A 48425-nucleotide genomic window follows, 5' to 3' on the forward strand; every position below is an offset into this window, starting at 1 on the left:
CCGCCCCGCCGCACTGGGGGCGTCCCCCTCCCGACTCGCGCAGCAAGTCGAGAGAGGGGTGAAGGCGCGAAGCGACTCAGGGGGTGCTTATTTTTTCAGGCTGTCGCGGATCTCGCGCAGCAGCACGATGTCTTCAGGAGGGGCGACCGGTGCTGCAGGTGCCGGTGGGGTTTCGCGCTTCAAGCGGTTGATCTGCTTGATCATCATGAAGATGATGAAGGCGAGGATGATGAAGTTCACTGCCACGGTGATGAAATTGCCATAGGCGAACACCGGCACGCCGGCCTTCTTGAGGGCATCGAGCGTCATGGCGGTGCCGGCCGGCACATTGCCCAGCACGACGAACAGGTTGGAGAAGTCGAGCTTGCCGAACACCAGCCCCACCACGGGCAGGATCAGGTCGGACACGACCGAATCCACGATCTTTCCGAAGGCCCCGCCGATGATGACGCCCACGGCCAGATCGATCACGTTGCCCTTGACGGCAAATTCCCGGAACTCTTGTGCAATGCCCATGGATAACCCCTCTTGATAATAGACAAGAAGGCGAGTATTGCCCAGGTCTGCCCCCTGTCAAGGCGGAGTGTCCGCCTGCAATGACCCTTTTCACTCCGCTACAATTCGCGGTTGACCCCAATAGCGATGTACATCGAGGATCCCCATGAGTGACACCCCAATCGACTCCAGCAAGCGGACGTGGCTGATTGCGTCCGGCTGTGCTGGTGCGGTGGGCGGCGTGGCAACCGCCGTTCCTTTCGTGAGTACCTTCCAGCCTTCCGAGCGGGCCAAGGCTGCAGGTGCGGCCGTCGAGGTGGATATCTCCGCGCTCAAGCCTGGAGAAAAAGTCACCGTGGAGTGGCGCGGCAAGCCCGTCTGGATCGTCAAGCGCACGCCGGAGCAACTCGCCGAGCTGCCCAAGCTCGATGGCCAGCTGGCGGATCCCAAGTCCGAGCGCAAGCCTTCGGAACTGACCCCCGAATACGCCCGCAACGAAGCGCGTTCCATCAAGCCCGAGATCCTCGTGGCGGTGGGCATCTGCTCGCACCTGGGGTGCTCGCCGTCGGACAAGTTCCAGACCGGCGCGCAGGCCTCGCTGCCCGACGACTGGAAGGGCGGGTTCCTGTGCCCCTGCCACGGTTCCACCTTCGACATGGCAGGCCGCGTGTTCAAGAACAAGCCGGCCCCGGACAACCTGGAAGTGCCGCCCCACATGTACCTGTCGGAGACCCGCCTCCTGATCGGTGAAGACAAGGCTTGAGGGATACAAGAACATCATGGCCCACGAATTCAAGGAAATCTCCCCCAACGCCTCGATAGCGGCGAAGACCACCAACTGGTTCGAGAACCGGTTCCCGACGGCCTTCGATGCCTACCGCGTGCACATGTCGGAGTACTACGCTCCGAAGAACTTCAACTTCTGGTACATCTTCGGCTCGCTGTCGCTGCTGGTGCTGGTGATCCAGATCGTCACCGGCATCTTCCTGGTGATGCACTACAAGCCCGACGCGGCCAAGGCCTTCGAATCGGTCGAGTACATCATGCGCGATGTGCCCTGGGGCTGGTTGATCCGCTACATGCACTCCACGGGGGCCTCGGCCTTCTTCGTGGTGGTCTACCTGCACATGTTCCGCGGGCTCATCTACGGCAGCTACCGCAAGCCGCGCGAGCTGGTGTGGGTGTTCGGCTGCGCGATCTTCCTGTGCCTGATGGCCGAGGCCTTCATGGGCTACCTGCTGCCCTGGGGCCAGATGTCGTACTGGGGCGCCCAGGTGATCGTGAACCTGTTCGCTGCGATTCCCTTCATCGGTCCGGACCTGGCCCTCTTGATCCGCGGTGACTACGTGGTGGGCGATGCGACGCTGAACCGCTTCTTCAGCTTCCACGTGATCGCCGTGCCGCTGGTGCTGCTGGGCCTGGTGGTCGCCCACTTGCTGGCGCTGCACGACGTGGGCTCGAACAACCCCGATGGCGTGGAAATCAAGGGCCCCAAGGCGCCCAAGGATGCCAACGGCAAGCCCCTGGACGGCGTGCCCTTCCACCCCTACTACACGGTGCACGACATCTTCGGTGTCTGCGTGTTCCTGATGGCCTTCACGGCGGTGATCTTCTTCGCCCCCGAGTTCGGCGGCTACTTCCTCGAATACAACAACTTCATCCCGGCCGACCCGCTGAAGACGCCTGCGCACATTGCGCCAGTCTGGTACTTCACGCCGTTCTACTCGATGCTGCGCGCCATCACCAGCGAGATGATGTATGCGCTGATCCTGTGCGTGGTGGGTGGTGCCGTGCTGGCCTCGGTCAAGCTCAAGCTGCCCAGCTTCATCAAGGCCGGCGCCGTGGTCGTCGCCCTGGTGGTCGCCGCGCTGATGCTGGCCATCGACGCCAAGTTCTGGGGCGTGGTGGTGATGGGCGGTGCCGTGATCATCCTGTTCTTCCTGCCATGGCTGGACTACAGCCCGGTCAAGTCGATCCGCTACCGTCCCGACTGGCACAAGTACCTGTACGGCATCTTCGTGATCAACTTCCTGATCCTGGGTTACCTGGGTGTGCAGCCACCGTCGCCGATCGGCGAGCGCGTCTCGCAGGTGGGTACGCTGTTCTACTTCGGCTTCTTCATCCTGATGCCCTGGTGGAGCCGTCTGGGCACGCCCAAGCCGGTGCCTGACCGTGTGACCTTTGCCGCGCACTGAGCGGGAGACAAGAACAATGAAGAAACTCATCCTCACGCTGATCGCAGCCCTGGGCATTGTTTCGGGCGTGCAGGCCGCCGAAGGCGGTATTGCCTGGGACAAGGCGCCCAACAAGACGAACGACCTGGCTTCGCTGCAGAACGGCGCCAAGATTTTCGTCAACTACTGCCTGAGCTGCCACTCGGCAGCGTTCATGCGCTACAACCGCTTGCGCGACATCGGTCTGACCGAGCAGGAAATCAAGGATAACCTGCTGTTCGCAACCGACAAGGTCGGCGAGACCATGAAGGCGTCCATCGATCCCAAGCAAGCCAAGGAATGGTTTGGCGCCAACCCGCCCGACCTGACCGTGATCGCGCGTTCGCGTGCGGGCCATGGCGGCACGGGCGCAGACTACCTGTACACCTTCCTGCGCACCTTCTACCGCGACGAGACCAAGGCCACGGGCTGGAACAACCTGGCTTTCCCCAGCGTGGGCATGCCGCACGTGCTGTGGGAGATGCAGGGCGATCGCCGCCCGGTGTTTGAAGAGCATGAAAGCCACGGCCACAAGACCCAGGTCTTCAAGGGCTGGCAGCAGGTGACCCCAGGAACGGTGACGCCTTTGCAGTTCGAACAGAATATCGGCGATCTCGTGAACTACCTGCAATGGATGGGTGAGCCCGCGCAGAACACCCGCATCCGCGTCGGTGTCTGGGTGCTGATCTTCCTGGGTGTGTTCACGGTCATTGCCTGGAGACTGAACGCAGCGTTCTGGAAAGACGTCAAGTAACACGCCAGATCCATATGCCGCGCCCCCTTGCGGGGGTGGGGCGGGGTCTTTACGGAGTGGGCGCTTTTGGCTCCCACTCTTTTGATTTTTAGGAGCCTCACACCATGATGGTGCTTTACTCGGGAACGACCTGTCCCTTCTCCCACCGCTGCCGCTTCGTCCTGTTCGAGAAGGGCATGGACTTCGAAATCCGCGATGTGGACCTGTACAACAAGCCCGAAGACATCAGCGTGATGAACCCCTACGGCCAGGTGCCCATCCTGGTCGAGCGCGACCTGATCCTGTACGAGTCGAACATCATCAACGAGTACATCGACGAGCGCTTCCCGCACCCGCAGCTGATGCCCGGCGACCCGGTGGACCGCGCCCGTGTGCGCCTGTTCCTGCTCAACTTCGAGAAGGAGCTGTTCGTGCACGTGAACATCCTGGAGTCGCGTGCGACCAAGGGCAATGAAAAGGCGCTGGAAAAGGCACGTGCCCATATCCGCGACCGCCTGACGCAGCTGGCACCCGTGTTCCTCAAGAACAAGTACATGCTGGGCGACAACTTCTCCATGCTGGATGTGGCCATTGCCCCGCTGCTGTGGCGCCTGGACTACTATGGCATCGACCTGAGCAAGAATGCGGCCCCGCTGCTCAAGTACGCCGAGCGCATCTTCTCGCGCCCTGCCTACATCGAAGCGCTGACGCCTTCCGAAAAGGTCATGCGCAAGTAATGCGCGTGCGCCATCGTCCGTCCCTGAACGCCTGCCCTTAGCCCATGAATGCCACGGAATCCACGTCCACACGCCCCTACCTGATCCGCGCCCTGTACGAATGGTGCACGGACAACGGGCTCACGCCCTATGTGGCGGTGCGGGTGGACGATTCCGTGCAGGTGCCGCGCGAGTATGTGAACGATGGCGAGATCGTGCTCAACATCAGCTACGACGCCACCAGCGCGCTGCAACTGGGCAACGATTTCATCGAGTTCAAGGCCCGTTTCGGCGGCAAGCCGCGCGAGATCCTGGTGCCTGTGGGCCGGGTGATCGCGATCTATGCACGCGAGAACGGGCAGGGCATGGCGTTTCCGCCGCCGGTGGACAACCTGGTGGGTGGCGCCCCGCCACAGGGTCTGTCGGCACCGGCGTCCGCGCCCGCGGAACTGTCCCAGGTGCCGGTGGCCGCGCCAACGCCGGTATCGGCATCGCCCGTGGACGACCGGGTGGTGCACCTGGTGCCGGGCGAATCCCCTGCTTCCGATGGCGGGGATGGCCATCCGCCGCGCCCGTCGCCCTCGGGTGGCGGCAGTCGCCCTGCGCTCAAGCGGGTGAAATAGCGCGGGACACCCCCTGGTTCATTTTTCGGGCTGTTTTTGCAGGATAAAATTCAGCCTTCGCCGGTTTAGCTCAGTTGGTAGAGCACCCGCCTTGTAAGCGGTAGGTCGTCAGTTCGATTCCGACAACCGGCACCATCTTTTCTCTCCCTCTCCCCTTCTTCTTCCGCCGTCGGGCATGCGATTGCCCGCATGTTGTGTGGAGTCGCGTGCTGCGTTTTCACGCCGTGGACCGCCTGCCATATCCATTTGGCAGCTTTTTGACAAGCAAGTAACTGTCTTTGGGCCTGTTTTTCAGGTTTGAACTTTCAGCCGAATGGAGTTAACCTCCCACCCCCGGCTGCGCAAGTGCGCCTGCAGTGCAGGCAGCAGTTGACGGATCTTGGCCGCGGCGGCATTGCTCTTGACCAGCAGGCACCAGGTGTTCCCATCGATGGGGCCAGCCTGGACGGACTGGCGCAGGCCGGCGGGTAACAACAATTCAATGGCCTTGAGCCGTTCGCTGGAGTCGCGTGTCAATGCGGTGAGCATGTGCAGCGTGGGGGATTCCTCGCTGGCTTGCTGCAGGGTGACGGCGTGGTGGCGGCGGGTCATGGGGATGCGCCGGTGGGCGTGGAGATGTCGTAGTGCACCTGATTATCACGGACGCCCGTTTGGCGCGCAGCCGCGCCATTCACCTTTCCGGGGTTCGCCTTCTGCTGGCGGGCCTGGTTCTTTCCCTCGGACTTATGGTCACGGCCGCCGGCCTGTACCACTGGGTCTTTCTCAAGGGCGCGCGCGAAGGCTGGCCGGTCTTCGGCGCGCTGGTGCGCCTGGTGGTGAAGGACGAATTCGCCGAGCGCGACCGTTTCATGCGCGCCAACCTCGATGCGATGGCCAAGCGCGTGGGTGAGATGCAGGCGCGCATGGTGCAGCTCGAATCCCTGGGCGAACGTGTGCTGGGCCTGGCGGGCATGCCTGCGACGGAACTGCGCAGCGACGGGCGCGGCGGCGCGTTGGTGAGTGCCCACAACCTGAGCATGGAAGAGCTGCAGGCCACGCTCAATGACCTGGAGCGCCTGACCAACCAGCGGGTGGACCTGATGACGGTGATGGAGTCGCGCCTGTTCGACCAGCACATCCGCAAGAAGATGGTCCCCACGCATGCGCCCGTGGCGGGCAAGCTGCCCGGGTCGTCGTTCGGCTGGCGCATCGATCCGATCACGGGCCAATCGGCGCTGCACACAGGGCTCGACTTCCAGGCCGATACCGGTACGGCCATCCTGGCGGCCGCGGGTGGCGTGGTCGTGACGCAGGAATACCATCCAGCCTATGGCAACATGATCGAGGTGGACCACGGCAACCAGTTGGTGACGCGTTACGCACACGCCTCGCGTACCCTGGTGAAGCAAGGGGACATCGTCAAGCGCGGGCAGAAGATCGCCGAGGTGGGCACCACCGGGCGTTCCACGGGCCCGCACCTGCACTTTGAAGTGCTGGTGCAAGGGGTTTTCCAGGACCCGCAGAAGTTTCTCAGCGCGGGCAGCGCGGTGGCGGGAGGCCAGGGCACTGGGGCGCAAAAGCCGGGCCTGGTGGCAGCTTCCGGCAGCCCTGCTGCAGGCAGGTAAAATCGCGGGTCCGGCGTTCGCAGCCCACGGTAGTGCAGTCCTTGCAATACCGGGCGACGGACCCACCTGATCTCAATTCATCTTAGGGGTTTCGGTCGCTTCGCGCGCTGATTGCAGCGGGTGGGGCGGTCCTGTTCGCATGGCCACCAACTTCCTTACCAAACTATTCGGCAGCCGCAATGACCGGCTTCTTAAGCAGTACCGCAAGACGGTCTCCCGCATCAATGCGATGGAGCCCGACTACGAGAAGCTGACGGACGAGGCGCTTCGCGCCAAGACGCAGGAGTTCAAGGACCGGGTGGCCAAGGGCGAGTCGCTGGACGACATCCTGCCCGAGGCGTTTGCGGTGGTGCGCGAAGGCTCCAAGCGCATCATGAAGATGCGCCACTTCGACGTGCAGCTGCTGGGCGGCATGGCCCTGCACTTCGGCAAGATCGCCGAAATGCGCACGGGCGAGGGCAAGACCCTGACCGCCACACTGCCGGTATACCTGAATGCGCTGTCCGACAAGGGCGTGCACGTGGTGACCGTGAACGACTATCTGGCCAACCGCGATGCTCAGTGGATGGGCCGGCTGTACAACTTCCTGGGTCTCTCGGTGGGCATCAACCTGCCCAACATGCCGCGCGAGGAAAAGCAGGCCGCCTACCGCGCCGACATCACCTACGGCACGAACAACGAATACGGCTTCGACTACCTGCGCGACAACATGGTCTACGAGGCCGCGGACCGCGTGCAGCAGGGCCTGAACTTCGCGATCGTCGACGAGGTGGACTCGATCCTGATCGACGAGGCGCGCACGCCCCTGATCATCAGCGGCCAGGCCGAAGACCACACGGCCATGTACATCGCCATGAACAAGGTGGTGCCGCTTCTGATTCGCCAGGAAGGCGAGGCCGATCCCCGCACCGGCGAGGGCGTGACCAAGCCGGGCGACTTCACGCTCGACGAGAAGACCCACCAGGTGTTCCTGACCGAGCAGGGCCATGAAAGCGCCGAGCGCATCCTGGCCAGCCATGGCCTGATCGCCGAGGGCGCATCGGTCTACGACCCGGCCAACATCACGTTGATGCACCATCTGTACGCTGCGCTGCGTGCCAACCACCTGTACCACCGCGACCAGCACTACGTGGTGCAGAACGGCGAGATCGTGATCGTGGACGAGTTCACCGGCCGCCTGATGTCGGGCCGCCGCTGGAGCGAAGGCCTGCACCAGGCCGTGGAAGCCAAGGAAGGGGTGAACATCCAGGCCGAGAACCAGACGCTGGCCTCGATCACTTTCCAGAACTATTTCCGCCTGTACGGCAAGCTGGCCGGCATGACCGGCACGGCCGACACCGAAGCCTACGAGTTCCAGGAAATCTACGGCCTGGAAACCACGGTGATCCCGCCGAACCGCCCCAGCCGCCGCGACGACCAGCTCGACCGCGTTTACAAGACCACGCGCGAGAAGTACGAAGCCGCCATCAAGGACATCCGCGAATGCCACGAGCGTGGCCAGCCGGTGCTGGTAGGCACGACCTCGATCGAGAACTCCGAGATCATCGATCAGCTGCTCAACAAGGAAGGTCTGCCGCACCAGGTGCTCAACGCCAAGCAGCATGCCCGTGAGGCCGACATCGTGGCCCAGGCCGGGCGTGCCGGCATGATCACCATCGCCACCAACATGGCCGGCCGCGGTACCGACATCGTGCTGGGCGGCAACATCGAGAAGCTGATCGCTGCTGTCGAAGCCGACGAGGCGCTGGACGCGGCGGGACGCGAGGCACAGATTGCCCAGGTGCGCGCCGACTGGTCCGTGGACCACGAGAAGATCAAGGCCCTGGGCGGCCTGCGCATCATCGCCACCGAACGCCACGAGTCGCGCCGCATCGACAACCAGCTGCGTGGCCGTTCGGGCCGCCAGGGCGACCCCGGCTCCTCGCGCTTTTACCTGAGCCTTGACGATTCGTTGATGCGCATCTTTGCGGGCGACCGCGTCAAGGCCATCATGGACCGCCTGAAGATGCCCGATGGCGAGGCCATCGAGGCGGGCATCGTGACCCGCAGCATCGAATCGGCCCAGCGCAAGGTGGAGGCCCGCAACTTCGACATCCGCAAGCAATTGCTGGAGTACGACGACGTGGCCAACGACCAGCGCAAGGTGATCTACCAGCAGCGCAACGACATCCTCGATGCCTCCGAGCTGTCGGACGTGATTGCCGCCATGCGCGACGACTGCATGACCGACCTGGTGCGCCAGTACGTGCCCGCCGAGTCGGTGGAAGAGCAGTGGGACGTCCCCACCCTGCAGAAGGTGCTGGCCGACGAGTGGCAGGTCGACATCGACCTCAAGGCCATCGTCGAGGCATCGAGCGCCATCACCGATGACGAGATCCTGGAGAAGGTGGTGCAGGCGGCGCAGGCCGCGTTCGACGCCAAGGTGGAGCAGGTCGGCCGCGACAACTTCACGCAGTTCGAACGCGTGGTGCTGCTGCAGAACTTCGACTCCAACTGGCGCGACCACCTGAGCTCGCTGGACTACCTGCGCCAGGGCATCCACCTGCGCGGCTATGCCCAGAAGCAACCCAAGCAGGAATACAAGCGCGAGGCCTTCGAGCTGTTCCGCCAGCTCATCGATCAGGTCAAGAACGAAGTCACCAAGGTGCTGATGACCGTGCAGGTGCAGTCGCAGGCCCAGCTGGACCAGGCCGCACAGGACATGGAAAGTCGCGCCGAGAGCATCGCCAACGTGACCTACACGGCGCCCACCGAAACCGGCGAAGTGGAGACCACGCAGGAGCAGCGCCAGGCCGCCGGCGGCCAGGAGCTGCCCTTGCCCGAAGGCCTGCGCGTGTCGCGCAACGACCCATGCCCCTGCGGCAGCGGCAAGAAGTACAAGCAGTGCCACGGCAAGCTGGCCTGATTTTCTGATCTGCATGACACGGGCTTCGGCCCGTGTTTTCATTGGCGCGCCACGGTTTTCCGCATAATCGGACGCAGTTTTTCAAGAAAGAGCCTCCTCCCATGCCCGTTCATCTTCTTGCCCCCGTTGCCGCCGATCTGCATGCGATTGCCGGTGTCCGCATTGGTGTCGCCGAAGCCGGTGTCCGCAAGGCCAACCGCAAGGACCTCACCGTGTTCCTGCTCGACGAAGGCGCCAGCGTGGCGGGTGTGTTCACGCAGAACCGTTTTTGCGCGGCCCCGGTGCAGGTCGGCCGTGAGCACCTGGCTGGCGGGCAGGGCATCCGCGCGATGGTGATCAACACCGGCAATGCCAATGCCGGCACTGGTGCCGATGGACTGGCGCGTGCGCGTACCACCTGCGTGGCGCTGGCGCGCCAGCTGAACGTGGCGCCCGAGCAGGTGCTGCCGTTCTCCACCGGCGTGATCATGGAGCCACTGCCGGTGGACCGCATCGAGGCCGGCCTGCCGGCGGCCATTGCGGATGCGCAGCCCGGCCATTGGGCACGCGCTGCCGAAGGCATCATGACCACCGATACGCTGCCCAAGGCCTTTTCGGCCCAGGTGCAGATCGCGGGCACGACGGTGTCCATCACCGGCATCAGCAAGGGCGCCGGCATGATCCGCCCGAACATGGCGACCATGCTGGGCTTCATGGCCACCGATGCTGTGGTGCATCCCTCGGTGATGCAGCAGCTGGCACGTGAACTGGCCGATGGCTCGTTCAACCGCGTGACCATCGACGGCGACACCTCGACCAACGATTCCTTCGTGGTCGTGGCCACGAACAAGGCTGCGCATGCGCCCATCACCGACCTGGCCAGTGCCGAGGGCAAGGTCCTGCAGGCTGCGATGCTGCAGGTGGCGCAGAAGCTGGCCCAGGCCATCGTGCGCGACGGTGAAGGCGCCACCAAGTTCATCACCGTGCGCGTCGAAGGCGGCAAGACCGGCGACGAGTGCCGCAAGGTGGCCTACGCCATTGCCCATTCGCCCCTGGTCAAGACGGCCTTCTTCGCCAGCGACCCGAACCTGGGCCGCATCCTGGCGGCCGTGGGCTATGCGGGCATCGACGACCTGGACCAGACTGGGATCGACCTCTACCTCGACGACGTGCACGTGGCTGTCAAGGGCGGGCGCAATCCGGCCTACCGCGAGGAGGATGGCCAGCGCGTGATGAAGCAAAGCGAGATCACCGTGCGTGTGCTGTTGGGCCGGGGCGATGCCGCCGACACCGTGTGGACCTGCGACTTCAGCCACGAATACGTGACCATCAACGCGGACTACCGCTCCTGAGATCGCGAGTCCGTCAGCCCATGAACCAAGCACTGGAACACCTGATCGCGCGCGCAGAGCAGTTGATCACCCGGATCGAGGCAGCCCTTCCGCAGCCTCTCTCGGCCCCCGACTGGACGGCGTCTATCGCCTGGCGCTACCGCAAGCGCAGCAGCGGCCATGGCACGCTGGAGCCCGTGCGCCACGTGGCGGCCATGGCCCTGACCGAGCTCAAGGAGATCGATGGCCAGAAGGACAAGATCGAGCGCAACACGCGCCAGTTCGTGCAGGGCAAGCCGGCCAACAACGTGCTGCTCACGGGTGCGCGCGGCACGGGCAAGTCCTCGCTGATCAAGGCCTGCCTGAACGCCTATGCGCCACAGGGCCTGCGCCTGATCGAAGTCGACAAGGCCGACCTGACCGACCTGCCCGACATCGTGGACGTGGTCTCGGCGCGCCCCGAGAAGTTCATCGTCTTCTGTGACGACCTGAGCTTCGAGGAAGGTGAGCCGGGCTACAAGGCACTCAAGTCCATCCTCGATGGGTCGGTGGCTGCCGCCACGCCGAACGTGCTGATCTACGCCACCAGCAACCGCCGCCACCTGCTGCCCGAGTACATGGCCGAGAACCTGACCTACACGCACAGCGAAGACGGTGAGGTGCACCCCGGCGAGGTGGTCGAGGAAAAGATCTCGCTGTCGGAGCGCTTCGGCCTGTGGGTGAGCTTTTACCCGTTCAGCCAGGACGAGTACCTGACCATCGTTGCGCAGTGGCTCTCGTCGCTGGGTGTGAGCGCCCAGGACATCGCGGCGGCACGCCCTCAGGCCTTGGTATGGGCGCTGGAGCGGGGCTCGCGCAGTGGTCGCGTGGCCTACCAGTTCGCACGCGACTACGCGGGGCGCCGGGGTGGTTGAGCCCGTGGCCGGCGAGGCAGCGGTGCGCAAGCACACCGAGGTGGCGGTGGGAATCCTGGTGCGCCCGGACGGCGCACTGCTGTTGTCCACCCGGCCGCCAGGCAAGCCCTACGCGGGCTACTGGGAATTTCCGGGCGGCAAGCTGGAATTGGGCGAGACGGTGGAGCAGGCCCTGCGGCGTGAGCTGGTCGAGGAGCTGGGCGTGACCATCGGGCCCGCCGCGGTCTGGAAGATCACCGAACACGACTATCCGCACGCGCTGGTGCGGCTGCATTGGTGCAAGGTCCATGCGTGGACAGGGGACTTCGAGATGCGCGAAGGCCAGGACATGGCATGGCAGCAGCTGCCGCTGGAGGTCAAGCCGATATTGCCCGGGGCTTACCCGGTGCTGCAGTGGCTCTCCGAGGAGCGCGGCCTGGCGTTCGTGGCACCGGAACTTCCCAAGGTCTGACCCGCGAAGGCCGAGGGCCGCGATCCGCAGCTCAGTCAGTGCTGCAGTTTGGGGTCGCCATACTGGGCGTCCAGCGGCGGCGCCTCGGCAGGCATGCGGAAGTCTTCGCTGGCCCAGGCGCCCAGGTCCACCTGCTTGCAGCGCTCGCTGCAGAAGGGGCGGTAGGCATTGGTCGGGCTGTAGATGCTGTCGCCACCACAGGTGGGACAGACGACGGTGCGGGCAGGGGTGCTGCTCGGGTTGGATGGTTGTCGGGCCATGCTGAGCGCCTCCTTCACGCGCACAGGGTCAGTTCGAAAGCGGCATCCTCCGCGCAGGAGTGCAGCCGGCCATCGGCTTCCTGGCGCATGAGCCGCACCGAGACGATCAGGCGGTTGCCGCTGATTTCCGGGATGAGCCCCAGTGATGGGTCCATGCGCAGGCGCAGCAGCTGGAAGGTGCGGCCCTGGGGCAGGTTCTGCTGGAACTGGCCACGCTCGGCGGCCACTTTCTGCGGAACGCCGGAGTCGCGCAGCAGCTTGAGCAACACGTAGATGGACTCGGCCAGGGGTGCGAGGGTGGAGGCCCATTCCTGCAGTGCGTTCTGGCGGTGGGCCACGTCGTGGTGCTGCCAGGCGTAGTAGGCGGGCAGGTCGAAGCCGCAGGTGCCGCCCGGAATGCCGACGCGGCTGCGGATGCTCATCAACCAGTCGTTCTCAGTCAGGGCGTGGCCGGACTTGCCATTCTGGGTGTTCAGTGCCGTGAAGCAATGGTCCAGCTGGGTGATGACCGCTTCCAGCGCGGCTTCCGAGATCGAGGGGTTGCCCCGGTAGCCTTCCAGTTGGTGCTTGTGCTTCTCGATGTCTTTGAGCACGTCCGACTTCAGGTCGGCGCGTGCGGCCACGTCCATGATCTCGAAGATCGTGACCAGCGCGAAATGGTGGTCCAGAGCGTGGGAGCGCGGGATCAGTTCGCCGAGTCGGCGAAACAGCTGCTCCAGACGCAGGTACGTTCTGAGGCGCTCATTGAAAGGGTATTCGTAAAGGATCACGCTGGCGGGTTCCCGGGGCTCTCAGGGTATTTTGCGGCGCCGCGGGTCTTTGCCCGTCAAAGCAGGGGACCACAGGCGTGCGCATGCATCATAGCCCGAACCGCCGACCCAGCTGCACGGCCTGGACCTGCAATTGCGTCAATGTGCAGAGTGGGCCGTTATGTACCACGGCATCGGCCGCGGCCCGGCGCACGGGCCGGCTGGCCTGGTTCGCCAGGATGGCCTGCACGGCCTCGCGCGCAAGGCCGCTGCGCTGCACGACCCGCTCAACCTGGGTTTCCGGTGGGCAGTCGATCACCACCACGGCATCGAGCTGCCGGGTCCAGCGTCCTGACTCCACGAGCAAGGGGATGTCATGCACGATCAAGCGCTTGCCTTCCTGCTGGGCCTGGTGCGCTTCGTAGGCGCTGCGCTGGGTCACCAGCGGGTGCACGATGGACTCCAGGCGTGCCCGCGCATCCTCATCGGAAAATGCCAGGGCCCGCATGCGGGCCCTGTCGAGTGCACCGGAGGCATCGACATACCCGACCCCGAAGTTCTGCCGGATCGCCTCGATGGCCGCGCCGCCCGGACCTGTCACGCTGCGCGCGATCTGGTCTGAGTCGATCAGCGCTGCTCCCAACGAGGCGAGCAATTGACCAAAGGTGCTCTTGCCGCTGCCGATCCCCCCGGTCAGACCGATGCGCATGGCTTACAGCCCCAACTGGTGCAGCATAGCCTGGAGAATGGCCTCGGGGGTGAACACCATCGAAGCCAGGCCGGCCCCGACCAGGAAGGGGCCGAAAGGGACGTAGCCCCCCTCGCGCAACTGGTTCCTGAATTTCATGGCCAGACCCACGATGGCACCGATCACGGATGCCATGAGAATGATCGGTACCAGGGCCTGCCAGCCAAACCAGGCACCGAGCGCCGCGAACAGCTTGAAATCACCGTAGCCCATGCCTTCCTTACCGGTGGCCCACTTGAAGCCCCAGTACACGAGCCAAAGGGACAGGTATCCAGCCGCGGCTCCCATCACCGAGGCGGCGATCGGGATGCTGGTCCAGCCCAGCGTCGAAGCAATCAATCCTGCCCACAGCAGCGGCAGGGTGATGTCGTCGGGCAGCAGGGTAGTGTCCCAGTCGATCATCGCAAGCGCTACCATCGCCGCGGCAAACCCGCACCAGACCAAAGTGGGCAGCGACAGTCCCCCCCAATGGCCCAGAAACGCAAACAGACCTGCGGTACCCAGCTCCACCAAAGGGTATCGCACGCTGATGTGCACCCCGCAAGACGAGCATTTGCCGCGCAGGAACAGATAACTCAGGACGGGTATGTTTTCATACCACTGCACCGTGTGCCCGCACGCCTGGCAGCGCGAGCGGGGAACCATGAGGTTGAATGGCTCTGCAGGGGGTGGTGAAGGTGATTCAACTACCACCGAGGCCACTGCATCGGTGGCCTGATGCACGGCTGCTGCCTGCTCGGCAGCGTAGGCCGCCACCTCCGCATTCCATTGGCGCTCCATCATCTTGGGCAGCCTGTAGATCACCACATTCAGAAAGCTGCCGATCAACAAGCCCAGGACGCCGACCAGGGCGGCGCTCCACCACGGATCCAGGAGCATCAAACGACCTGGCCGAGCTTGAAGATGGGCAGGTACATCGCAACCACAATGCCACCGATCAGGGTTCCGAGGAAAACAATGATGATGGGTTCCATCAGGCTGGAGAGGCCGGCCACCATCTCGTCTACTTCGGCTTCATAGAAGTCGGCGGCTTTGCCCAGCATGTGATCGATGGAGCCGGACTCTTCGCCGATGGCACACATTTGCAACACCATGGACGGGAAAATGTTGGCGTTACCCATGGCCGCTGTCAGGCTGGTGCCGGTGGACACCTCCTGCTGGATTTTCTCGGTAGCGACGGCGTAGACCGAGTTGCCGGAGGCGCCTCCTACCGAATCGAGCGCTTCCACCAGCGGAACGCCCGCCGCAAACATGGTTGCCAATGTCCGGGTCCAGCGGGCCACGCAGGATTTGTCGATCAATGCGCCAAAAATCGGCATCTTCAACAGAGCACGGTCCATGAATTTCTGCATCTTCTCGTTGCGCTTCCATGCTTCCATGAAGAAATAGAAGCCTCCGCCAATCACCCCGAAGATCAGCCACCACCATTTGACAAAAATCTCGCTGATGTTCATCACGATCAAGGTAGGCGCTGGCAGTTCAGCGCCGAACGATGAAAAAACTTCCTTGAAGGCTGGAACAACGAAAATCATGATCACAGTCACCACGATGAACGCCACGATCAGCACGGAAATCGGATACATCAAGGCGGATTTGATCTTGGATTTGATCGCCTCCGTTTTTTCCATGTAGGTGGCCAGTCGATCCAGCAAGGCTTCCAGAATACCGGCTGCCTCGCCGGCTTCCACGAGATTGCAGTACAGGGTATCGAAGTACAGAGGGTGCTTTCGAAACGCCGCATTCAGCGAGGTTCCCGTTTCCACATCGACACGGATATCGTTGAGCAGCTTGGTCACGCTGGCATTGGTGTTGCCGCGACCAACGATGTCGAACGACTGCAGCAAGGGTACGCCAGCCTTCATCATGGTGGCGAGTTGGCGGGTGAACAGGGCGATGTCCTTGGGCTTGATCTTCTTGCCCGACTTCATGCGCCGCTTCTTGATCTTGGTCGGGAACACGCCCTGGCGCCTCAATGTGGCCTGGACCTGGTTTTCACCTCCCGCACGGATTTCTCCGCGCACGATTTTCCCGGCCCGGTCCTTGCCTTCCCATTCGAAGACGAAATCCTTGACATCCTTCGATGCTGCTGCAGTCGCCATGGTATTCCCCGTCGCTATTCTGTAATGTTTATTCGTTGGTCACGGCCAGCACTTCTTCGAGAGAGGTGTGCCCCAGCTTGGCTTTGTAGAGGGCGGCATCGCGAAGAGACCGCACACCCTCCGACCTGGCCTGCTCGGCGATCTCCAGTGCACTGCCGTCGCGCAAGATGATCCGCTGTATTTCTTCGGTGATGGGCATGACCTGGTAGACCCCGACGCGACCCTTGTATCCATTGTTGCAGGCGGAGCATCCCACGGGGCGATAGGTTATCCAGGAACCATCGAGTTCCTCCTCGGCATAGCCGGCGTCCACCAGCGCCTCGTGCGGAATGTCTGCGGGCACCTTGCAAACGGGGCACAGTCGCCGGGCCAGGCGCTGCGCGGTGATCAGAATGACGCTGGAGGCGATGTTGAACGGGGCGATCCCCATGTTGCGCATCCGTGTCAACGTCGTTGGGGCATCGTTGGTGTGCAGTGTGGACAGCACCAAGTGACCCGTCTGGGCGGCCTTGATCGAGATATCGGCTGTTTCCAGGTCCCGGATTTCCCCCACCATGATGATGTCGGGATCCTGGCGCAAAAACGACTTGAGTGCCACGGCAAAGGTCAGTCCGGCCTTGTCGTTGACATTCACCTGGTTCACCCCAGGAAGGTTGATTTCCGAGGGGTCTTCCGCCGTGGCGATGTTCACGCCCGGTTTGTTCAGCAGGTTCAGACAGGTGTACAGCGACACCGTCTTGCCGGAGCCGGTAGGGCCGGTCACCAGAATCATGCCGTAGGGGCGGCTGATGGCATCGAGCAGGCGTGCCTTCTCTTCAGGTTCGTAGCCCAGTGCATCGATGCCCAGCTTTGCGCTGGACGGATCCAGAATACGGATAACGATCTTCTCGCCAAACAAGGTGGGCAAGGTACTCACCCGAAAATCGATGACCCGGTCGGGACCGATTTTCAGCTTCATCTTTCCGTCCTGCGGCACCCGCTTTTCGGAAATGTCCATGCGCGAAATCACCTTGATGCGCGAAGCCAGCTTGTCCTTGATCGCAATCGGCGGCGACGTGATTTCCCGCAGCTCTCCGTCAATGCGAAAGCGCACGCGGTATTGGTGCTCATAGGGCTCGAAGTGCAGATCGGATGCCCGCATATTGAACGCATCGAGCAGCATCTTGTGCAAAAATTTGACGACGGGGGCATCTTCGACGTCCGAGGCCGCACCGGCATCGGTGGCCTCGGCTTCCACTTCGATGGGAATATCATCGAATTCGAAATCCCCCCCGCTGGTCATGGCCTCCATCGACTCGGACGTCGATTTCGTGGTGCTTTCAACCAGACGGTTCAGCTTGTCATATTCCGCGATAATCCAGTCCACTCCCATTTGGGTCGTGAACTTGATTTTTTCGGCGGCTTCCTGGTCCGTGGGGTCGGCCGTGGCGACGATCAGGCGGTTGTTGCGTTTGCTCAGCACCACCACCCGGTAGGACTGGCAGATCTTCGCGTCCAGCAGGTCCTTGGGCAGCCGCAGTGGGTCAATGGCCTCCAGGTCCAGCAAGGGAGCGCCGAAGACAGCGGATACGGTGTGGGCCAGATCTCCCGCGGAGACGACCCCTGAGCCGGTTAACTCCGCAATAAAGCTGGTGCGGCTGGTTTGTGACTTTTTGTAAATATCCTCGGCCGCCTTTTGGGTCAGCTTTCCCGCAGACATCAACGCCCGGCCCAAGCCTGGAAGGGCTATTGCAGGTGTTTCTTTCTGAGCAGTATCTACAGCAGCCATGTAACCGGTAATGTGTTAGGAATTGAACAACAAGCCATCCTATCATCGCCTATTGGCAAAGACCTGTACAGCGTTGCATATTGGCGCCTGAACCACAGTTCAAAATGGATTTGCAAGGCTGCGGCCCTCCCGTGGGAGGGTGGTCGGGGTGAGAGGATTCGAACCTCCGGTCTCTACGTCCCGAACGTAGCGCTCTACCAGGCTAAGCTACACCCCGCAAGGCGCCCGTGGGGCGCCGGGACCTGTGGTCGCGCGAAGGCGGAGCCTACGCGCGGCGGTCCAGCAATTGAGAAGCCAAGTGTAGCAAGCCGGCGGTGTAATCGTTGCCTGGCAGCACTTGCAGGGCCGCGATGGCCCTGTGGGCTTCCGAGATCGCCGCGGCCCGGGTCACTTCCAGTGCGCCGGTTTCCCGGACGATGGTGATGATGGATGGAAGCTGTTCGGTGGAGCCTTGCTCGATGGCCTCCCGGATGATCGCGGCCTGGGTGTCGGTGCCGCGCTGCATGGCCGCAATCAGGGGCAGGGTGGACTTGCCTTCGCGCAGGTCGTCCCCCAGGTTCTTGCCCATTTCGCTGGCATCGCCGTCGTAGTCGAGTACATCGTCGATGATCTGGAAGGCGGTGCCCAGTGCCTGGCCGTAGGTGGCGCAGGCCTCTTCCAATGCGGGGGGGCTGTTCGCCAGAACGGCGCCCAGGCGCGCACTGGCCTCGAACAGCTTGGCGGTCTTGGAGCGGATCACCCGCAAATAGCCCTCCTCGTCCAGAGAGGCGTCGTGCATGTTCATGAGCTGCTGCACTTCGCCTTCGGCGATCACGTTGGTGGCCTCCGAGAGGATTTCCATGACCCGCATGCTGCCGGTCTCGACCATCATCTGAAAGGAGCGCGTGTGCAGGAAATCGCCCACCAGCACGCTGGCCGGGTTGCCGAAGGTCTCGTTGGCCGTCGCGCGACCACGCCGCAGGGTGGAAGCATCGACCACGTCGTCGTGCAGCAGGGTCGCGGTGTGGATCAGCTCCACCACGGCCGCCAGGCCGAAGCGGTGCGCGCCGCGGTAGCCCAGGGCGCCGCACACCAGCAGCAGCAGCGCGGGGCGCAGGCGCTTGCCGCCCGCCGCGATGATGTACTGCGATATCTGCGCGACCAGGGGTACGGAGGAGGTAAGGCGTGCGGCAATCACCCGGTCCACCTCGTGCATGTCGGCAGCGATGAGCGTGAGTGCGGGCGTGGCGGCTGTTTGGGAGTGGTCAGTCAAGATAGGAGCGCTCGAAGTGCAGCGGATTATAGGAACGGCCATGGCCTTCCCGCCGTGGCGGTGCACCACGTTCGCCGCGGATGTCGCTGGCTTGCCACGATCTTGAGGCTATGCTAAACTAGCGGGCTCTGCAGAAATTCGTCTGCGGAACTCATATCAAGAGGTCAACATGTACGCGGTCATAAAAACCGGCGGCAAGCAGTATCGCGTTGCTTCCGGCGAAAAAATTAAAGTAGAACAGATTGCTGCGGACGTAGGCCAGGAAATTGTGATCGACCAGGTTCTGGCTGTCGGAAACGGCGCTGAACTGAAGGTTGGCACGCCCCTGGTGTCCGGTGCAACGGTCAAAGCCACTGTCGTGGCGCACGGCAAGCACGACAAAGTGCACATCTTCAAGATGCGCCGTCGCAAGCACTATCAGAAACGTCAAGGTCACCGTCAGCAGTTCACCGAACTGCAAATCGGCGTGATCGCTGGTTAACAGGGAGCTGATGTCATGGCACAGAAAAAAGGCGGCGGCTCTACGCGAAACGGACGTGACTCCAAGCCAAAGATGCTGGGTGTCAAGGCGTTCGGTGGTGAACTGATCAGTGCTGGCTCCATCATCGTGCGCCAGCGCGGTACGCGTTTCCATCCCGGTACCAACGTGGGCGTGGGCAAGGACCACACCCTGTTCGCACTGGTGGACGGCCACGTGTCGTTCGGCACCAAGGGTGCACTGTCCAAGTCGACAGTCAATGTGACGGCCGCCTGAGGGTTTTTCACCCCGGCAGCTAACAAAGCCCCGCCTTGTCGGGGCTTTGTTGTTTGGACAGCCTGGTAGTTCATGCCAGCGCGTCCTGTCGGCGTCCTGCACGCCCCTCGAAAAGAGCAAAGCCCTGCTGCTCCTTCACCGGTGATTTTCTTGCGCAGCGCTCTTTTGTAAACTGGATACCCATGAAGTTCGTCGATGAAGCCTATATTGACATTGCCGCCGGTGATGGTGGCAATGGCTGCGTGTCGTTCCGGCACGAAAAATACAAGGAGTTCGGCGGTCCCAATGGGGGCGACGGCGGCCGGGGCGGGCATGTGTTCGCCGTGGCGGACCCCAACCTGAACACCCTGGTCGATTTCCGCTACTCGCGCCGGCACGAGGCCAAGCGCGGCGAGCACGGCATGGGCTCGGACATGTTCGGTGCAGCTGGCTCGGACATCACGCTCAAGGTGCCTGTGGGCACCATCTTCACCGACGCCGAAACCGGCGAGGTGCTGTACGAGCTGCTCAATCCGGGCGAGGTGGTCACCATTGCCAAAGGCGGCGACGGCGGCTTCGGCAACATGCGCTTCAAGAGCGCCATCAACCGTGCGCCGCGCCAGAAGACGCCCGGCTGGCCCGGCGAGAAGAAGAACCTCAAGCTGGAGCTCAAGGTGCTGGCCGACGTCGGCCTGCTGGGCATGCCCAATGCCGGCAAATCCACCTTCATCACTGCTGTGTCCAATGCGCGGCCGAAGATTGCGGACTACCCCTTCACGACCCTGCACCCCAATCTGGGTGTGGTGCGCGTGGCACCCGAGCAGAGCTTCGTGATCGCCGACATCCCGGGCCTGATCGAGGGCGCCTCCGAGGGGGCGGGCCTGGGCCACCAGTTCCTTCGCCACCTGCAGCGCACCCGCCTGCTGCTGCACATCGTGGACCTGGCGCCGTTCGACGACGCGGTCGACCCGGTGGCGCAGGCCAAGGCCATCGTGGGCGAGCTCAAGAAGTACGACCAGCAACTGCACGACAAACCGCGCTGGCTGGTGCTCAACAAGCTGGACATGGTGCCTGCTGAAGAGCGTGAGCAGCGCGTGAAGGACTTCGTCAAGCGCTTCAAGTGGAAGGGCCCGGTGTTCCAGATCTCCGCGCTGACCCGCGAAGGCTGCGAGCCGCTGATCCATGCCATTTACCGGCATGTGCAGACGCAACAGCGCGTTGAAAACACGCCCGAGGAAATCGATCCGCGCTTTGCGGGTGATGCGCCGGACTGAAAGCCGGGCAGCAGGGCCATGGGCCACCAGACAACAATGCAGTGATGGCAGCCGTCCTGGCCGCCCAGCGACAGAGGCAAAAGAAGCAAAAATGGTTTCCAGTGTGCTGCGGGATGCCCGCCGAATCGTCGTCAAGGTAGGCTCCAGCCTGGTCACCAACGAGGGGAGGGGCCTCGACGAGGCGGCCATCGGCGAGTGGAGCCGGCAACTCGCTGCGCTGGTGCGCGGCGAGGGCGGTGGGGCGCCCCGCGAGGTGATCATGGTCTCCAGCGGCGCCATTGCCGAGGGCATGAAGCGCCTGGGCTGGACCACCCGCCCCCATGAGGTGCACGAGCTGCAGGCCGCCGCGGCCGTCGGCCAGATGGGGCTGGCCCAGATGTACGAGACCAAGCTGCGTGAGCAGGGCATGGGCAGCGCCCAGGTGCTGCTCACCCATGCCGATCTGGCCGACCGCGAGCGCTACCTCAACGCCCGCTCCACCTTGCTCACCCTGCTGCGCCTGGGCGTGGTGCCTGTGATCAACGAGAACGACACGGTGGTCAACGACGAAATCAAGTTCGGCGACAACGACACCCTGGGCGCGCTCGTGGCCAACCTGGTGGAGGCCGACGCCCTGGTCATCCTCACCGACCAGAAGGGCCTGTACACGGCTGATCCGCGCCGTGACCCCGCCGCGCAGTTCGTGCACGAGGCCAAGGCGGGAGACCCCGCGCTCGAAGCCATGGCCGGCGGTGCCGGCTCCAGCATCGGCAGGGGCGGCATGATCACCAAGATCCTGGCAGCAAAGCGAGCAGCCGGTTCGGGCGCCTCCACCGTCATCGCCTGGGGGCGTGAGCAGGACGTGCTGTTGCGCCTGGTCAAGGGCGAGGCCCTGGGCACCCTGCTGGTGGCGCAGACGCAGAAGAAACAAGCCCGCAAGCAATGGATGGCCGACCACCTGCAACTGCGTGGTGCGGTGCTGGTCGATGCCGGAGCGGCGGCCAAGGTGCGCGACGAAGGCAAGAGCCTGCTGCCCATCGGCATGACGGCTGTCGAGGGTGATTTCTCGCGCGGTGACGTGATCGCCGTGCGCGACCTGGCCGGGGTGGAGATTGCCCGGGGCCTGGCCAACTACGCCAGCGCCGAGGCACGCCTGCTGTGCCGCAAGTCCTCATCAGAGTTCGAGCGCCTGCTCGGCTATGTGGCCGAGGCCGAGATGGTGCACCGCGACAACATGGTGCTGACCATCGCGTGACGGTGGACCATGCCGGGGCGCGCTACCCGGCTGCGGGCATGGCAATCGCCCGGCGCGTGCGCCGGGGCCAAGCTACTTGAGAGGGGGCGGGGCGCTGCTGGCTACTACCGGCTCCGGGGAGGAAACGGGCAAGCCCTCCAGCCCCATGGGCCGGCTGCTCTGCGGATCGGGGTCGAAACTGGCGCCCGGCGGAAGCTCCATGCCCGGATTCACCAGCAGCGACCCCGTGCGGAACATGGCGCTGCCCGCATGCTCGCCATCGCGCGCACGCATGCCGCTGCGCAGGTAGCGGTTGCGCTGCTCGTTGCGGGGCAGGAAACGCGCCAGCTCCGTCAGCGCCATTTCGTAGACGCCGCGCTTGAACTCCACCACCACGTCCAGCGGCACCCAGTAGTCGTTCCAACGCCAGGCGTCGAACTCCGGATGGTTGGTGGCACGCAGGTTCAGATCCCAGTCGTGTCCGACCAGTTGCAGCAGATACCATATCTGCTTCTGGCCCTTGTAGTGTCCGCGCGCATCGCGGCGGATGTACCGGTCAGGCACCTCATAGCGCAACCAGTCCCGTGTCCGGGCCACCAAGCGCACATGGTTGGGGTGCAGGCCCACTTCTTCGTGCAGCTCCCTGAACATGGCCTGTTCCGGGGTTTCCCCCCGGTCGATGCCACCCTGTGGGAACTGCCAGCTGTGGGTGCGGATGCGTTTGCCCCAGAACACCTGGTTCTTCTGGTTGAGCAGGATGATGCCGACGTTCGGCCGAAAGCCGTCCCGGTCAAGCATAATCAAACCCCAAATTTTTAAACTGTGTCCATTATGCACGGCGCTTTGAGCGCAGCAAGTGGGCTGCACCCAGACGCCCTCTGCCGAAGCCGATGAAAGCCTCCCAATTCTTTATTTCCACCCTCAAGGAAGCGCCTGCCGACGCCGAGGTGGTCAGCCACCAGTTGATGACGCGGGCCGGCCTGATCAAGAAGCTGGGCGCCGGCATCTACAACTACATGCCCATGGGCCTGCGCGTGGTGCGCAAGGTCGAGGCCATCGTGCGCGAGGAAATGAACCGTGCCGGCGCCGTGGAACTGGCCATGCCCGTGGTGCAGCCGGCCGAGCTCTGGCAGGAGACGGGCCGCTTCGAAAAAATGGGCCCCGAGCTGCTGCGCATCCAGGACCGCCATGGCCGCGACTTCGTGATCCAGCCCACCAGCGAAGAAGTGATCACTGACATCGCTCGCCAGGAATTGCGCAGCTACAAACAGTTGCCAAAGAATTTCTACCAGATCCAGACCAAGTTCCGTGACGAGCGCCGTCCCCGCTTCGGCCTGATGCGCGGACGCGAGTTCACCATGAAGGACGCCTACAGCTTCGACCGCGATCAGGCTGCTGCCAAGGCGAGCTACCAGGTCATGGCCCAGGCCTACCGCCGCATTTTCGACCGCTTCGGCCTGACCTACCGCGCCGTGGCCGCCGACAGCGGTGCCATCGGCGGCGACCTGAGCGAAGAATTCCAGGTGATTGCCGCCACCGGCGAAGACGCCATCGTCTACTGCCCCGGCAGCGACTACGCCGCCAACATGGAAAAGGCCGAGGCCCTGGCGCCCGCCGGCCCGCGCGCCGCTGCCAGCCAGCCCCTGGCCAAGACCGCCACACCCGGCAAGAGCACCTGCGCCGACGTGGCCCAACTGCTCAACGTACCGCTGAACACCACCGTCAAGTCGCTGGTGCTGGCCACCGACGAGACCAACGAAGCGGGCGAAATCGTCAAGACCCAAATCTGGCTGCTGCTGCTGCGCGGCGACCACGACATGAACGAGATCAAGGCCGGCAAGGTGCCCGGCCTGGCGGGCTTCCGCTTCGCCACCATTGGCGAGATCGAGGAGCACTTCGGCTGCAAGCCCGGCTACCTGGGCCCCCTGGGTCTGAAAAAGCCCGTGAAGACCGTGGTCGACCGTGACGTGGCGCTCATGGCCGACTGGATCTGCGGCGCCAACGAGGCCGATTTCCACATGACCGGCGTCAACTGGGGCCGTGACCTGCCCGAGCCCGACGCCGTGGCCGACCTGCGCAACGTCGTGGCGGGCGATGCCTCGCCCGACGGCAAGGGGGAACTGGCGATCGAGCGCGGTATCGAAGTGGGCCATGTGTTCTACCTCGGAACCAAGTACAGCCGCGCCATGAACGCCACCTTCCTCGACGAGAACGGCAAGCCCCAGCCGTTGGAGATGGGCTGCTACGGCATCGGCATCACCCGCCTGCCTGCGGCTGCCATCGAGCAGAACCATGATGAACGCGGCATCATCTGGCCCGACGCCATCGCCCCCTTCACCGTGGTCATCTGCCCCATCGGCATGGACCGCAGCGAAGAGGTCAAGGTGGCGGCCGAGAAGCTGTACGCCGAATTCCTGGCCGCCGGCGTGGACGTGCTGCTGGACGACCGGGGCGAGCGCCCCGGTGCCATGTTCGCCGACTGGGAGCTGATCGGCGTGCCCCACCGCGTGGTGATCGGCGACCGGGGCCTCAAGGAAGGCCAGGTCGAGTACCAGCACCGCCGCGACAGCGCTGCCAGCAAGGTGGCGATCACCGACATCTGGGCCCATGTGAAGGGCCGCATGGCGGTATGAGCGGGGTGCACGGTTTTGGCGGTGGGAGCGGCCTGTCCCGCCGCGCATGCCTTGCCGCGTCGCTCGTGGGGCCGGCTGCATGGCTGGCTGCGCCTACGCTGGCGCATGCGGGCGGCCAGCTCGAAGAACCGTTGATGGACTCGGTGCGTACTGCGCTGAGTTCCGCCATCGCCAACCAGGCGCCGCCAGAACCCGAATTCTTCACCACCGATACGCGCCTGCACTACACCCGCTGGCTGGCTGCGATGAGCGACCGTCTGCGCCGGCGCAAGCCCGAGTGGGAGGTGCGCCGCGACTTCCTGCAGACCGTCTGGTACGAGTCCAAGCGCGCGGGGCTCGACGTGTCCCTGGTGCTTGGCCTGATCCAGGTGGAAAGCGGTTTTCGCAAGTTCGCCGTTTCCAGCGTGGGGGCGCGTGGCTACATGCAGGTCATGCCGTTCTGGACGCGCGTGATCGGCGACGGCGATGCCGGCAAGCTGTTCCACATGCAGACCAATCTGCGCTTTGGTTGTGTGATCCTGCGCCACTACCTCGAGCGCGAGCGCGGCGACCTGTTCATGGCACTGGGCCGCTACAACGGCAGCCGGGGCCGCCCACCCTATCCAAACGCCGTCTTCGGCGCCCAGCGCAGCTGGGAATACGTCGACCGACCAGCGGCGGGTTGATACCCCACCTTTCGTCGATTTCCTCCCGTCGCTAGACGATGGTTCCAGGGGTGTTTGCGTTGTCCTGGCCTCCCGCCTGCGACAGGCGCGAGACCATCACCTGGTCGATGCGGTAGCTGTCCACGTCGAGCACCTCGAACTTGTAGCCGCCCCAGCTCACGCTGTCCGTGCGCCGCGGCACGCGGCGCAGCATCACCATCAGGAAGCCGGCCAGCGTCTCGTACTCCTCGGCATGGGGCAACTCGTCGAGCGACAGGGCACGCAGCACATCGCCGATGGGCGTCACGCCATCGATGAGCCACGAATTCTCGTCGCGCCGCACGATCTGCTCCTCGTCCAGCGGCGATACCAGGTCGCCCATCACCGTGCTCATCACATCGTTGAGGGTCACCACGCCCACCACTAGGCTGTACTCGTTGACGATGACCGCGAAGTCCTCGTGCACCTGGCGGAACTGTTCGAGCACCTCGGACAGCGTGAGCCGGTCGGGCACGATCAGCACCTTGCGCACCAGGCTGTCGTCGGCCAGCGAGATCGGCTGGTTGTTGAGCACGCGCTGGAACAGGTCCTTGGCGTCCACATAGCCCACCACGTGGTCGATGTCGCCCTCGCACACCGGGTAGGTCGAGAACGGCTCGGCCGCGATGCGCAGGCGTATCACCGAGTCGGGCTCGTCGCGCAGGAAGAAGGACACCCGGTCGCGCTGCGACATGGCGCTCGACACGGTGCGCGTGTCGAGCTCGAACACATTCGTGATCACCTGCTGCTCGCGCGCTGCCAGCACGCCCGCACGGGTGCCGGCCTCCATCATGGCCAGGATGTCGTCCGAGGTGATGCGGTCGTCGCGCAGCGACGACAGCCCGAGCACGCGGAACAGCGCGTCCGCCCCGCGGCTGTAGAACCAGACCACCGGGCGCAGCAGGGTCATGCACCAGGCCATGGGCTTGGCCAGGCGCACCACCAGCCGCTCGGGCTCGGCCATGCCCAGGCGCTTGGGGAACAGGTCGGCGAACAGGATGAACAGCGAGGTGATGACCAGGAACGAGGCCAGGAAGCCCGCCGTCTGCGCATGGCCCTCGCTCAGCCACCAGCCGAACAGCGCGCTGAAGTGTGGGCTCAGCGCCCCTTCGCCGACGATACCGCCGAGGATGGCCACGGCGTTTTGCCCCACCTGCACCACCGTGAAATAGTCGCCCGGCTGCTCCTGCATGCGCAGCACACGGTCGGCCCGCGCATCGCCCTCGTCGGCCATCTGGCGCAAGCGCAGGCGGCGCGCGGCTGCCAGCGAAATCTCGGCCATGGAGAAGAAGGCGCTGGCTGCGATCAGCAGCCCGATCACGAAAAAACTTTGGGTAAGGCTCATGGAAGGCGACAGAGCGTGGCGCTGCGGCACACCGGGCTACAGAGTGTATCTGCCCGCCCGGTGCACCACAGCAGCCGTTGCCGGCGTCGGCCTACTGCACGAAGCCGATGCGCCCGCGCCCGGCGGCGGCCCGCGGCAGGTCGGCCACCTCCACCGTGGAGCGCCGCTCCAGCCGTGCGTTGCCGAAGCCGGTCATCAGCGCCCGGCGCATCTCGCGCGGCGGCATCGTGGCCAGCAGGTCCAGCACGTCACCCTGGGGCTCGGGGTCGATCAGGCGGCCCCAGTCGTGCCCGGCGCGGATGCCCTGGTACAAGTTGCGCGCGATGGTGCGTGCCTGCGCCAGCGTGGGCGCCTCCACCTCGAACACGTTCATGCGGTTCAGGATGGGGTCGGGAATGCCCCGCGTGTCGTTGGCCGTGGTGATCCAGATGACCTGGCTCGCGTCGATGGCCACCTCGGCGAACTCGTCGGTGAAGCTTTGCGCCGTATCGTGCTCGAGCAGGCTGTACAGCGCGCCCAGCGGGTCGTACTGTGCGTCGGCGGCGGCCTTGTCGATCTCGTCGACCACGATCACCGGATTGGCGTACTCTCCTTCCACCAGGGCCTCGAAGACCTTGCCCGGGCGCGCTCCCCTCCACTGGGCGGACGAGCCCGACAGCAGCCAGCCCGCGGTCATGGAGCTCATGGGCAAGAGGTTCATGCCCGTGCCCAGCAGCTCGGCCAGGTGGCGCGCAAAGTGCGTCTTGCCGATGCCCGGCGGGCCCAGCAGCAGCATGGGCGTGACCTCCAGGCCATCGCGGCTGTCCTGGGCCAGCGCCACGTGCCGCTTCACGTCGTCCAGCACGTCCGTGAAATTGGGCAATTGATCGTAGAGGCTGGCCATGTCGGGCACGCCCGAGGGCTTGACCTGGAAGCGCTCCGGCCCGCGCTCCAGCATGCGTTCGTACACGGTGCGCAGGGTTTCGTATTCGCGCTGGTTGCCCGACTCCTGCAGCCGCGCGAGCTTGCGCTCGACGTCACCGGGGTGGAACACATTGCGCATCTGGGCCACCGGCAGGCGCAGGGCGGGTGGTTGGGGAACAAGGCTATGGCCGGTCATCGCATGCTCCTTGTGAGTTGCAAAAGCGTCACATCACACAAGCATTCAAGCACACAACATGCCTGGCGTATTGGGGGATAAGCCCTGACAACCGGTTTTGCCACGTTGTTACCTTCGTGTGTTGCCGCCATGCAAAAGGCCGCCCGAAGGCGGCCTCACCGACGGTGGCGGTAGCAGGCGGAATTACTCGCCGGTGCCCAGCACCTGCTTGAGCTCGCCCGACTCGTACATCTCCATCATGATGTCCGAACCGCCGATGAACTCGCCCTTTACGTACAGCTGGGGGATGGTGGGCCACTGGCTGTATTCCTTGATGCCCTGGCGGATCTCGTCGTCCTCGAGCACGTTCACCGTGACCACGGTCTTGGGGTCCACGCCGCTGGCCTTGAGGATCTGGATCGCTCGGCCCGAAAAACCGCACATGGGGAAGCTGGCGTTGCCCTTCATGAACAGCAGGATGTCGCTGGATTTCACGAGGGCGTCGATGCGTTGTTGGGTGTCGCTCATGGGAATACTCCTTGAAAGGGCTGGCAGGCCTCGCAGGCCTGCAATAACGCGATTATTTCACTGTCGGCCACTGTCCGCCCGAGCAGCGTGCGATGCCGGCCAGATCCATGCGGCTTTGCACCTCTGCGAAGCCCTGCTCGCGCAGCAGCGCGCACACGGCATCCGCCTGGTCGTGGCCGTGCTCCAGCAGCAGCCAACCCCCTGGCAGAAGGTGATCGGGGGATTGCACCACGATGGTGCGTATGTCGTCCAGCCCATCGGTGCCGCTGGCCAGGGCCGAGAGGGGCTCGTGGGTCAGCGCGGCCAGGTGCGGGTCGGCCGCGGCAATGTAGGGCGGGTTGGAGACGATGGCGTCGAACAGGCCCTCCACCCCCTGCAGCCAGTCGGCGTGCGCGAACTGCACCGGCAGCGCCAGCCGCTGGGCGTTGGCCTGGGCCACGGCCAGCGCGTCGGTGCTGGCATCCACGGCCAGCACGCGGGCCGCCGGGCGCTGGTGCTGCAGTGCCAGGGCAATGGCGCCGCTGCCCGTGCCCAGGTCTGCGATGCGCGGGGCGGGCAGGGGGGCGATCAGTTCCAGGGTCCAGTCCACCAGGGTCTCGGTATCGGGGCGCGGGTCCAGCACGCGGGCGTCGACCGAGAGGGCCAGGCCGTAGAACTCCTTCCTGCCCGTGAGGTAGGCCACGGGCTCGCCGGTAGCTCGGCGCAGGCACAGGGCCTGGTAGCGCCGAGAGGCATCGGATGCCAGCGCGTCCGTGTCGTGCGCCAGCAGCCAGGCGCGGTCGGTGGCGGCGCGGCCCAGCACGTGCAGCAGCAGCAGTTGCGCGTCGATGCGCGCCAGGCCCAGGGTGCGTGCCAGGCCCAGGGCGTCGGCCACGGTGGCGGGCGGGTTGGGGGTGGTGTCGTCCATGGCGGGTCTGGGTGGGGGCTGGCTCAGCCGGCCGCTCCCATTTCCAGCTCTTCGAGCTGCTCGGCCTCGCGCGCATGGGCCATGGCCTGCAGCACGTCGGCCAGGTCGCCTTCCATCACCAGCAGCAGCTTGTACAGCGTGAGGTTGATGCGGTGGTCCGTGAGCCGGCCCTGCGGGAAGTTGTAGGTGCGGATGCGGTCGCTGCGGTCGCCGCTGCCGATCAGGCCCTTGCGCAGCGCGGCCTCCTTGGCGGCGCGCTCGCTGCGCTCCTTCTCCTGGATGCGCGCCTGCAGCACCTGCAGGGCCTTGGCTTTGTTGCTGTGCTGGCTGCGGCCGTCCTGGCACTCGGCCACGATGCCGGTGGGCAAGTGCACCACGCGCACCGCCGAGTCGGTCTTGTTGATGTGCTGGCCCCCGGCGCCGCTGGCACGGAAGGTGTCGATGCGCAGGTCTGCCGGGTTGAGCTTGATGGCCTCGGTCTCGTCGGGCTCGGGCATCACGGCCACCGTGCAGGCGCTGGTGTGGATGCGGCCCTGCGTCTCGGTGGCCGGCACGCGCTGGACGCGGTGCCCGCCCGATTCGAACTTGAGCGTGCCATACACGTTGTCACCCTCGATGCGCAGCACGATTTCCTTGTAGCCCCCGAGCTCGGCCGCGTTCTCGCTCACCACCTCGACCTTCCAGCCCACGTTGGCGGCGTAGCGTGAATACATGCGCGTGAGGTCGCCCGCGAACAGGGCCGACTCGTCGCCGCCCGTGCCCGCGCGAATTTCCATGAAGGCATTGCGCGTGTCGTCCGGGTCCTTGGGCAGCAGCAGGCGCTGCAGCTCATCCTCCAGCTGCAGCAGTTCGGCCTCGGCGCTGGCGATTTCTTCCTGCGCCATCTCGGCCATGTCGGGGTCGGCCAGCATCTCGCGCGCGCCGGCCAGGTCGGCCTCGCGCTGTACATAACGCGCATAGCGGCCCGCCACCTGGGTCACCTCGGCGTGCTCGCGCGAGAGCAGGCGGTACTGGGCCATGTCGCCCATGATGTCCTCGCGCGAGAGCAGGAAATCGAGCTCGCCCAAGCGCTGGGCATAGCGCTCCAGCTGGTTTCTGAGAAAAGTCTTCATGCGGTGAAAATCGGGGGAGGGGCTACGCGTTCGTAGCGGGCGCTGTCCTGTGGCGGGCAGCGGGCCTGGTGGGGCGGCGGGCGCCGCTACAGGCCGCTGTTCTTGCTTTGTGAACGCAGGAACAGGCGCGAGACGGTCTGGGCCGTCTGGGCGCGCATCTCGGCATCGCCCGCATGCAGCTCGGCCATGGTGCCGTGCAGCATCTTCTGCGTGATGCCGCGCGACAGGGCCTCCAGGACGGCATCCACATCTTCGCCACGGGCCAGCAGCTTCTTGGCGCGCGCGATCTCGGCGGTGCGCCAGCTGTCGGTCTGGGCATTGAGCTGCTGGATCAAGGGCACCACGCCACCTTCGGGGTGGCGCTGGTCCATCCAGTGCATGAAGCTCTGCACGCCGGCGTCGATGATGGCCTCGGCCTGCGCCACGGCGGCCTGGCGGTTGGCCTGGGCGGTCTGCACCACGCTGGCCAGGTCGTCCACGGTGTACAGGTAGACGTCGCCCAAGGCCTTGACCTCGGGCTCGATGTCGCGCGGCACGGCCAGGTCGACCATGAACATGGGGCGGTGGCGGCGCTTCTTGAGCGCGCGCTCCACGGCACCCAGGCCGATGATGGGCAGGCTGCTGGCGGTGCAACTGATCACGGCGTCGAACTCGTGCAGCCGCTCAGGCAGGTCGGCCAGGCGCATGACCTCGCCGCCAAAACGCGTGGCAAGTTTTTCGCCACGTTCCAGCGTGCGGTTGGCAATCGCGATCTGCTTAGGGTTCCTGGCCGCGAAGTGTGTGGCGCACAGCTCGATCATCTCGCCCGCGCCCACGAAGAGCACGCGGATCTTCCCCAGGTCTTCGAACAGCTGGCCCGCCAGGCGCACGGCGGCGGCCGCCATGCTGATGCTGTGCGCACCGATCTCGGTGGAGGTGCGCACCTCCTTGGCCACGGCAAAGCTGCGCTGGAACAGCTGGTTCAAGGTGGTGCCCAGGGCGCCGGCGGTTTCGGCGGCGCGCACGGCGTCCTTCATCTGGCCCAGGATCTGGGCTTCGCCCAGCACCATCGAGTCGAGCCCGCTGGCCACGCGGAAGGCATGGCGCGCCACCAGGCTGTCTTCGAGCGAATAGGAATGCGAGCGCAGCAGCGCCGGGCTCACGCCGCCGCTTTGCGCCAGCCAGCCCAGGGTGTGGTCGATGGCCGCCTGCTCGCCCGCGCAGTAGATCTCGGTGCGGTTGCAGGTGGAAATGATGGCGGTTTCCACCCCGGGGTGGCGGCTTACCTGGCCCAGCGACTGGCGCAGGCCGTGCAGCGTGGGGGCAATCTGGTCGAGCGCGAACGCGAACCGGCCGCGCAGATCGAGCGGCGCGGTGGTGTGGTTGATGCCGAGGGCCCAGACTGCCATAGACGCCGATTATAAAATTGTTGGAACATCCCGGTGCACCTGCCTGGGAAAGCCTTGATTTGGGTCAATTGCCATGGGTCCTTTGGACACGCTGAACCACCTGTTGAATTTCCTCGCGCCCGCCGCCGCCATGGCCGTGCTGATGGCGCTGGGAGCCCGCCTGTTGGGCTGGAAATCCACCGCATTCCGCGCCACATGGGCGCAGGTCGCTATCCAATTCGCAGTGGGCAGCGCGGTGCTGTTGGGCGGGCTGGTGCTGCAGGGCCGCGACGGCAAGATGGCCACCTATGCCGCGCTGGTGCTGGCCTGCGCCACCTGCCAGTGGGCCATGGGCAAGAGCTGGAAGGGCTGAACGCCCCTTCGCGCAGACCGGTCAGGCCGGCGCTGCTGGCGTGACCGGTGCCAGCGGCGTATCTCCACCCTGGGCCCGCGTGCCGTGCGTGACGGCCGTCGTGGCCGGCGGTGACAGTGCCAGGCCTGCGTCGCGCAGGCTGTCCAGGATGGAGAACAGCAGGTCGCTGCGCACCCCGCCCGCATTGCGCGGGTTGCTCACGTAGCCGATGGCCAGGAAAGTCAGCGTACCGTTCAGGATGCCTTCGAGTTGCACGACGGGCTCGGGGTCGGCCATGATGCCCTCGTGGGCCGCGAAGGCCGCCAGGATCACCTCGCGCATGCGCTGGGCGTCGGTATCGAGCGGCGCCGGCAGGCGCAGCAGCACGCGGCCGGGGGCACCGGTCAGCGTCATGTTGCGCACGGTCTTGGTGATGAACTCGGAGTTGGGCACGATCACGGTGGAGCGGTCCCCGAGCTGGATCTCGGTGGCGCGCACGTTCACCCGGCGCACGTCGCCCTCGGTCTCGCCCAGCACCACCCAGTCGCCCACGCGCACCGGCCGCTCGGCCAGCAGGATCAGGCCCGAGATGAAGTTCTGCACGATGGCCTGCAGTCCGAAGCCGATGCCCACCGACAGTGCGCTGGCCACCCAGGCGATGCGCTCCACGCTGATGCCCAGGCCCGCCAGCGCGATGGCGATCACCGCCACGCCGCCCACATAGCCCAGCAGGGTGACGATGGAGCTGCGCATGCCCGGTTCCAGCGAGGTGTTCGGAAAGAACTGGTCGCTGAGCCAGCGCTTCAGGATGCGGATCATCACGAAGCCGGCGCAGGCGATCGCCAGCGCCGTCAGCAGCGCCTGGGGCGCCAGCGTCACGCTGCCCACCTGCAGGGTCTGGTTCACGCTGCCGCCGCGGCGGAACACTTCGTCGGGCGCCGTGCCCAGCGGTGCCAGCAGGGCGATCGCCATGTAGAACAGCAGCACCACGCGCAGCGCGCCCGAGGCCACCACGGCGCTCTGGTCCAGGAGCTTGCCATCCACGCCCAGGCCCTTGTGCAGGCGCTGGCCGAAGCCGCCGCGCGAGGACAGCACGGCCTGCGCCACGTCCTCCACCAGTTCGAACAACAGGTAGGTGGTGGCAAAGACCACGCCGGTCCAGACCATCTGGCCCGCCAGCATGTGCGCCAGGGCCACGAAGCCCAGCACCAGCAGCACCAGGATCGCGAAGGCCGTGGCCGCTGCGCCCGCCACCAGCAAGCCCATCCAGATGGGGCGCGGGGCCGGTGCCTCCGGCGCCGGCTCGCTGGCGCTGCCTTGCTGCGCATCCTGGCCCGCGCTGGCGGGCTGTGCGGCAGCGGGCGCGGGCGCGCGCAGGTGGCGCAGCGCACACAGGATGACCAGGGCCATCAGCAGGGCCGACACCGCATGCGCCGACACCTCGGCCGAGAGGCTGGCGCCCACCACGCGGTTGACCTCGATGACCAGCCCACCGAGCACGGTTGCCAGCGCCAGCCACCAGGGGTAGGGGGCGAGGCGCGTGGCCAGCTCATCCGAGAGGGCTGTGAGGCGCCAGGAGCTGCGCTTGCGGGAGATGAGGGCATGGCCGAGCGCGATCATGAACGCGGCGAACACCACCAGCTGCAGGGTGGCGCGCTCGAAGGCCTGCAGCCGCGGGCTCGGCACCGCTTCCACCGTGAGCCCGCCCCAGGCCAGCTGGACGGCCAGGGCCAGCAGCATGGTGTGCACCAGCACCGATGCGAACGCCAGCAGCGAGCGGCGCAGCCGCCCGGGCGGCAGCCGCGCCGGCGCCAGGCGCAGCAGCAGTCGCTCTGCCAGCCAGGGCCCGGCGATGGCAGCGAACAAGGCCATGGCCAGGCTGACCACGAAGCCCGTGCGGTGTGCGGGCTCCCAGGCCCTGGCTACCGACTGCTGCAGCTCGGCGGCCAGCGACTGCAGGCGTGCTAGGTCGCCGGGGAAGGCGCTGCGCACATTGCGCCAGAAGGTGCCGGTCAGGGGCGAGTCGATGCGCGTCGTGAGCGCGGTCTGGAACTGCTCGCGGCGCTGGCGGATGATGTCCGCGCTGCGCTGCTCGGCGTCCACCGCGATCAGGCGCGCGAGCTTGAGCTCGGCGTCGATGCTGCTGCGCTCCTTGGCCAGCGCGCTGCGCTGCTGTGCGACATCGGGCGCCTCTGCCACTGCCCCCTTGTCCGGTGCCGGGCCCAGGCCGGAAAGCCGGGTATCGACGTCGGCCAGCGCTTCGGCGCGGCGTGCTGCCACCTGCGTGGCCGCCGTGCCGATGGCCGAGATGTCGCTGAGCCATTGGCGGTAGTCGTCGTCTTCGCCGATCTTGGCGGGGATGGCCTCGAAGCGTTCGCGCAGCGTGTCCACGCTGGGCAGCTCGGGCTTTTCACTGGAGGAACTGCTGCTGGCGGCAGCCGCAGGAGGGGCCGGAGTGCGGCCCTGGGCGTGTGCGGGGGCTGTCTGCAGCCCGACCAGCGCCACCACGAAGGCCAGGAAGGCTGTGCCGGCGGCCAGGCGGGCACGGATGCGATGCAATGTCATGCCCGCATTGTGCTGCGCCCACCGCAGCCCCTGTGAGAGAGTGTTCCAGCCCGCGGCAGCCGGCTGCCTGGCAGGCGGGTCAGCTTGCCGGGCTGAACAGATCGACCCGGTCGGTGATGATGCCGTCCGTGCCCAGCGCGATCAGGCGCTGCACGGCCCAGGGATCGTTCACGGTGTAGCTCAGCGCCCGCATGCCCTGGCCATGCACGGTGGCCACCAGTGCGGCATCCCACAGCGCGTGGTTGCAGACGATGGCCACGCAGCCCAGGCCATGGGCTTCGTCGACGAAACCCTGGCGGTGCACGTCGACCAGCAGCGCACGCGGCAGTTGTGGCGCCGTGGCACGCGCGCTCGCCAGCGCAACGGGCTGGAAGGATGACAGCAGTGGTGGCACGGCCTGGTCCTGCCACAGGCGGGCGGCGGTCTCGGCCACCACGCGGCCGGTGGCGTCATCCTGCCCGGGCGTGGGCTTGATCTCGATGTTCAGGAAGTAGGCGTTGGCGATGCAGTAGCGCGCCAGGGCCTCCAGTGTGGGCAGGGGTTCGCCGGCATGCGCGCGCGAATGCCAGCCGCCCGCGTCGAGCTGCGACAGGGCGCTCCAGTCCAGGTCGCCGCCGGTGCCCCGGCCATTGGTGGTGCGCTGCAGCGTGGCGTCGTGCATCAGGAAGGGCACGCCGTCGCGGCTGAGCTTGGCATCGCATTCGAACATGCGGTAGCCGTGCTGGGCCCCGAGGCGAAACGCCGCCAGCGTGTTCTCGGGTGCCAGCTTGCCTGCGCCGCGGTGCGCGATCCAGCGCGGGTAGGGCCAGACCGCGGCCAGGTCGGCCTGGGTGTGCTCGTCGCTCATGCGCTTCAACCGGGAATGCGCTTGCCCGTGGTGGCGTCGAAGGCGTGCAGGCGGTCTGCCCGCGGCACCACGTGGATGATCGAATCGGGCGCCGGCGAGTGCGTGCCTTCTTCCACGCGCACGATGAGCTGCTCGCCATGCACGCGGCCGTAGATCAGGCGCTCGGCGCCCAGCAGCTCCACGGTTTCCACCTTGACTTCCCAACCCTCGCTGCGCACGTCCAGATGCTCGGGGCGGATGCCCAGGATGGTGCCGGGCTTGCCGCTCGGCGCGTTCTTGAGCAGGTTCATGGGCGGCGAGCCGATGAAGCTGGCCACGAAGGTCGAGGCAGGCGTGTGGTAGACCTCCTCGGGCGTGCCGAACTGCTCCATGTTGCCGGCGTTCATCACGATCATGCGCTCGGCCAGGGTCATGGCCTCGACCTGGTCGTGGGTCACGAACAGGCTGGTGATGCCCAGCTCGCGGTGCAGCTTCTGGATCTCCAGGCGGGTCTGGGCGCGCAGCTTGGCGTCCAGGTTGGACAGTGGCTCGTCGAACAGGAACACCTGCGGCTGGCGCACGATGGCACGGCCCATGGCCACGCGCTGGCGCTGGCCGCCCGAGAGCTCGCGCGGCTTGCGCTCGAGCAGGTGGCCGAGCTCCAGGATCTTGGCGGCCTTGTCCACGCGCGCCTTGATCTCGTCCTTGGGCACCTTGGCGATCTTCAGGCCATAGGCCATGTTCTCGAAGTTCGTCATGTGCGGGTAGAGCGCGTAGTTCTGGAACACCATGGCGATGTCGCGCTGGGCTGGTTCCAGGTCGTTCACGACGCGGTCGCCGATGCGCAGCTCGCCGCCGGAGATTTCTTCGAGGCCCGCCACCATGCGCAGCAGGGTGGATTTGCCGCAGCCCGAGGGGCCGACGATGACGACGAACTCGCCGTCCTTGACCTCGGCGTTCACGCCATGGATGACCTGGTTGGCCTTGGGGCCGGTGCCGTAGCGCTTGACGATATTGCGAAGAGAAATGGATGCCATAACAACTTTGGGATCTGGGTTGTGTCTGGGCGGCACGGGTGGGTGGCCGCCACGGTCATTGGGTTGCGGGTGGTCGCCTTACTTTTCGGTATCGACCAGGCCCTTGACGAACCAGCGCTGCATGAACACCACCACCAGCGCGGGCGGCAGCATGGCCAGCAGGGCCGTGGCCATCACGATGTTCCATTCGTTGCCGGTATCGCCGCCGGCGATCATGCGCTTGATGCCGATCACCACGGGGTACATGTCTTCCGAGGTGGTCACCAGCAGCGGCCACAGGTACTGGTTCCAGCCGTAGATGAACTGGATCACGAACAGCGCGGCGATCGAGGTGCGCGACAGCGGCACCAGGATGTCCTTGAAGAAGCGCATGGGGCCGGCGCCGTCCACACGGGCGGCCTCCACCAGCTCGTCGGGCACCGTGAGGAAGAACTGGCGGAACAGGAAGGTCGCCGTGGCCGAGGCGATCAGCGGCACCGTCAGGCCCGCATAGCTGTTGAGCATGCCCAGGTTGGAGACCACCTGGTAGGTGGGCCCGATGCGCACTTCCACCGGCAGCATCAGCGTGATGAAGATCAGCCAGAAGCAGATGCCCTTGAAGGGGAAGCGGAAGTACACGATGGCGAAGGCCGAGAGCAGTGAGATCGAGATCTTGCCCACGGTGATCACGATGGCGGTGACGAAGCTCACCCACATCATGCGCGCCACGGGCGCGGTGGAGCCCGCGCCCGAGCCGCCGCCGAACAGGGTGTCGTGGTAGGTCTGCCAGAAGTTGCTGCCGGGCAGCAGGGGCATGGGCGCCTGCACGATGTCCTGGGCGGTGTGCGTGGAGGCCACGAATGCCAGGTACAGCGGGAAGCCGACGATGATCACCCCCAGCACCATGATCAGGTGCGAGAAGAGTTTCAGGTAAGGACTGCGTTCAACCATCTCAATACTGCACTTTCTTTTCCACGTAGCGGAACTGGATCACCGTCAGGGTCACCACGATGAACATCAGCACCACCGACTGCGCGGCCGAGCCACCCATGTCCATGGCCTTGAAGCCGTCGTAGTAGACCTTGTAGACCAGGATCGAGGTGTCGCGTCCCGGGCCGCCCTGCGTGGTCGAGTCCACGATGGCGAAGGTGTCGAAGAAGGCGTAGACCACGTTGATCACCAGGAGGAAGAACGTGGTGGGCGAGAGCAGCGGGAACTGGATGCTCCAGAACCGGCGCCAGGGGCCGGCACCGTCGATGGCGGCGGCTTCGATCAGCGACTTGGGGATGGACTGCAGGCCCGCCAGGAAGAACAGGAAGTTGTAGGAAATCTGCTTCCACACGGCCGCCACCACGATCAGCGCCATGGCGTGGTCGGAGTTGAGCATGTGGTTCCAGTTGAAGCCCGACTGGCGCAGCATGTAGGTCACCACGCCGAGCGAGGGCGAGAACATGAACATCCACAGCACGCCGGCCACGGCCGGGGCCACGGCATAGGGCAGCAGCAGCGCGGTCTTGTACGCCAGGGCGCCCTTGACGATGCGGTCCGCAAAGATGGCCAGGATCAGGGACAGGCTGATGCCGCTGACCGCCACCAGGATGGAGAAAAACGCCGTGGTCTTGAACGAGGCCAGGTAGCCGGCGTCCTGGAACAGGGCCTTGAAATTGTCGAAGCCCACCCACTCGTTGGAGAAGCCGAAGGTGTCCTGCACCTGGAACGACTGCACCAGGGCCTGGCCGGCCGGCCAGAAGAAGAAGACGCTGATGATGACCAATTGGGGTGCCAGAAGCACCCACGGCAGCCATGCTGAGCGGAAGAGAACGCGTTTTTCCATGTCCAGACTCTCAAAAAGACAACCCGCCACCCAGCAAACCGGGTCGGTTTGCGAGGGAGGCGGGCTTTCGGCAGCGCCCTGGCCGGTGTGCCGGGGCTGCTGCCATGAGCGCTCAGGGAGCGCTTACTTGTTGGCGCGGGCGAAGCGCACCAGTTGCTCGTTGCCGCGGGTCACGGCCGTGTCCAGGGCTTCCTTGGGGGACTTCTTGCCGGCCCAGATCTGTTCGGTTTCTTCGTCGATGATGGTGCGGATCTGCACGAAGTTGCCCAGGCGGATGCCGCGCGACTTGTCGGTGGCCTTGCGAATCATCTGCGTCACGGCCACGTCGGTGCCGGGGTTCTTCTCGTAGAAACCGGAGGCTTCGGTCAGCTTGTAGGCCGCCGTGGTCACCGGCAGGTAGCCGGTACGCTGGTGGCTTGCGGCCTGCACCTTGGTGTCGTTCAGGAAGTTCAGGAAGTCGGCCACGCCCTTGTATTCCTCGGCCTTCTTGCCGGACATCACCCACAGGCTGGCACCACCGATGGCGGTGTTCTGGGGCGCGCCCTTCACGTCGTCGTAGTAGGGCAGAGCCGAGATGCCGTAAGCAAACTTGGCTTCCTTGGCCACGCGGGCGTACAGGCCCGACGAGCCGGTGATCATGGCGCACTCGCCCGAGGGGAAGGAGGCGTCAGGCGCGTTGCCGCGGCCCTTGTAGACGAAGCTGCCGTCCTTGGAGGCCTTGGCCAGGTTCTCGAAGTGGCGCACGTGCAGCGGCGTGTTGATCTGCAGCTGCGCATCATTGCCGTCGAAACCGTTGTTCTTGGACGCGAACAGCGTGTTGTGCCACAGCGAGAAACTCTCCAGCTGCGTCCAGCTGATCCAGCTGGTGGTGAACGGGCAGCTGTGGCCGCTGGCCTTGAGCTTGGAGGCGGCTGCGAACACTTCGGGCCAGGTCTTGGGCGGCTTGTCGGCGTCCAGGCCGGCCTTCTTGAAGGCGTCCTTGTTGTAGTAGAAGATGGTGGTGGAGCTGTTGAGCGGGTAGCTCAGCATCTGGCCATTGGGCGCCGTGTAGTAGCCGGCCACGGCCGACACGTACTGGGTGGGGTCGAACTTGAAGCCGCCGTCGTTCAGCACCTTGGCGGCGGGCACGATGGCGCCCTTGCTGGCCATCATGGTGGCAGTGCCCACTTCGAACACCTGGATGATGTGGGGGGCATTGCCCGCACGGAAAGCCGCGACCGCACCGGTCATCGACTCGTCGTAGGTCCCCTTGTAGGTTGGCACGACCTTGTACTTGGTCTGGCTGGCGTTGTACTGCTTGGCCAGATCGTTCACCCAGTCACCCAGGGCGGCGCTCATGGAGTGCCACCATTGGATTTCTACTTGTTGGGCCTGCGCGGGCGCGCAGACGGACAGGGCGACGGCAGCAGACAGTGCCAGGTGCTTGAGTTGCATGGATGGTTCCTTCCGGAGATGGCGAAATGCACAAAGGGCGGATGCTAGGCAGCCCTTGTGACAGTGATGTGTCGTTGTCGCACAGCACTGTAGTGGTCACAACTGGGGAAATCCCCTTGCACCAGGTGCAATGTGTCCAATTGTGACTCTTTTGTGACAGCATTTTGCCATTCACGGACCGCTGCAAGGTTTTGTGCGTTGCACCATCCTTGGTGCATAGTGGTGCTTGCGCTGCACACCTTCGGTGCGCTGCGCATGACCTGTTCCGTTTTTCATCCGCAACCACCAACTGCCATGGCCAACAACTCTCTGGACAAGAACAAGATCAAATTCCTGCTGCTCGAAGGCATCCACCCCTCTGCGGTGGACGTGCTGCGCTCCGCGGGATACACCCAGATCGAAACCGTCTCCGGCGCATTGCCCGACGAGGAGTTGAAGGCCAAGATCGCGGACGTGCACTTCCTGGGCATCCGCTCACGCACCCAGTTGACCGAGGAAGTATTCGCCAAGGCCGGCAAGCTCGTGGCCGTGGGGTGCTTTTGCATCGGTACCAACCAGGTGGACCTCGATGCCGCGCGCGAGCGTGGCATCGCCGTGTTCAACGCCCCGTATTCCAACACCCGCTCGGTCGCCGAGCTGGTGCTGGCCGAGGCCATCCTGCTCTTGCGCGGCGTGCCCGAGAAGAATGCCGTGGCGCACCGCGGCGGCTGGCTCAAGTCGGCCGACAATGCCTACGAGATCCGTGGCAAGACCCTGGGCATCATCGGCTACGGCTCCATCGGCACCCAGCTGTCGGTGCTGGCCGAGGCGCTGGGCATGCAGGTGGCGTTCTTCGACGTGGTCAACAAGCTGCCCCTGGGCAATGCGCGCCAGGTGCACAAGCTGCACGACCTGCTGGCGCAAAGCGACATCGTGACCCTGCACGTGCCCGAGCTGCCCTCCACGCAGTGGATGATCGGCGCCGCCGAGATCGCCGCCATGAAGCCCGGCGGCATCCTGATCAACGCCGCCCGCGGCACGGTGGTCGAGATCGAGCCCCTGGCCGAGGCGCTCAAGGCGCGCAAGCTGCTGGGTGCCGCCATCGACGTCTTCCCCGTCGAGCCACGCACCAACAAGGACGAGTTCCTGTCCCCCCTGCGCGGGCTGGACAACGTGATCCTGACCCCACACGTGGGGGGCTCCACCATGGAGGCCCAGGCCAACATCGGCCTGGAAGTGGCCGAAAAGCTTGTGAAATACAGCGACAACGGCACCAGCACCTCGTCGGTCAACTTCCCCGAGGTGGCGCTGCCGGCCCACCCCGGCAAGCACCGCCTGCTGCACATCCACCGCAACGTACCGGGCGTGCTGTCCGAGATCAACCGCATCTTCTCGGACAACCAGATCAACATCTCGGCCCAGTACCTGCAGACCAACGAGAAGGTCGGCTACGTGGTGATCGACATCGACGCGGCCTCGTCCGACCTGGCGCTGGACAAGCTGGCTGGAGTCACCGGCACGCTGCGCAGCCGGGTGCTGTTCTGAGCCGCGCCTGAGTGGGTCCGCGGGGTGGGGCGAGGGCCCGCCCTGCGCCGGCCGGGCCTCTGGCGTAAAATCACGCCCCCGAGGCTCATGGGCGCGCAGCGCCCACCCCAGGTAGACCCCCATGAATGTTCCGATAGCGTTGGCTGCCTTGCAGACGCAGGCCGCCGAGCCTGTGCGTCTGCGCGAGATCCCCTATAACTACACCTCGTTCTCCGACCGGGAGATCGTGATCCGCCTGCTGGGGTCCCCGGCCTGGGAGGTTCTCGATCAGCTGCGCAAGGAACGGCGCACCGGGCGCTCCGCCCGCATGCTCTACGAGGTGCTGGGCGACATCTGGGTGGTGCAGCGCAACCCCTATCTGCAGGACGACCTGCTGGACAACCCCGGCCGGCGCAAGCAGCTGGTGGAGGCCCTGCAACACCGCCTGGCCGAGATCGACAAGCGCCGCACCCCGGGCGACGACGCCGGGCGCGACCGCCTGGTGGGCGAGCTGGTCGAGGCCGCCGGCAAGGCCGTGACCGCGTTCAACGCCACGTTCGTGCAGGCCACCGAGTTGCGCCGGCGCATCCAGCGCACGCTGGGGCGCCTGACGGCCAAGGACAACATCAAGTTCGACGGCCTGTCGCGCGTGAGCCACGTGACCGACGCCACCGACTGGCGCGTGGAATACCCCTTCGTGGTGCTGGTGCCCGACACCGAGACCGAGATGGCCCTGCTGGTCAAGGGCTGCATCGAACTCGGGCTGACCATCATTCCGCGCGGGGGCGGCACCGGCTACACCGGCGGCGCCATCCCGCTGACCTGGAAGAGCGTGGTCATCAACACCGAGAAGCTCGAGGCCATGACCGAGGTGGAAATGCGCCGCCTGCCGGGCATGGACACCGAGGTGGGCACTGTCTGGACCGAAGCCGGCGTGGTCACGCAGCGCGTGGCCGATGCCGCCGAGCGCGCGGGCTTCGTCTTCGCCGTGGACCCGACCAGTGCCGAGGCCTCGTGCATCGGCGGCAACATCGCCATGAACGCCGGCGGCAAGAAGGCCGTGCTCTGGGGCACGGCGCTCGACAACCTGGCCAGCTGGCGCATGGTGACACCCGAGGCCCAGTGGCTCGAAGTCACGCGCCTGGACCACAACATGGGCAAGATCCATGACGTGGAGACCGCGACCTTCGAGCTGCAGTACTTCGAGGCCGACGGCAAGACGCCTGTGCGCACCGAGCGCCTGGCCATCCCGGGCCGCACCTTCCGCAAGGAAGGTCTGGGCAAGGACGTGACCGACAAGTTCCTCTCGGGCCTGCCCGGCATCCAGAAGGAGGGCTGCGACGGCCTGATCACCAGCGCGCGCTGGGTGGTGCACCGCATGCCCGAGCACACACGCACCGTGTGCATGGAGTTCTTCGGCAACGCCAAGGACGCGGTGCCCAGCATCGTCGAGATCAAGGACTACATGTTCGCCGAGCAAAAGCGCTCGGGCGTGCTGCTGGCCGGCCTGGAACACCTGGACGACCGCTACCTCAAGGCCGTGGGCTACGCCACCAAGAGCAAGAAGGGCAACGGCGGTCTGCCCAAGATGGTGCTCATCGGCGACATCGCGGGCGACAACGCCGACGAGGTGGCGCGCGTGACCAGCGAGGTGGTGCGCATCGCCAACTCGCGCAACGGCGAGGGCTTCATCGCCATCAGCCCCGAGGCGCGCAAGAAGTTCTGGCTCGACCGCAAGCGCACGGCCGCCATCAGCCGCCACACCAACGCCTTCAAGATCAACGAAGACGTGGTGATCCCGCTGCCGCGCATGGCCGAGTACACGGACGGCATCGAGCGCATCAACATCGAGCTGTCGCTGCGCAACAAGATCAAGCTGTGCGATGCGCTCACCGACTTCTTCGAGCGCGGCAACCTGCCCCTCGGAAAGCACGACGACGCCAATGAGATCCCTTCGGCCGAGCTGCTTGAGGACCGCGTGGCCCAGGCCATCGCCCTGGTGGCCGAAGTGCGCACGCTGTGGGCCACCTGGCTGCAAAACGTGGACAGCCTGTTTCCCCAGTTGCAGGACCACACCCTGCGGGCGAGCTGGAAGACCCAGTTGCGTGCACCCCTGCAAGGCATCTTCGCGGGCGCGGCCTTCAAGCCCATCCTCGACGAGGCCACCGCCATCCACAAGCGCGTGCTCAAGGGCCGTGTCTGGGTGGCCCTGCACATGCATGCCGGCGACGGCAACGTGCACACCAACCTGCCGGTCAACAGCGACGACTACGAGATGCTGCAGACCGCGCACGGGGCGGTGGAGCGCATCATGGTGCTGGCGCGTAGCCTCGATGGCGTGATCTCGGGCGAGCACGGCATCGGCATCACCAAGCTCGAATTCCTGACCGACGAGGAACTGCGCCCGTTCGCCGAGTACAAGCAGCGCGTCGACCCCGAGGGCCGCTTCAACAAGGGCAAGCTGCTGCGCGATGCCGCGCCGGTGCTGGCCATGGACGCCACCCCCGGCGGCCAGGCGCGCGACCCGGCCTTGCTGCACGCCGACCTGACCAACGCCTACACGCCGAGCTTCGGCCTCATGGGGCACGAGTCGCTGATCATGCAGCAGAGCGACATCGGCGCCATCGCCGATTCCGTCAAGGACTGCCTGCGCTGCGGCAAGTGCAAGCCGGTGTGTGCCACGCACGTGCCGCGTGCCAACCTGCTGTACAGCCCGCGCAACAAGATACTGGCCACCTCGCTGCTGGTCGAAGCCTTCCTGTACGAGGAGCAGACCCGCCGCGGCGTGAGCATCAAGCACTGGCAGGAGTTCGAGGACGTGGCCGATCACTGCACGGTGTGCCACAAGTGCGCCAGCCCCTGCCCGGTGAAGATCGACTTCGGCGACGTCACCATGAACATGCGCAACCTGCTGCGCAAGATGGGCAAGAAGACCTTTCGCCCCGGCAATGCGCTGGCGATGACCATGCTCAACGCCACCAACCCCGAGACCATCAAGTTCATGCGCAGCGCCATGGTGGACGTGGGCTTCAAGGCCCAGCGCATGGCCGTGGACCTGCTGCGCAAGGTCGGCCGCAAGCAGACCGCCAAGCCGCCGGCCACCGTGGGCACCGCCCCGGTCAAGGAGCAGGTGATCCACTTCATCAACAAGAAGCTGCCCGGCGGCCTGCCCAAGCGCACCGCGCGCGCCCTTTTGGACATCGAGGACAAGGACTACGTCCCCATCATCCGCAACCCCAAGGCCACCACGGCCGAGGCCGAGGCGGTGTTCTACTTCCCCGGCTGTGGCTCGGAGCGCCTGTTCAGCCAGGTGGGCCTGGCCACGCAGGCCATGCTCTGGCACGCGGGCGTGCAGACCGTGCTGCCCCCGGGCTACCTGTGCTGCGGCTACCCGCAGCGCGGCAGCGGCCAGTTCGACAAGGCCGAGAAGATGATCACCGACAACCGGGTGCTCTTCCACCGCGTGGCCAATACGCTGAACTACCTCGACATCAAGACCGTGGTGGTCAGCTGCGGCACCTGCTACGACCAGCTGCAGGGCTACGAGTTCGACAAGATCTTCCCGGGCAGCCGCATCATCGACATCCACGAGTACCTGCTGGAAAAGGGCATCGCGCTGCAGGGCAAGGGCGCCTACCTGTACCACGAGCCCTGCCACAACCCCATGAAGCAGCAGGACGCCTTGAAGACCGTCAAGGCGCTGGTGGGCGAGCAGGTGCTCAAGAGCGAGCGCTGCTGCGGTGAATCGGGCACGCTGGGCGTGACGCGCCCCGACATCTCCACCCAGGTGCGCTTTCGCAAGGAGGAGGAGATCAAGAAGGGCGAAGCCGCCCTGCGTGCCAGCGGCGCCGTGGGTGCGCAGGACAACGTGAAGATCCTCACCAGCTGCCCGAGCTGCCTGCAGGGCCTGAACCGCTACCAGGACGACCTGAACAACGGCCTGCTAGAAGCCGATTACATCGTGGTCGAGATGGCGCGCGAGATCCTGGGTGAGAACTGGATGCCCGAGTACGTGGAGCGTGCCAATGCGGGCGGCATCGAGCGGGTGCTCGTATGAGTGAACGCATTGCCTGCCCCCTGTGTGCCGCCGATGGTGGCACGCTGGTCTGGCGGGGCGGTCGTCTGCGCCTGATCCGTGCGGATGAAGCCGGCTTTCCGGCCTTCTACCGCGTGGTGTGGAATGCCCATGCGGCCGAGTTTTCCGATCTGTCGGCCGCCGAGCGCGTGCACTGCATGGAGGCCGTCACGGCCGTGGAGCGGGCGCTGCGCGAGCACCTCGCGCCCACCAAGGTCAACCTGGCGGCGCTGGGCAACATGGTGCCGCACCTGCACTGGCACGTGATCGCGCGCTTCACCTGGGACAGCCATTTCCCTGCGCCCGTGTGGGCGGCGGCCCAGCAGCCCGGCCCGGCCGGCGAAGAAGATGCGCTGCGCGCGCGCCTGCCTGCGGCCGAGGCGGCCATGGTGGTCGCGTTGCAGGGGCTTGGGGGCTGAAAGCCCCCCGGGTGGGACAATGCAGGCCGGCCTGGCAGTCGTTGCCAGGGCGCTTTTCACAGGTGGATATCCATGGCAGGTTTGAAAGCGGGTTCGCCCACGCCCCAGGCGCTCACGGTGCATGGCAAGTCGCGGGTGCTTGAAGTGGTGTTCTCGGACGGTGCCGCGTTCCGCATCCCGTTTGAGCTGATGCGCGTGTACTCGCCCTCGGCCGAGGTGCAGGGCCACGGCCCGGGCCAGGAAGTGCTGCAGACCGGCAAGCGCGACGTGACCCTCGAAGGGCTGGAGCCCATCGGCAACTACGCCGTCAAGCCCACCTTCTCGGACGGGCATGACACGGGCATCTTCACCTGGGCCTACCTGTACGAACTGGGCCAGCAGGAGGCCGCGCTGTGGGCGCAGTACGAAGGCCGGCTGGTCGAAGCCGGGGTGGACCGCGATGCGCCCATGGCCCCCCAGGCCAAGGGCCACGACCACGGCGGCAGCGCCTGCGGCGGCCATTGAGCCGGTCCCACGCGACCACTGTGGCCCGCGCGCACCACTGTGGCGCCCGGTGCACTGGCCTTTGGTGCTCTTTTTACAATAGCGAACCCGGCATGCATGGACAGGCGTTGTCTGTCTTTTGATGCCCTGATGTTGATAACCCCTGCGGCAGATGCCCCGTTTCAGTGCGGGGTTGTCGCTGTACCTTGGGCGCGCACGCGCCTAGCATGAATCCCATGAGCAGCACCCACTTCGGTTTCCAGTCGGTCGACGAGCAGGACAAGGCGCGCCACGTGCGCGGCGTGTTCGATTCGGTGGCGTCCAGATACGACGTCATGAACGACCTCATGTCGGCCGGCCTGCACCGCGCCTGGAAGGCCTACACCGTGATGGTGGCCAACCTGCGCGAGGGCAGTCAGGTGCTGGACATCGCGGGCGGCACGGGCGACCTGGCGCTGGCCTTCTCCAAGAAGGTGGGCACCACCGGCCGCGTGGTGCACACCGACATCAACGAAGCCATGCTGCGCACCGGGCGCGACCGCCTGATCGACGCCGGCGTGGTGCTGCCCACTCTGGTCTGCGATGCGGAGAAGCTGCCTTTTCCCGACGCGCACTTCGATGTGGTGAGCGTGGCGTTTGGTTTGCGCAACATGACGCACAAGGATGTTGCGCTCAAGGAAATGTGCCGCGTGCTCAAACCCGGCGGCAAGCTGCTGGTGCTCGAATTCTCCAAGGTCGCCAAGCCGCTCACCAAAGTCTACGACTGGTATTCCTTCAAGGTGCTGCCGCAGCTGGGCAAGCTGGTGGCCGGCGATGACGCGAGCTACCGCTACCTGGCCGAGTCCATCCGCATGCACCCGGGCCAGGAAGAACTCAAAAGCCTCATGCAACAAAGTGGCTTTGGGCATGTGGACTATCACAACATGACTGGCGGCATAGTGGCCTTGCATGTTGGAATCAAGTGCTGACAGGGGCCGTTCTGCCCCATACAAGATGGAGATGACATGATGAAACTGTGGTCTGTGGTTCTGGTGGCAATGCTGGCATTCGCGCATGCGGATGCCGATGCCCGCCGCCTGGGTGGCGGCAACTCCGTGGGCAAGCAGTCCAGCAACGTGACGCAGCGCGAGTCCGCGGCGCCCGGCGGTCCTGCCCAGAATGCCAACAACGCGGCCAAGCCGGCCGCGCCGGCTGCGGCCCCTGCCGCTGCAGCCCCCAAGAAGCCCTGGGGCGCCATGCTCGGCGGTCTGGCCGCGGGCCTGGGCCTGGCCTGGTTGGCCAGCTCGCTGGGCCTGGGTGCAGGCTTCGGCAACATCCTGATGATCCTGCTGCTGGCCGTGGCCGCGTTCGCCATCTTCAAGATGGTCATGCGCATGCGCAGCGGCGGCGGCAACAACCAGGGCGCTGCGGGTGGCTCGCCCTTCGCCTTCCAGGGCGCAGGTGCGGCCACGCCGGCCGCGGCCCAGGTACCCCCGCAGTACAGCCCGAACAACGTCGGCAACGATGCATCGGCCCGTCCCTGGGAGCGCAACAGCATGGCCTTCGATGCGGCGCGCGCACAGCAAACCGCTGCGGCTGGCGCTGCCGGCTCGGGCGTGGTGATCGGCTCCGGCCTGACCGGTGCCGCCGGTGCGGCCCTGTCCGGTTCGCAGAACTGGGGCGTGCCCGAGGGCTTCGACACGCCCGGTTTCCTGGCCGCTGCCAAGCGCAACTTCGTGACCCTGCAGGCCGCGTGGGACCGTTCGGACATCAACACCCTGCGCTCCATGATGACCGACAGCATGCTCGAAGAGATCCGCTCGCAGCTGGCCGAGCGCGAGACGCACCGCGGCGCCGAACCCAACCACACCGACGTGGTGATGATCGACGCGCAGCTGCTCGGCATCGAGGAGCTGGACGATGGCTACATGGCCAGCGTGGAGTTCTCGGGCATGATCCGCGAAGAGCTCTCGGCAGGCCCGAGCCCCTTCCGCGAAGTGTGGAACATGACCAAGGCCAAGAGCGGTGCCAGCGGCTGGCTCGTGGCCGGCGTGCAGGCCCTGCAGTGAGCACGGCTTTGTAAATCACCTCGGATCGGTCCAAAACCCATGTTTTGGGCCGAGTTCAGGGAATAATCGGGGACTATGGCAACACAGTCCCCTTTTTCGTTCCTGGACGGCCTCTTCGAGCGCCTGGCCGCAGGCCCGCAGCCGCCGCAATGGCTCC

At 65.4% G+C, this 48425-nt stretch carries 45 protein-coding genes and 2 tRNA genes; 24 read left to right on the forward strand and 23 right to left on the reverse strand.

The window, feature by feature from the left end; translation table 11 throughout:
* Positions 1-87: 87 nt before the first annotated feature.
* Complete coding sequence (mscL, locus tag PMI14_RS11800; protein WP_007854489.1) at positions 88-516, reverse strand: large conductance mechanosensitive channel protein MscL; 429 nt, start codon at positions 514-516, stop codon at positions 88-90.
* Positions 517-661: 145 nt separating this feature from the next.
* Here mscL and petA point away from each other — a divergent pair, with 145 nt between their 5' ends.
* The 6 genes from petA (at position 662) to PMI14_RS11830 (ending at position 4915) form a co-directional block, all read left to right on the forward strand.
* A complete protein-coding gene (petA, locus tag PMI14_RS11805; protein ID WP_007854498.1) occupies positions 662-1258 on the forward strand; it encodes a ubiquinol-cytochrome c reductase iron-sulfur subunit in 597 nt (198 codons plus the stop codon).
* A gap of 16 nt (positions 1259-1274) precedes the next feature.
* Positions 1275-2690 (forward strand): cytochrome bc complex cytochrome b subunit, encoded by a 1416-nt coding sequence (locus tag PMI14_RS11810; protein ID WP_007854502.1) that lies wholly within the window; start codon positions 1275-1277, stop codon positions 2688-2690.
* 16 nt (positions 2691-2706) lie between these two features.
* Positions 2707-3462: a cytochrome c1 gene (locus PMI14_RS11815; RefSeq protein WP_007854505.1), complete on the forward strand. Its 756-nt coding sequence runs from the start codon at positions 2707-2709 to the stop codon at positions 3460-3462.
* A gap of 104 nt (positions 3463-3566) precedes the next feature.
* Positions 3567-4178, forward strand: a complete 612-nt coding sequence (locus PMI14_RS11820) for a glutathione S-transferase N-terminal domain-containing protein (RefSeq protein ID WP_007854512.1) — start codon at positions 3567-3569, stop codon at positions 4176-4178.
* A gap of 44 nt (positions 4179-4222) precedes the next feature.
* On the forward strand, positions 4223-4780 hold the full coding sequence (locus PMI14_RS11825; protein WP_007854515.1) for a ClpXP protease specificity-enhancing factor: 558 nt from the start codon (positions 4223-4225) through the stop codon (positions 4778-4780).
* A gap of 59 nt (positions 4781-4839) precedes the next feature.
* Positions 4840-4915: transfer RNA gene (locus tag PMI14_RS11830), tRNA-Thr, on the forward strand.
* 156 nt (positions 4916-5071) lie between these two features.
* On the opposite strand, the gene PMI14_RS11835 is transcribed toward PMI14_RS11830, so the two are convergent.
* Positions 5072-5371 carry a hypothetical protein gene (locus PMI14_RS11835; protein WP_007854517.1) on the reverse strand — a complete coding sequence of 100 codons (300 nt, stop codon included), beginning with the start codon at positions 5369-5371 and terminating at the stop codon, positions 5072-5074.
* 32 nt (positions 5372-5403) lie between these two features.
* Between PMI14_RS11835 and PMI14_RS11840 the strand changes: the two genes are divergently transcribed.
* The 5 genes from PMI14_RS11840 to PMI14_RS11860 all read left to right on the forward strand — a co-directional run bounded on the left by PMI14_RS11840 (position 5404) and on the right by PMI14_RS11860 (position 11964).
* Entirely contained in the window at positions 5404-6384 is a 981-nt protein-coding gene (locus tag PMI14_RS11840; RefSeq protein WP_035203453.1) for a M23 family metallopeptidase, read from the forward strand.
* Positions 6385-6523: 139 nt separating this feature from the next.
* Entirely contained in the window at positions 6524-9289 is a 2766-nt protein-coding gene (gene secA, locus PMI14_RS11845) for a preprotein translocase subunit SecA (RefSeq protein ID WP_007854521.1), read from the forward strand.
* 101 nt (positions 9290-9390) lie between these two features.
* Positions 9391-10620 carry a bifunctional glutamate N-acetyltransferase/amino-acid acetyltransferase ArgJ gene (gene argJ, locus PMI14_RS11850; protein ID WP_007854523.1) on the forward strand — a complete coding sequence of 410 codons (1230 nt, stop codon included), beginning with the start codon at positions 9391-9393 and terminating at the stop codon, positions 10618-10620.
* Positions 10621-10640: 20 nt separating this feature from the next.
* A complete protein-coding gene (locus tag PMI14_RS11855; RefSeq protein WP_007854526.1) occupies positions 10641-11513 on the forward strand; it encodes an ATP-binding protein in 873 nt (290 codons plus the stop codon).
* Positions 11506-11964 (forward strand): NUDIX domain-containing protein, encoded by a 459-nt coding sequence (locus PMI14_RS11860; protein WP_007854528.1) that lies wholly within the window; start codon positions 11506-11508, stop codon positions 11962-11964. Before PMI14_RS11855 ends, PMI14_RS11860 begins: the two co-directional genes overlap by 8 nt.
* A 35-nt stretch (positions 11965-11999) precedes the next feature.
* Here PMI14_RS11860 and PMI14_RS11865 read toward each other — a convergent pair whose 3' ends face one another.
* From PMI14_RS11865 to PMI14_RS11900, 8 genes are all read right to left on the reverse strand, one after another.
* Positions 12000-12224, reverse strand: a complete 225-nt coding sequence (locus PMI14_RS11865; RefSeq protein ID WP_007854531.1) for a DNA gyrase inhibitor YacG — start codon at positions 12222-12224, stop codon at positions 12000-12002.
* 14 nt (positions 12225-12238) lie between these two features.
* Positions 12239-12994 (reverse strand): cell division protein ZapD, encoded by a 756-nt coding sequence (gene zapD / locus PMI14_RS11870; protein WP_007854534.1) that lies wholly within the window; start codon positions 12992-12994, stop codon positions 12239-12241.
* Positions 12995-13082: 88 nt separating this feature from the next.
* On the reverse strand, positions 13083-13682 hold the full coding sequence (gene coaE, locus PMI14_RS11875; protein ID WP_007854537.1) for a dephospho-CoA kinase: 600 nt from the start codon (positions 13680-13682) through the stop codon (positions 13083-13085).
* Between the two features lie 3 nt (positions 13683-13685).
* Complete coding sequence (locus PMI14_RS11880) at positions 13686-14600, reverse strand: A24 family peptidase (protein WP_007854540.1); 915 nt, start codon at positions 14598-14600, stop codon at positions 13686-13688.
* On the reverse strand, positions 14600-15820 hold the full coding sequence (locus PMI14_RS11885; protein ID WP_007854543.1) for a type II secretion system F family protein: 1221 nt from the start codon (positions 15818-15820) through the stop codon (positions 14600-14602). The genes PMI14_RS11880 and PMI14_RS11885 overlap by 1 nt, the downstream gene beginning before the upstream one ends.
* A gap of 28 nt (positions 15821-15848) precedes the next feature.
* Positions 15849-17588, reverse strand: coding sequence for a type IV-A pilus assembly ATPase PilB (pilB, locus tag PMI14_RS11890; protein ID WP_035203458.1), 1740 nt, complete (start codon positions 17586-17588; stop codon positions 15849-15851).
* 140 nt (positions 17589-17728) lie between these two features.
* A tRNA-Pro gene (locus PMI14_RS11895) sits at positions 17729-17805 on the reverse strand.
* Positions 17806-17853: 48 nt separating this feature from the next.
* Positions 17854-18783: a polyprenyl synthetase family protein gene (locus PMI14_RS11900; protein ID WP_035203467.1), complete on the reverse strand. Its 930-nt coding sequence runs from the start codon at positions 18781-18783 to the stop codon at positions 17854-17856.
* 226 nt (positions 18784-19009) lie between these two features.
* On the opposite strand from PMI14_RS11900, the gene rplU reads away from it, so the two are divergent.
* From rplU to proB, 4 genes are all read left to right on the forward strand, one after another.
* Complete coding sequence (rplU, locus tag PMI14_RS34180; RefSeq protein WP_007854550.1) at positions 19010-19321, forward strand: 50S ribosomal protein L21; 312 nt, start codon at positions 19010-19012, stop codon at positions 19319-19321.
* Positions 19322-19336: 15 nt separating this feature from the next.
* On the forward strand, positions 19337-19594 hold the full coding sequence (gene rpmA, locus PMI14_RS11910; protein WP_007854552.1) for a 50S ribosomal protein L27: 258 nt from the start codon (positions 19337-19339) through the stop codon (positions 19592-19594).
* A 182-nt stretch (positions 19595-19776) separates the two neighbouring features.
* On the forward strand, positions 19777-20847 hold the full coding sequence (gene cgtA, locus PMI14_RS11915) for an Obg family GTPase CgtA (protein WP_007854555.1): 1071 nt from the start codon (positions 19777-19779) through the stop codon (positions 20845-20847).
* Between the two features lie 91 nt (positions 20848-20938).
* The gene (gene proB, locus PMI14_RS11920; RefSeq protein ID WP_007854558.1) at positions 20939-22081 is read left to right on the forward strand and encodes a glutamate 5-kinase; all 1143 of its coding nucleotides are present in this window, start codon (positions 20939-20941) and stop codon (positions 22079-22081) included.
* Positions 22082-22153: 72 nt separating this feature from the next.
* Here proB and PMI14_RS11925 read toward each other — a convergent pair whose 3' ends face one another.
* Positions 22154-22858 carry an RNA pyrophosphohydrolase gene (locus PMI14_RS11925; RefSeq protein ID WP_007854562.1) on the reverse strand — a complete coding sequence of 235 codons (705 nt, stop codon included), beginning with the start codon at positions 22856-22858 and terminating at the stop codon, positions 22154-22156.
* 92 nt (positions 22859-22950) lie between these two features.
* On the opposite strand from PMI14_RS11925, the gene PMI14_RS11930 reads away from it, so the two are divergent.
* Entirely contained in the window at positions 22951-24693 is a 1743-nt protein-coding gene (locus PMI14_RS11930; protein ID WP_007854564.1) for a proline--tRNA ligase, read from the forward strand.
* Positions 24690-25358, forward strand: coding sequence for a lytic transglycosylase domain-containing protein (locus PMI14_RS11935; RefSeq protein WP_007854567.1), 669 nt, complete (start codon positions 24690-24692; stop codon positions 25356-25358). The genes PMI14_RS11930 and PMI14_RS11935 overlap by 4 nt, the downstream gene beginning before the upstream one ends.
* Before the next feature lie 31 nt (positions 25359-25389).
* Here the strand turns inward: PMI14_RS11935 and PMI14_RS11940 are convergent, their stop codons facing one another.
* From PMI14_RS11940 to hemA, 6 genes are all read right to left on the reverse strand, one after another.
* On the reverse strand, positions 25390-26721 hold the full coding sequence (locus tag PMI14_RS11940; protein WP_007854569.1) for a hemolysin family protein: 1332 nt from the start codon (positions 26719-26721) through the stop codon (positions 25390-25392).
* Positions 26722-26812: 91 nt separating this feature from the next.
* Positions 26813-27820 carry an AAA family ATPase gene (locus PMI14_RS11945; protein ID WP_007854571.1) on the reverse strand — a complete coding sequence of 336 codons (1008 nt, stop codon included), beginning with the start codon at positions 27818-27820 and terminating at the stop codon, positions 26813-26815.
* 183 nt (positions 27821-28003) lie between these two features.
* Complete coding sequence (gene grxD / locus PMI14_RS11950; protein WP_007854573.1) at positions 28004-28327, reverse strand: Grx4 family monothiol glutaredoxin; 324 nt, start codon at positions 28325-28327, stop codon at positions 28004-28006.
* A gap of 52 nt (positions 28328-28379) precedes the next feature.
* Complete coding sequence (gene prmC / locus PMI14_RS11955) at positions 28380-29234, reverse strand: peptide chain release factor N(5)-glutamine methyltransferase (protein WP_007854574.1); 855 nt, start codon at positions 29232-29234, stop codon at positions 28380-28382.
* Between the two features lie 23 nt (positions 29235-29257).
* On the reverse strand, positions 29258-30346 hold the full coding sequence (gene prfA / locus PMI14_RS11960) for a peptide chain release factor 1 (protein WP_007854577.1): 1089 nt from the start codon (positions 30344-30346) through the stop codon (positions 29258-29260).
* Positions 30347-30432: 86 nt separating this feature from the next.
* Positions 30433-31734: a glutamyl-tRNA reductase gene (gene hemA / locus PMI14_RS11965; RefSeq protein ID WP_007854579.1), complete on the reverse strand. Its 1302-nt coding sequence runs from the start codon at positions 31732-31734 to the stop codon at positions 30433-30435.
* 73 nt (positions 31735-31807) lie between these two features.
* Here hemA and PMI14_RS11970 point away from each other — a divergent pair, with 73 nt between their 5' ends.
* Positions 31808-32086 carry a hypothetical protein gene (locus PMI14_RS11970; protein WP_007854580.1) on the forward strand — a complete coding sequence of 93 codons (279 nt, stop codon included), beginning with the start codon at positions 31808-31810 and terminating at the stop codon, positions 32084-32086.
* Between the two features lie 21 nt (positions 32087-32107).
* Here the strand turns inward: PMI14_RS11970 and PMI14_RS11975 are convergent, their stop codons facing one another.
* From PMI14_RS11975 to ugpB, 6 genes are all read right to left on the reverse strand, one after another.
* A complete protein-coding gene (locus PMI14_RS11975) occupies positions 32108-34630 on the reverse strand; it encodes a DUF3772 domain-containing protein (RefSeq protein WP_007854582.1) in 2523 nt (840 codons plus the stop codon).
* Between the two features lie 79 nt (positions 34631-34709).
* Complete coding sequence (ugpQ, locus tag PMI14_RS11980; RefSeq protein ID WP_007854585.1) at positions 34710-35477, reverse strand: glycerophosphodiester phosphodiesterase; 768 nt, start codon at positions 35475-35477, stop codon at positions 34710-34712.
* A 5-nt stretch (positions 35478-35482) separates the two neighbouring features.
* Entirely contained in the window at positions 35483-36493 is a 1011-nt protein-coding gene (gene ugpC / locus PMI14_RS11985) for a sn-glycerol-3-phosphate ABC transporter ATP-binding protein UgpC (RefSeq protein WP_007854588.1), read from the reverse strand.
* A gap of 78 nt (positions 36494-36571) precedes the next feature.
* Positions 36572-37423 carry a sn-glycerol-3-phosphate ABC transporter permease UgpE gene (gene ugpE, locus PMI14_RS11990; RefSeq protein WP_007854591.1) on the reverse strand — a complete coding sequence of 284 codons (852 nt, stop codon included), beginning with the start codon at positions 37421-37423 and terminating at the stop codon, positions 36572-36574.
* 1 nt (position 37424) lies between these two features.
* On the reverse strand, positions 37425-38306 hold the full coding sequence (gene ugpA, locus PMI14_RS11995; protein ID WP_007854594.1) for a sn-glycerol-3-phosphate ABC transporter permease UgpA: 882 nt from the start codon (positions 38304-38306) through the stop codon (positions 37425-37427).
* A gap of 123 nt (positions 38307-38429) precedes the next feature.
* On the reverse strand, positions 38430-39740 hold the full coding sequence (gene ugpB / locus PMI14_RS12000) for a sn-glycerol-3-phosphate ABC transporter substrate-binding protein UgpB (protein ID WP_007854596.1): 1311 nt from the start codon (positions 39738-39740) through the stop codon (positions 38430-38432).
* A gap of 294 nt (positions 39741-40034) precedes the next feature.
* Here ugpB and serA point away from each other — a divergent pair, with 294 nt between their 5' ends.
* The 6 genes from serA (at position 40035) to PMI14_RS12030 (ending at position 48268) form a co-directional block, all read left to right on the forward strand.
* On the forward strand, positions 40035-41264 hold the full coding sequence (gene serA / locus PMI14_RS12005; RefSeq protein ID WP_007854597.1) for a phosphoglycerate dehydrogenase: 1230 nt from the start codon (positions 40035-40037) through the stop codon (positions 41262-41264).
* A gap of 121 nt (positions 41265-41385) precedes the next feature.
* The gene (locus PMI14_RS12010) at positions 41386-45300 is read left to right on the forward strand and encodes an FAD/FMN-binding oxidoreductase (RefSeq protein ID WP_007854598.1); all 3915 of its coding nucleotides are present in this window, start codon (positions 41386-41388) and stop codon (positions 45298-45300) included.
* Positions 45297-45737, forward strand: coding sequence for an HIT family protein (locus tag PMI14_RS12015; protein ID WP_007854599.1), 441 nt, complete (start codon positions 45297-45299; stop codon positions 45735-45737). The genes PMI14_RS12010 and PMI14_RS12015 overlap by 4 nt, the downstream gene beginning before the upstream one ends.
* Before the next feature lie 72 nt (positions 45738-45809).
* The gene (locus tag PMI14_RS12020; protein ID WP_007854600.1) at positions 45810-46241 is read left to right on the forward strand and encodes a gamma-butyrobetaine hydroxylase-like domain-containing protein; all 432 of its coding nucleotides are present in this window, start codon (positions 45810-45812) and stop codon (positions 46239-46241) included.
* Positions 46242-46456: 215 nt separating this feature from the next.
* The gene (gene ubiE / locus PMI14_RS12025; protein WP_007854601.1) at positions 46457-47188 is read left to right on the forward strand and encodes a bifunctional demethylmenaquinone methyltransferase/2-methoxy-6-polyprenyl-1,4-benzoquinol methylase UbiE; all 732 of its coding nucleotides are present in this window, start codon (positions 46457-46459) and stop codon (positions 47186-47188) included.
* A gap of 36 nt (positions 47189-47224) precedes the next feature.
* Positions 47225-48268, forward strand: a complete 1044-nt coding sequence (locus PMI14_RS12030; RefSeq protein ID WP_007854602.1) for a Tim44 domain-containing protein — start codon at positions 47225-47227, stop codon at positions 48266-48268.
* Positions 48269-48425 lie beyond the last annotated feature (157 nt).

Origin of the sequence: Acidovorax sp. CF316 (assembly GCF_000276605.1) — a bacterium.
In the GTDB taxonomy this organism is placed as follows: Bacteria; Pseudomonadota; Gammaproteobacteria; order Burkholderiales; family Burkholderiaceae_C; genus Acidovorax.

Coding starts and splice junctions, on each gene's coding strand:
- serA (WP_007854597.1), top strand. CDS start 40,035: ATGGCCAACAACTCTCTGGACAAGAACAAGATCAAATTCCTGCTGCTC.
- PMI14_RS12015 (WP_007854599.1), top strand. CDS start 45,297: ATGAGTGAACGCATTGCCTGCCCCCTGTGTGCCGCCGATGGTGGCACG.
- PMI14_RS11970 (WP_007854580.1), top strand. CDS start 31,808: ATGGGTCCTTTGGACACGCTGAACCACCTGTTGAATTTCCTCGCGCCC.
- prfA (WP_007854577.1), bottom strand. CDS start 30,346: ATGAAGACTTTTCTCAGAAACCAGCTGGAGCGCTATGCCCAGCGCTTG.
- ugpE (WP_007854591.1), bottom strand. CDS start 37,423: ATGGTTGAACGCAGTCCTTACCTGAAACTCTTCTCGCACCTGATCATG.
- mscL (WP_007854489.1), bottom strand. CDS start 516: ATGGGCATTGCACAAGAGTTCCGGGAATTTGCCGTCAAGGGCAACGTG.
- prmC (WP_007854574.1), bottom strand. CDS start 29,234: ATGGACGACACCACCCCCAACCCGCCCGCCACCGTGGCCGACGCCCTG.
- rplU (WP_007854550.1), top strand. CDS start 19,010: ATGTACGCGGTCATAAAAACCGGCGGCAAGCAGTATCGCGTTGCTTCC.
- proB (WP_007854558.1), top strand. CDS start 20,939: ATGGTTTCCAGTGTGCTGCGGGATGCCCGCCGAATCGTCGTCAAGGTA.
- PMI14_RS11975 (WP_007854582.1), bottom strand. CDS start 34,630: ATGACATTGCATCGCATCCGTGCCCGCCTGGCCGCCGGCACAGCCTTC.
- PMI14_RS11865 (WP_007854531.1), bottom strand. CDS start 12,224: ATGGCCCGACAACCATCCAACCCGAGCAGCACCCCTGCCCGCACCGTC.
- PMI14_RS12030 (WP_007854602.1), top strand. CDS start 47,225: ATGATGAAACTGTGGTCTGTGGTTCTGGTGGCAATGCTGGCATTCGCG.
- coaE (WP_007854537.1), bottom strand. CDS start 13,682: ATGCGCATCGGTCTGACCGGGGGGATCGGCAGCGGCAAGAGCACCTTT.
- PMI14_RS11835 (WP_007854517.1), bottom strand. CDS start 5,371: ATGACCCGCCGCCACCACGCCGTCACCCTGCAGCAAGCCAGCGAGGAA.
- PMI14_RS11855 (WP_007854526.1), top strand. CDS start 10,641: ATGAACCAAGCACTGGAACACCTGATCGCGCGCGCAGAGCAGTTGATC.
- ugpB (WP_007854596.1), bottom strand. CDS start 39,740: ATGCAACTCAAGCACCTGGCACTGTCTGCTGCCGTCGCCCTGTCCGTC.
- cgtA (WP_007854555.1), top strand. CDS start 19,777: ATGAAGTTCGTCGATGAAGCCTATATTGACATTGCCGCCGGTGATGGT.
- PMI14_RS11930 (WP_007854564.1), top strand. CDS start 22,951: ATGAAAGCCTCCCAATTCTTTATTTCCACCCTCAAGGAAGCGCCTGCC.
- PMI14_RS12020 (WP_007854600.1), top strand. CDS start 45,810: ATGGCAGGTTTGAAAGCGGGTTCGCCCACGCCCCAGGCGCTCACGGTG.
- ugpA (WP_007854594.1), bottom strand. CDS start 38,306: ATGGAAAAACGCGTTCTCTTCCGCTCAGCATGGCTGCCGTGGGTGCTT.
- petA (WP_007854498.1), top strand. CDS start 662: ATGAGTGACACCCCAATCGACTCCAGCAAGCGGACGTGGCTGATTGCG.
- PMI14_RS11940 (WP_007854569.1), bottom strand. CDS start 26,721: ATGAGCCTTACCCAAAGTTTTTTCGTGATCGGGCTGCTGATCGCAGCC.
- PMI14_RS11935 (WP_007854567.1), top strand. CDS start 24,690: ATGAGCGGGGTGCACGGTTTTGGCGGTGGGAGCGGCCTGTCCCGCCGC.
- PMI14_RS12010 (WP_007854598.1), top strand. CDS start 41,386: ATGAATGTTCCGATAGCGTTGGCTGCCTTGCAGACGCAGGCCGCCGAG.
- ubiE (WP_007854601.1), top strand. CDS start 46,457: ATGAGCAGCACCCACTTCGGTTTCCAGTCGGTCGACGAGCAGGACAAG.
- PMI14_RS11885 (WP_007854543.1), bottom strand. CDS start 15,820: ATGGCGACTGCAGCAGCATCGAAGGATGTCAAGGATTTCGTCTTCGAA.
- secA (WP_007854521.1), top strand. CDS start 6,524: ATGGCCACCAACTTCCTTACCAAACTATTCGGCAGCCGCAATGACCGG.
- PMI14_RS11815 (WP_007854505.1), top strand. CDS start 2,707: ATGAAGAAACTCATCCTCACGCTGATCGCAGCCCTGGGCATTGTTTCG.
- PMI14_RS11880 (WP_007854540.1), bottom strand. CDS start 14,600: ATGCTCCTGGATCCGTGGTGGAGCGCCGCCCTGGTCGGCGTCCTGGGC.
- ugpC (WP_007854588.1), bottom strand. CDS start 36,493: ATGGCATCCATTTCTCTTCGCAATATCGTCAAGCGCTACGGCACCGGC.
- PMI14_RS11945 (WP_007854571.1), bottom strand. CDS start 27,820: ATGACCGGCCATAGCCTTGTTCCCCAACCACCCGCCCTGCGCCTGCCG.
- PMI14_RS11825 (WP_007854515.1), top strand. CDS start 4,223: ATGAATGCCACGGAATCCACGTCCACACGCCCCTACCTGATCCGCGCC.
- PMI14_RS11820 (WP_007854512.1), top strand. CDS start 3,567: ATGATGGTGCTTTACTCGGGAACGACCTGTCCCTTCTCCCACCGCTGC.
- argJ (WP_007854523.1), top strand. CDS start 9,391: ATGCCCGTTCATCTTCTTGCCCCCGTTGCCGCCGATCTGCATGCGATT.
- hemA (WP_007854579.1), bottom strand. CDS start 31,734: ATGGCAGTCTGGGCCCTCGGCATCAACCACACCACCGCGCCGCTCGAT.
- PMI14_RS11900 (WP_035203467.1), bottom strand. CDS start 18,783: ATGCACGAGGTGGACCGGGTGATTGCCGCACGCCTTACCTCCTCCGTA.
- PMI14_RS11810 (WP_007854502.1), top strand. CDS start 1,275: ATGGCCCACGAATTCAAGGAAATCTCCCCCAACGCCTCGATAGCGGCG.
- grxD (WP_007854573.1), bottom strand. CDS start 28,327: ATGAGCGACACCCAACAACGCATCGACGCCCTCGTGAAATCCAGCGAC.
- ugpQ (WP_007854585.1), bottom strand. CDS start 35,477: ATGAGCGACGAGCACACCCAGGCCGACCTGGCCGCGGTCTGGCCCTAC.
- PMI14_RS11925 (WP_007854562.1), bottom strand. CDS start 22,858: ATGCTTGACCGGGACGGCTTTCGGCCGAACGTCGGCATCATCCTGCTC.
- rpmA (WP_007854552.1), top strand. CDS start 19,337: ATGGCACAGAAAAAAGGCGGCGGCTCTACGCGAAACGGACGTGACTCC.
- pilB (WP_035203458.1), bottom strand. CDS start 17,588: ATGGCTGCTGTAGATACTGCTCAGAAAGAAACACCTGCAATAGCCCTT.